The organism is Streptomyces sp. NPDC002520 (assembly GCF_053595235.1).
This window is the reverse complement of the sequence record NZ_JBSFXG010000020.1, coordinates 1-56,118: the sequence shown is the minus strand read 5'-3', so window position 1 is coordinate 56,118 and position 56,118 is coordinate 1. Positions and strand designations below refer to the sequence as shown.

General features: G+C 71.4%; 52 protein-coding genes and 1 pseudogene (1 of these 53 only partly in view). 23 read left to right on the top strand and 30 right to left on the bottom strand.

The features are described 5' to 3' along the window. The 3 genes from ACWD5D_RS25885 to ACWD5D_RS25875 all read right to left on the bottom strand — a co-directional run. Window positions 1–1,012, bottom strand: partial view of a sensor histidine kinase gene (locus ACWD5D_RS25885; RefSeq protein ID WP_451375233.1) — the 5' portion only. It extends 350 nt beyond the left edge of the window; only the first 1,012 of its 1,362 coding nucleotides appear in the window; its start codon is at window positions 1,010–1,012; its stop codon lies beyond the left edge, outside the window. Window positions 1,013–1,115: 103 nt separating this feature from the next. Next, window positions 1,116–1,961 carry an ABC transporter permease gene (locus ACWD5D_RS25880; protein ID WP_451375133.1) on the bottom strand — a complete coding sequence of 282 codons (846 nt, stop codon included), beginning with the start codon at window positions 1,959–1,961 and terminating at the stop codon, window positions 1,116–1,118. Then, window positions 1,958–2,995 (bottom strand): ABC transporter ATP-binding protein, encoded by a 1,038-nt coding sequence (locus ACWD5D_RS25875; protein ID WP_451375132.1) that lies wholly within the window; start codon window positions 2,993–2,995, stop codon window positions 1,958–1,960. The genes ACWD5D_RS25880 and ACWD5D_RS25875 overlap by 4 nt, the downstream gene beginning before the upstream one ends. Window positions 2,996–3,336: 341 nt before the next feature. Between ACWD5D_RS25875 and pstC the strand changes: the two genes are divergently transcribed. The 9 genes from pstC to ACWD5D_RS25830 all read left to right on the top strand — a co-directional run bounded on the left by pstC (window position 3,337) and on the right by ACWD5D_RS25830 (window position 16,465). Beyond that, entirely contained in the window at window positions 3,337–4,395 is a 1,059-nt protein-coding gene (gene pstC / locus ACWD5D_RS25870; protein WP_451375131.1) for a phosphate ABC transporter permease subunit PstC, read from the top strand. 1 nt (window position 4,396) lies between these two features. Next, window positions 4,397–5,680, top strand: a complete 1,284-nt coding sequence (gene pstA, locus ACWD5D_RS25865) for a phosphate ABC transporter permease PstA (protein WP_451375130.1) — start codon at window positions 4,397–4,399, stop codon at window positions 5,678–5,680. Further along, complete coding sequence (locus tag ACWD5D_RS25860) at window positions 5,680–7,359, top strand: phosphate ABC transporter substrate-binding protein PstS (protein WP_451375129.1); 1,680 nt, start codon at window positions 5,680–5,682, stop codon at window positions 7,357–7,359. Before pstA ends, ACWD5D_RS25860 begins: the two co-directional genes overlap by 1 nt. After that, window positions 7,356–10,013, top strand: a complete 2,658-nt coding sequence (locus tag ACWD5D_RS25855) for a hypothetical protein (RefSeq protein ID WP_451375128.1) — start codon at window positions 7,356–7,358, stop codon at window positions 10,011–10,013. The genes ACWD5D_RS25860 and ACWD5D_RS25855 overlap by 4 nt, the downstream gene beginning before the upstream one ends. 154 nt (window positions 10,014–10,167) lie before the next feature. Next, window positions 10,168–12,165 (top strand): Ig-like domain repeat protein, encoded by a 1,998-nt coding sequence (locus tag ACWD5D_RS25850; protein WP_451375127.1) that lies wholly within the window; start codon window positions 10,168–10,170, stop codon window positions 12,163–12,165. A 69-nt stretch (window positions 12,166–12,234) separates the two neighbouring features. Next, window positions 12,235–13,143 carry a sortase gene (locus ACWD5D_RS25845; protein ID WP_451375126.1) on the top strand — a complete coding sequence of 303 codons (909 nt, stop codon included), beginning with the start codon at window positions 12,235–12,237 and terminating at the stop codon, window positions 13,141–13,143. 34 nt (window positions 13,144–13,177) lie between these two features. Beyond that, a complete protein-coding gene (pstB, locus tag ACWD5D_RS25840) occupies window positions 13,178–14,002 on the top strand; it encodes a phosphate ABC transporter ATP-binding protein PstB (RefSeq protein WP_451375125.1) in 825 nt (274 codons plus the stop codon). A gap of 263 nt (window positions 14,003–14,265) precedes the next feature. Continuing rightward, window positions 14,266–14,577 carry a hypothetical protein gene (locus ACWD5D_RS25835; protein ID WP_451375124.1) on the top strand — a complete coding sequence of 104 codons (312 nt, stop codon included), beginning with the start codon at window positions 14,266–14,268 and terminating at the stop codon, window positions 14,575–14,577. A gap of 97 nt (window positions 14,578–14,674) precedes the next feature. Continuing rightward, window positions 14,675–16,465, top strand: coding sequence for a phosphatidylglycerol lysyltransferase domain-containing protein (locus tag ACWD5D_RS25830; RefSeq protein WP_451375123.1), 1,791 nt, complete (start codon window positions 14,675–14,677; stop codon window positions 16,463–16,465). A 224-nt stretch (window positions 16,466–16,689) separates the two neighbouring features. Here the strand turns inward: ACWD5D_RS25830 and ACWD5D_RS25825 are convergent, their stop codons facing one another. The 6 genes from ACWD5D_RS25825 to ACWD5D_RS25800 form a co-directional block, all read right to left on the bottom strand. Next, window positions 16,690–18,102, bottom strand: a complete 1,413-nt coding sequence (locus ACWD5D_RS25825; RefSeq protein WP_451375122.1) for a HAMP domain-containing sensor histidine kinase — start codon at window positions 18,100–18,102, stop codon at window positions 16,690–16,692. Further along, window positions 18,102–18,836, bottom strand: coding sequence for a response regulator transcription factor (locus ACWD5D_RS25820; protein WP_451375121.1), 735 nt, complete (start codon window positions 18,834–18,836; stop codon window positions 18,102–18,104). Before ACWD5D_RS25820 ends, ACWD5D_RS25825 begins: the two co-directional genes overlap by 1 nt. A 150-nt stretch (window positions 18,837–18,986) precedes the next feature. Further along, window positions 18,987–19,610 (bottom strand): FMN reductase, encoded by a 624-nt coding sequence (locus ACWD5D_RS25815; RefSeq protein WP_451375120.1) that lies wholly within the window; start codon window positions 19,608–19,610, stop codon window positions 18,987–18,989. Then, the gene (locus tag ACWD5D_RS25810) at window positions 19,607–20,773 is read right to left on the bottom strand and encodes an LLM class flavin-dependent oxidoreductase (protein WP_451375119.1); all 1,167 of its coding nucleotides are present in this window, start codon (window positions 20,771–20,773) and stop codon (window positions 19,607–19,609) included. The genes ACWD5D_RS25815 and ACWD5D_RS25810 overlap by 4 nt, the downstream gene beginning before the upstream one ends. A 120-nt stretch (window positions 20,774–20,893) precedes the next feature. Beyond that, on the bottom strand, window positions 20,894–21,373 hold the full coding sequence (locus tag ACWD5D_RS25805) for a MarR family winged helix-turn-helix transcriptional regulator (RefSeq protein ID WP_451375118.1): 480 nt from the start codon (window positions 21,371–21,373) through the stop codon (window positions 20,894–20,896). 75 nt (window positions 21,374–21,448) lie between these two features. Next, on the bottom strand, window positions 21,449–21,925 hold the full coding sequence (locus ACWD5D_RS25800) for a hypothetical protein (protein WP_451375117.1): 477 nt from the start codon (window positions 21,923–21,925) through the stop codon (window positions 21,449–21,451). A 248-nt stretch (window positions 21,926–22,173) separates the two neighbouring features. On the opposite strand from ACWD5D_RS25800, the gene ACWD5D_RS25795 reads away from it, so the two are divergent. From ACWD5D_RS25795 to ACWD5D_RS25785, 3 genes are read left to right on the top strand one after another with little or no spacing between them, the layout of a single operon-like run. Beyond that, window positions 22,174–22,512 (top strand): YnfA family protein, encoded by a 339-nt coding sequence (locus ACWD5D_RS25795; RefSeq protein WP_451375116.1) that lies wholly within the window; start codon window positions 22,174–22,176, stop codon window positions 22,510–22,512. Between the two features lie 52 nt (window positions 22,513–22,564). Then, window positions 22,565–23,341 carry an SDR family NAD(P)-dependent oxidoreductase gene (locus tag ACWD5D_RS25790; RefSeq protein WP_451375115.1) on the top strand — a complete coding sequence of 259 codons (777 nt, stop codon included), beginning with the start codon at window positions 22,565–22,567 and terminating at the stop codon, window positions 23,339–23,341. Further along, a complete protein-coding gene (locus tag ACWD5D_RS25785; RefSeq protein WP_451375114.1) occupies window positions 23,341–23,523 on the top strand; it encodes a hypothetical protein in 183 nt (60 codons plus the stop codon). The genes ACWD5D_RS25790 and ACWD5D_RS25785 overlap by 1 nt, the downstream gene beginning before the upstream one ends. A gap of 12 nt (window positions 23,524–23,535) precedes the next feature. Here the strand turns inward: ACWD5D_RS25785 and ACWD5D_RS25780 are convergent, their stop codons facing one another. The 3 genes from ACWD5D_RS25780 to ACWD5D_RS25770 form a co-directional block, all read right to left on the bottom strand. Then, complete coding sequence (locus tag ACWD5D_RS25780; RefSeq protein WP_451375113.1) at window positions 23,536–23,856, bottom strand: hypothetical protein; 321 nt, start codon at window positions 23,854–23,856, stop codon at window positions 23,536–23,538. Continuing rightward, window positions 23,844–24,134: a hypothetical protein gene (locus tag ACWD5D_RS25775; RefSeq protein WP_451375112.1), complete on the bottom strand. Its 291-nt coding sequence runs from the start codon at window positions 24,132–24,134 to the stop codon at window positions 23,844–23,846. The genes ACWD5D_RS25780 and ACWD5D_RS25775 overlap by 13 nt, the downstream gene beginning before the upstream one ends. A gap of 117 nt (window positions 24,135–24,251) precedes the next feature. Beyond that, window positions 24,252–25,445 carry an RtcB family protein gene (locus ACWD5D_RS25770; protein ID WP_451375111.1) on the bottom strand — a complete coding sequence of 398 codons (1,194 nt, stop codon included), beginning with the start codon at window positions 25,443–25,445 and terminating at the stop codon, window positions 24,252–24,254. Between the two features lie 228 nt (window positions 25,446–25,673). Here ACWD5D_RS25770 and ACWD5D_RS25765 point away from each other — a divergent pair, with 228 nt between their 5' ends. From ACWD5D_RS25765 to ACWD5D_RS25755, 3 genes are all read left to right on the top strand, one after another. Beyond that, window positions 25,674–26,537 (top strand): DUF3558 domain-containing protein, encoded by an 864-nt coding sequence (locus ACWD5D_RS25765; RefSeq protein ID WP_451375110.1) that lies wholly within the window; start codon window positions 25,674–25,676, stop codon window positions 26,535–26,537. A 126-nt stretch (window positions 26,538–26,663) separates the two neighbouring features. Beyond that, entirely contained in the window at window positions 26,664–27,557 is an 894-nt protein-coding gene (locus ACWD5D_RS25760) for a DUF3558 domain-containing protein (protein ID WP_451375109.1), read from the top strand. 72 nt (window positions 27,558–27,629) lie between these two features. Next, complete coding sequence (locus ACWD5D_RS25755) at window positions 27,630–28,940, top strand: DUF2637 domain-containing protein (protein WP_451375108.1); 1,311 nt, start codon at window positions 27,630–27,632, stop codon at window positions 28,938–28,940. 57 nt (window positions 28,941–28,997) lie between these two features. Here the strand turns inward: ACWD5D_RS25755 and lysS are convergent, their stop codons facing one another. Then, window positions 28,998–30,740, bottom strand: a complete 1,743-nt coding sequence (gene lysS, locus ACWD5D_RS25750; RefSeq protein WP_451375107.1) for a lysine--tRNA ligase — start codon at window positions 30,738–30,740, stop codon at window positions 28,998–29,000. A gap of 150 nt (window positions 30,741–30,890) precedes the next feature. Between lysS and argS the strand changes: the two genes are divergently transcribed. After that, window positions 30,891–32,654, top strand: coding sequence for an arginine--tRNA ligase (gene argS / locus ACWD5D_RS25745; protein WP_451375106.1), 1,764 nt, complete (start codon window positions 30,891–30,893; stop codon window positions 32,652–32,654). Here the strand turns inward: argS and ACWD5D_RS25740 are convergent. Beyond that, window positions 32,651–33,598, bottom strand: coding sequence for a helix-turn-helix transcriptional regulator (locus ACWD5D_RS25740; protein WP_451375105.1), 948 nt, complete (start codon window positions 33,596–33,598; stop codon window positions 32,651–32,653). The genes argS and ACWD5D_RS25740 overlap by 4 nt on opposite strands. A gap of 72 nt (window positions 33,599–33,670) precedes the next feature. On the opposite strand from ACWD5D_RS25740, the gene ACWD5D_RS25735 reads away from it, so the two are divergent. Next, entirely contained in the window at window positions 33,671–34,057 is a 387-nt protein-coding gene (locus ACWD5D_RS25735; RefSeq protein ID WP_451375104.1) for a VOC family protein, read from the top strand. Between the two features lie 44 nt (window positions 34,058–34,101). After that, window positions 34,102–34,425 (top strand): annotated as a pseudogene (locus tag ACWD5D_RS25730) (DUF4232 domain-containing protein); the annotation flags it as partial. Between the two features lie 148 nt (window positions 34,426–34,573). Here ACWD5D_RS25730 and ACWD5D_RS25725 read toward each other — a convergent pair. Both ACWD5D_RS25725 and hemB read right to left on the bottom strand, forming a co-directional pair. Next, window positions 34,574–34,930 carry a DUF805 domain-containing protein gene (locus tag ACWD5D_RS25725; RefSeq protein WP_451375232.1) on the bottom strand — a complete coding sequence of 119 codons (357 nt, stop codon included), beginning with the start codon at window positions 34,928–34,930 and terminating at the stop codon, window positions 34,574–34,576. A gap of 562 nt (window positions 34,931–35,492) precedes the next feature. After that, window positions 35,493–36,494, bottom strand: coding sequence for a porphobilinogen synthase (hemB, locus tag ACWD5D_RS25720; protein ID WP_451375103.1), 1,002 nt, complete (start codon window positions 36,492–36,494; stop codon window positions 35,493–35,495). A gap of 212 nt (window positions 36,495–36,706) precedes the next feature. Here hemB and ACWD5D_RS25715 point away from each other — a divergent pair, with 212 nt between their 5' ends. Continuing rightward, a complete protein-coding gene (locus ACWD5D_RS25715; protein ID WP_451375102.1) occupies window positions 36,707–37,012 on the top strand; it encodes a hypothetical protein in 306 nt (101 codons plus the stop codon). Beyond that, on the top strand, window positions 37,009–38,055 hold the full coding sequence (locus tag ACWD5D_RS25710) for a zeta toxin family protein (protein WP_451375101.1): 1,047 nt from the start codon (window positions 37,009–37,011) through the stop codon (window positions 38,053–38,055). The genes ACWD5D_RS25715 and ACWD5D_RS25710 overlap by 4 nt, the downstream gene beginning before the upstream one ends. A 115-nt stretch (window positions 38,056–38,170) precedes the next feature. Here ACWD5D_RS25710 and ACWD5D_RS25705 read toward each other — a convergent pair whose 3' ends face one another. From ACWD5D_RS25705 to ACWD5D_RS25685, 5 genes are all read right to left on the bottom strand, one after another. Then, entirely contained in the window at window positions 38,171–39,895 is a 1,725-nt protein-coding gene (locus tag ACWD5D_RS25705) for a uroporphyrinogen-III synthase (RefSeq protein WP_451375100.1), read from the bottom strand. After that, on the bottom strand, window positions 39,892–40,908 hold the full coding sequence (hemC, locus tag ACWD5D_RS25700; protein WP_451375099.1) for a hydroxymethylbilane synthase: 1,017 nt from the start codon (window positions 40,906–40,908) through the stop codon (window positions 39,892–39,894). The genes ACWD5D_RS25705 and hemC overlap by 4 nt, the downstream gene beginning before the upstream one ends. Beyond that, on the bottom strand, window positions 40,905–42,647 hold the full coding sequence (locus ACWD5D_RS25695; protein WP_451375098.1) for a glutamyl-tRNA reductase: 1,743 nt from the start codon (window positions 42,645–42,647) through the stop codon (window positions 40,905–40,907). The genes hemC and ACWD5D_RS25695 overlap by 4 nt, the downstream gene beginning before the upstream one ends. Continuing rightward, window positions 42,644–43,405 (bottom strand): redox-sensing transcriptional repressor Rex, encoded by a 762-nt coding sequence (locus ACWD5D_RS25690; RefSeq protein ID WP_451375097.1) that lies wholly within the window; start codon window positions 43,403–43,405, stop codon window positions 42,644–42,646. Before ACWD5D_RS25690 ends, ACWD5D_RS25695 begins: the two co-directional genes overlap by 4 nt. Before the next feature lie 331 nt (window positions 43,406–43,736). Beyond that, window positions 43,737–44,021 carry a glutaredoxin family protein gene (locus ACWD5D_RS25685; protein WP_451375096.1) on the bottom strand — a complete coding sequence of 95 codons (285 nt, stop codon included), beginning with the start codon at window positions 44,019–44,021 and terminating at the stop codon, window positions 43,737–43,739. Window positions 44,022–44,116: 95 nt separating this feature from the next. On the opposite strand from ACWD5D_RS25685, the gene ACWD5D_RS25680 reads away from it, so the two are divergent. The 3 genes from ACWD5D_RS25680 (at window position 44,117) to ACWD5D_RS25670 (ending at window position 47,659) form a co-directional block, all read left to right on the top strand. Further along, window positions 44,117–45,055, top strand: coding sequence for an HAD family hydrolase (locus tag ACWD5D_RS25680; RefSeq protein WP_451375095.1), 939 nt, complete (start codon window positions 44,117–44,119; stop codon window positions 45,053–45,055). 346 nt (window positions 45,056–45,401) lie between these two features. Further along, window positions 45,402–46,181, top strand: coding sequence for an ECF subfamily RNA polymerase sigma factor, BldN family (locus ACWD5D_RS25675; RefSeq protein ID WP_451375094.1), 780 nt, complete (start codon window positions 45,402–45,404; stop codon window positions 46,179–46,181). A 251-nt stretch (window positions 46,182–46,432) separates the two neighbouring features. Further along, window positions 46,433–47,659, top strand: a complete 1,227-nt coding sequence (locus ACWD5D_RS25670) for a DUF5667 domain-containing protein (protein ID WP_451375093.1) — start codon at window positions 46,433–46,435, stop codon at window positions 47,657–47,659. A 161-nt stretch (window positions 47,660–47,820) separates the two neighbouring features. On the opposite strand, the gene ACWD5D_RS25665 is transcribed toward ACWD5D_RS25670, so the two are convergent. The 9 genes from ACWD5D_RS25665 to ACWD5D_RS25625 all read right to left on the bottom strand — a co-directional run bounded on the left by ACWD5D_RS25665 (window position 47,821) and on the right by ACWD5D_RS25625 (window position 56,006). Continuing rightward, window positions 47,821–48,876: a lysophospholipid acyltransferase family protein gene (locus tag ACWD5D_RS25665; RefSeq protein WP_451375092.1), complete on the bottom strand. Its 1,056-nt coding sequence runs from the start codon at window positions 48,874–48,876 to the stop codon at window positions 47,821–47,823. Window positions 48,877–48,890: 14 nt separating this feature from the next. After that, entirely contained in the window at window positions 48,891–49,952 is a 1,062-nt protein-coding gene (locus ACWD5D_RS25660) for an NAD-dependent epimerase/dehydratase family protein (RefSeq protein WP_451375091.1), read from the bottom strand. A gap of 217 nt (window positions 49,953–50,169) precedes the next feature. Then, on the bottom strand, window positions 50,170–50,268 hold the full coding sequence (locus tag ACWD5D_RS25655) for a 30S ribosomal protein bS22 (RefSeq protein WP_003948845.1): 99 nt from the start codon (window positions 50,266–50,268) through the stop codon (window positions 50,170–50,172). A 133-nt stretch (window positions 50,269–50,401) separates the two neighbouring features. Further along, window positions 50,402–50,614 (bottom strand): helix-turn-helix domain-containing protein, encoded by a 213-nt coding sequence (locus ACWD5D_RS25650; RefSeq protein ID WP_159399367.1) that lies wholly within the window; start codon window positions 50,612–50,614, stop codon window positions 50,402–50,404. A gap of 129 nt (window positions 50,615–50,743) precedes the next feature. After that, the gene (locus tag ACWD5D_RS25645; RefSeq protein WP_451375090.1) at window positions 50,744–51,559 is read right to left on the bottom strand and encodes a phosphatase; all 816 of its coding nucleotides are present in this window, start codon (window positions 51,557–51,559) and stop codon (window positions 50,744–50,746) included. Between the two features lie 498 nt (window positions 51,560–52,057). Beyond that, on the bottom strand, window positions 52,058–53,230 hold the full coding sequence (locus tag ACWD5D_RS25640; RefSeq protein ID WP_451375089.1) for an acetoin utilization protein AcuC: 1,173 nt from the start codon (window positions 53,228–53,230) through the stop codon (window positions 52,058–52,060). Next, the gene (locus ACWD5D_RS25635; protein WP_451375088.1) at window positions 53,181–54,416 is read right to left on the bottom strand and encodes an MFS transporter; all 1,236 of its coding nucleotides are present in this window, start codon (window positions 54,414–54,416) and stop codon (window positions 53,181–53,183) included. The genes ACWD5D_RS25640 and ACWD5D_RS25635 overlap by 50 nt, the downstream gene beginning before the upstream one ends. A gap of 105 nt (window positions 54,417–54,521) precedes the next feature. Continuing rightward, window positions 54,522–55,268, bottom strand: a complete 747-nt coding sequence (locus ACWD5D_RS25630; RefSeq protein ID WP_451375087.1) for a VC0807 family protein — start codon at window positions 55,266–55,268, stop codon at window positions 54,522–54,524. Between the two features lie 93 nt (window positions 55,269–55,361). Further along, window positions 55,362–56,006, bottom strand: a complete 645-nt coding sequence (locus ACWD5D_RS25625) for an HAD family hydrolase (protein WP_451375086.1) — start codon at window positions 56,004–56,006, stop codon at window positions 55,362–55,364. Window positions 56,007–56,118 lie beyond the last annotated feature (112 nt).

Below are 56,118 nucleotides of genomic sequence, written 5' to 3'. Positions count from 1 at the left end.
GCTTCAGGGTGTTCGTCAGGGCTTCCTGGACGATGCGGTGGACCGTCAGCTGGACGCCCTCGTCCAGGGCGTCGACGTCACCGGCGGTGCGGTAGACGACGTCCAGGCCGGCCGCGCGCACCCCTTCGCACAGCGTGTCGATGTCCGCGATGCCGGGCTGCGGGCTGAGTTCGGGCTCGCCGCGCCGCCCGTCCGTCGCGTCGCGCAGGACGCCGAGGACGCGCCGGAGTTCGCCTAGCGCCTGGCGGCCGGTGTCGCCGATGAGGCACAGCGCCTCCTTGCCCCGTTCGGGGGCGGTGTCGGTGGCGTAGGCCCCGGCGTCGGCGAGGGTGATGATGACGGAGAGGTTGTGGCCGACGATGTCGTGCATCTCGCGGGCCACGCGGGCCCGTTCGGTGGCGGCGGCCAGCCTGCTGCGCTGGTCGCGCTCGATCTCCAGCCGGGCCGCCCGGTCCCGCAGTCCGGCGAGCTGGGCCCGGCGGATGCGGACCACGAGGCCGAGCGCCAGGGCCGCGGTCGCCGTGCTGAGCAGGAAGAACAGCGCGTCCCAGACGGACACCACCGGTGACACCCGCACAGCGACCAGCGCCATGGCGGCCGCCATGCCGGCGCAGGCCCAGGGCAGCTGCCGCAGCCGCCCGTGCAGGGCCAGGCTGTACAGGGCGACGAAGAGGGCCACGTCCGCGCGCAGCGCCGAACCCAGCGCCCACTGGAGGACGAACACCGCCCAGACGGCGCAGAAGGCGACCAGCGGCCGGCGCCTGCGCCACAGCAGCGGCAGCACCAGTCCTGCCTGGAGGACGAACACGCCCCCGAACGGCAGCCGGGTGAAGACGAGGCGGAAGCGGCGCGGGCCGTCTCCGTCCCCGGTGCCCGTGTGCAGCAGGTCCGGCAGACAGAACATCAGGAAGACCAGCACCACCACCGCGGTGTCCAGCACCCAGGGGTGGGCCCGGTCAGCCTGCCGGAGCCGCCGGCCGACCCGGCCGAGCCGGGTGACCAGCGGCCCCATCCCGCCGATGTCGTAGGTGGTCGCGGCGCTCACCCGTCCATCGTGCACGCGGAACCTGTGGTGTGTGGAGCGGCCGGACGCGGCAGGCTCGCGGTGGGCCCGTTCAGGCGTCACTCCGCACCAGCCGGTACGCCGCGCCCGCGAGCGCGAGGCCCGTCCAGCCGAGGAAGACCAGCAGCCCGGCCAGGGGGGAGAGGGTGGTGGCGTCGTGGGTGAGGGCGAACAGGGACTCGCCGGCGTGGCTGGGCAGGTAGGGGCTGATGTCGTCCTGCCACGAGCTGGGCAGCAGGGTGGTCAGTCCGGGGATGAGCATGAAGGCGGCGACCAGGAGCGAGATGCCGCCGGCCACCGAGCGCAGCAGCGCTCCCAGTGCGGTGCCGATGACACCGACCAGACCGAGGTAGAGTCCGGCCCCGAACAGGCTGCGTACGACGCCTTCGTGCGTGAGGTCCAGCGCGGCGGGGGTGCCGGAGACGATCCGGCTGCCGGCCAGGAAGGCGACCCAGGCGCCGACGGTGCCGACGACCAGCGCGACCAGTCCGAACACGGCTGCCTTCGACCACAGCACGGGCAGCCGGCGCGGTACGGCCGCCAGGGTGGAGCGGATCAGGCCGGTGGAGTACTCGCCCGCGGTGACCAGGACGCCGAGGACGCCGAGGGCGAGCTGGGCGAAGTTGGTGCCGAAGAGGGACAGGCTCACGGCGGTCGCGCGGGCGAAGTCCGGGTCCATGCGGGCGGAGCCGTACTGGGACTTGAAGCGGGTCGCGGCGATCAGCCCGAAAGCGACGAGGAACAGCAGGCCGAGGCCCAGCGTGATCCAGGTCGAGCGCAGCGACCAGAGCTTCGCCCACTCGGAGGCCAGCACGCGCCGTCCGGTCACGCGGTAGACGGGGCGGTCGGGGGACGACGCCGTGCGGGGTGCTTCGGCGGTCGCGCTGAGGGTGCTCATGCCGGCCTCCCGGCGGTCTCGAGGTTCTCGGTGCCGGGCTCGGTGCCGGGCTCGGTCTCGCCGGCGGCCGTCGCAGCGGGCCCGGTGCCGGGCGTCGTACCGGTTCCGGCGTCGGCCGTCGTGGCGGACGTCGTGCCGTGGTACTCCACGGCCTCCCGGGTCAGGTCCATGAAGGCCTGTTCCAGGGAGACCGTCCGCGTGGTCAGTTCGAACAGCGGGATGCCGTGCTCGGCGGCCTTGAGGCCGACCTCGCGGGCGGTCAGGCCGGTCACCTGCAGCTCCTCGGAGCCGACCCGGCCGGTGACGTCGACGCCGGGTCCGGCCAGGACGTCCCGCAGCCGTGCCGGGTCGTCGGTCGCCACGGTCACCGCGTCGCCGCCCGCCTCGCGGACCAGTTCGCTGACGGTGGTGTCGGCGAGCAGCCGCCCGCGTCCCACGACGATCAGGTGGTCGGCCACCTGCGCGACCTCGCTCATCAGATGCGAGGAGACGAACACGGTCCGCCCCTGCGCCGCGAGCGAGGTCAGCAGGTTGCGGATCCAGAGCACGCCCTCGGGGTCCAGCCCGTTGACGGGCTCGTCGAGCATCACCGTCTGCGGGTCGCCCAGCAGGGCCGCCGCGATGCCGAGCCGCTGGCCCATGCCGAGGGAGAAGGCTCCGGCCCGCTTCCTGGCCACGCTGCCGAGACCGGCCAGCTCGATGACCTCGTCGACCCGGCGGCGCGGGATGCCGTGGGTCAGGGCGAGCCCTCGCAGGTGCTGGTGGGCCGAGCGGCCCGGGTGGACGGACTTGGCCTCCAGCAGCGCGCCGACCTCCTGGAGCGGGGCCCGGTGGCGGGCGTAGCGCCGGCCGTTGACGGTGACGGTGCCGCTCGTCGGGGCGTCGAGACCGACGATCATCCGCATGGTGGTGGACTTCCCCGCACCGTTCGGCCCGAGGAAACCGGTGACACTGCCCGGCTTCACGACGAAATCCAGCCCGTCGACCGCCGTCTTCTCCCCGTACCGCTTCGTCAGTTGCCGTGCGTCGATCATGCGCGTCGCTTTCTCTCGGACCCGGGCGTCCGTCGTCTCTGACGCCTCACCGACCACGCTAGAGTCCGATTCGCCCCGATTCCGTGGTACCGGGGGTCGAATCCCGCCGAGCGAGTGGTACCGCGGTACGACACGGGGGTCCGAGGGCCGGGAGTCGGGCGGCGGAGGCGCGGAGCGACCGGATCGGCCGCCACGACCGAACCGTGGCCAATACACACACATCCTGCGCACCGAAATGACATGGACCATTCATCTACGCGGCGTCTACGGCGCCCGGAAGCGACAGCATCCAGCCATTGACTCTCCCCTCGCGGGGACGCCGTTCCCGCACATGTCGCTGCATGTCCCATGGGGGGCCATACGTGGTGTCCGCGGTAGAGGGGCCCGGCAGACCGGGACCCGGTAACTTCGAAGATCCCCAACGGCCGTCGCCGCGAAGGGCGTTCGCCGCCCGCGGCATCGGGGACCGCATCTTCCGTTACCAGTTGACGGCCACCGGCGTCGCGGTCCTCGCCATCATGGCCGGAGTTGGCCTGTTCCTGCTGCTCCGGGCCGGGCAGGCGCTGCGGGTCAGAGGGTTCCGCTTCCTCACGACCGCGCAATGGCAGCCGGACGTCCACAACTTCGGCGTCGCGGCCGTCCTCACCGGGACGCTGCTCATCGCCGCCGTCGCCGTGACGATCTCCGTGCCGCTGGCCGTCGGCACGGCGCTGTTCATCTCCGACGTGGCACCGCGCCCGCTGCGGCGCACGCTCGTGACCATGGTCGACCTGATGGCGGCCGTACCGTCGGTGGTGTACGGGCTGTGGGGGCTCTTCTTCCTCCAGCAGCACGTGATCGGCCTGTCGCGGTGGCTCTCCGACTGGTTCGGCTGGATCCCGTTCCTGAAGGTGGACGGCACCCAGCCCGGCGAGCCGCTGGCCTCCGAGAGCGTGTACACCGCGTCGGCGTTCATCGCCGGCCTGGTCGTGGCGCTGATGGTGGCGCCGATCCAGTGCTCGGTGATGCGCGAGGTGTTCGCGCAGGCCCCGGCCGGTGAGCGGGAGGGCGCGTACGCCCTCGGCGCGACCCGCTGGGGGATGATCCGCTCGGTCGTCCTGCCGTACGGCAAGGGCGGGATCATCGGCGGGACCATGCTGGGGCTCGGGCGGGCGCTCGGCGAGACCATCGCCGTCTACCTGATCATCTCGCCGGTCTTCGCCATCCAGCCGCACATCCTGCAGACAGGCACGAACTCCGTCTCCTCCCTGATCGCCCTGCACTACGGCGACGCCTCCGACTTCGGCATGTCGGCGCTGATGGCGGCGGGTCTGACGCTGTTCCTGCTGACCCTGGCGGTCAACTTCACCGCGTCGTCGATCGTGGCCCGCTCCCGGTCCGGCGCCCAGAGCGAGGCCTGAGATGACCGTCGTGGAAGACAACGCCGTACGAGACGCCGCCGAGGAGGCCGCGGGGAGCGCGCGGCCCGCGCCCGGACTCCCCGACGTCCCCCGCCGGATCGGCGGCCCCACCCGCTCGGGCGTGCTGGCCCTGACCGGCGCCGTCGCCTCCGGACTGTGCACGGCCGTGCTCCTGTTCGGCGAACTCGCCCCGTTCTCGGGCGGGTTGGGCTTCACGGTCACGGCCTACCTCGTCTTCCTCCTCGTCTACGGCGTCCTCACCGGCCTGGAGGAGGACGGTCAGGCGGTACGGGACCGGGTGATGACGGTCGTCCTGTGGAGCGCGGCCACGCTGCTGTTCGTCGCCCTCGCCCTGGTCGTCGGCTTCACCGCCTGGCGGGGGCGCGAGGCGCTGCCGCACGGCAACTTCTTCACCCAGGACATGCAGGAGGCGGGCCCGCTCGACCCGCTCACCCACGGCGGCATCGCGCACGCCATGCTCGGCACCCTCATCATGATCTCCATCGCCCTGGCGATCACGGTCCCGCTGGGCCTGGCCTGCGCGGTGTACCTGAACCAGATCCCGGGCCGCTTCTCCCGGTTCGTGCGCACGATCGTCGAGGCGATGACCGCGCTGCCCTCGATCGTGGCGGGCCTGATGGTGTACGCCGTCTGGATCCTCGGTCTGGGCATGCAGAAGTCGGGCCTCGCGGCGGGCTTCGCGATCAGCGTGATGATGCTGCCGATCGTGATCCGGGCGGCCGACGTGGTGCTGCGGCTGGTGCCGGGCACGCTGACGGAGGCGGCGGAGGCGCTGGGCGCCCCGCGCTGGCGGACGGTGTGGCACGTGGTCCTGCCCACCGCCCGCTCGGGCCTCGCCACGGCCGTCATCCTCGGCACCGCCCGCGGCATCGGCGAGACCTCGCCGGTCCTGCTCACCGCCGGCTACACGGCCTCGCTGAACGCCGACCCCACCAGCGGCCCGATGGTCTCCCTGCCCCTGGCCGTCTTCAACTTCGTCAAGTCGCCCCAGCCGGCGATGATCGCCCGCGGCTTCGGCGCGGCGGCCGTCCTGATGGCCCTCGTCCTGGTCCTCTTCGCGATCGCCCGCGTCATCGGTGGCCGGGGCCCCGGCCACCAGAGCAAGCGGCAGGCGCGCAGGGCGCTGCGCGCGTCCCGCCGGGACGCGCAGCGGTTCGCTGACCTGCACGCACCGGGCCTGACCTTGTTCGACAAGGCACCGGAAGCCTCCCCGGAGGACCGACACCCCGCATCCGAAAACGCCCCTGACGGAGACGACAACTGATGCTCAGCCACATCACGACCGCCCTACGACGGCTGGGCATCCTGGCCGCACTGCTCGGCATCCTCGCCAGTACCGCGGCCACCCCCGCCGCCGCCGACAGCTACACCCCCATCGCCGGCGCGGGCTCCACCTGGGCCGAGAACGCCGTGGACGAGTGGCGCCGCGCGGTGAACCAGTACGGCATGCGCATCAGCTACGCCGGCGCCGGCTCCTCCGACGGCCGCCGCCAGTTCCTGAGCGGCACCGTCGACTTCGCGGTCTCCGACATCCCCTTCCAGACCCACCCCACCGACGGCTCCGCCGCCGAGCGCCCCGCACCGGGCTCGTACGCCTACATGCCGATCGTGGCCGGCGGCACCGTGTTCATGTACCACCTGACCGTCAACGGCAAGCGGGTCGACAACCTCCGTCTGTCCGGCGACGTCGTCACGAAGATCTTCACCGGGGTCGTCAAGAGCTGGGACGACCCGGCGATCCGGGCCGACAACCCCGGCCTCCAGCTGCCGCACCGCGCCATCGTGCCGGTCGTCCGCTCCGACGGCTCCGGCTCCACCGCCCAGTTCACGCTGTGGATGGCCAACCAGCACAAGTCCCTGTGGCAGGCCTACTGCCGCAAGGTCGGCCGCTCGGGCGCCTGCGGCCAGACCTCGAACTACCCGCCCACTTCCGGGATGATCGCCCAGTCCGGCGACCTGGGCGTGGCCGGCTACGTCGCCCAGAACTACGGCGAGGGCGCGATCGGGTACGTCAACTACTCCTACGCGCTCAACGCGCACTACCCGGTCGCCAAGGTCCTCAACCACGCGGGCTACTACACCGAGCCGACCCCGCAGAACGTCGCGGTCTCGCTGCTCAAGGCGCGGATCAACACGAACAAGAGCTCACCGGACTACCTCACCCAGCAGCTCGACGGCGTCTACAACGACACCGACCGGCGCAACTACCCGCTGTCCAGCTACTCGTACATGATCCTGCCGCTGAAGGTGCAGGGCACCTTCACCAAGGTCAAGGGCAAGACGCTGGGCGCGTTCTCGTACTACTTCATGTGCCAGGGCCAGCAGCAGGCGCCCCAGCTCGGCTACTCGCCGCTGCCGATCAACCTGGTGCAGGCGGGCTTCGACCAGATCCGCCGTATCCCGGGCGTGCAGGCGCAGAACATCAACATCCGCCGCTGCAACAACCCGACCTTCACCACCTCCGGCCGCAACCGGCTCGCCGAGACCGCGCCCTACCCGAAGCCCTGTGACAGGAAGGGCGCCCCGCCCTGCACCACGGGCAGCGGCGGCGCCAGGCCGGACGGCGGCAGCGGTGGTTCGAGCGGCGGTGCCTCGGCCGGCGGCTCCACGAGCGGCGGCGCCTCCGGCTCCGGCGGCACCGGCAGCGGCACGGGCGGCCCCGCGGGCGGCGGCCCGTCCGTCGACCCGGACACCGGGCAGACCCTCGCGCCGGGCACCGCCTCCGCCGGCGGCGGCTCGGGCGCGGGCGGTACGGCCACCGGTGGCACGGTCGCCCTGGCCCAGCCCGTCGCCGTCGCCGCCGGACACGGCTGGACCGCCACCCAGACGCTGATGCTGCTGGCCGCCTTGCTGGTGCTCGGACTGCTCCTGCTGCCCTCGACGGTCTCCCGCCTGGTGGGCTCCCGCTCCCAGGACCGCTCCACGGAAGGTGGGCAGCGATGACACGCGGACCGATACGCGGACCAGGACGCGGACCGATACGCCGCGCGCTGGTCCGGCTGCTCGCCGGCGCCGCCGCCGGCGCCCTCGCGGGCCTCGCCGTCGCCCAGGCGGCCCCCACCGCCAGCGCCGCCCCCACCGCCAGCGCCGCCCCCGCCGACTCGGCCGTCACCGTGTCGGGGCGGGGCGAGTTCAAGGACATGAAGTTCACGGTCAGCCAGACCAGCCGCCTCACCAGCCAGGCCATCCAGGTCACCTGGCAGGGCGGCACCCCGACCACGTTCGCCGGCACACTGTTCAACACCGACTTCGTGCAGATCATGCAGTGCTGGGGCGACGACGACCACACCGTCCCGGACAACCCCGGCCCGCCGCGCACCCAGTGCCAGTACGGCGCCTCGCCGACCACCGACCGGGGGAGCTGGCCGGGCAACATGCTGGACGACACCCGCCAGGTCTTCTACAGCGCCGATCCGACCAACTACGGCCAGGACGACCGCTACGGCGCCGCCAACCCGGGCGTGCCGGCCGAGGTCCCCTTCAAGACCGTCGACGGCCAGTGGGTCACCACCAACACCCAGAACAACCCCTACTTCAACCGCAACACCACCAACGAGGTCGACTTCGCCCGCACCGGAGCGGACGGCTCCGGCCAGGAGTACTTCGAGGTCCAGACCGCCAACGAGGCCCCGCACCTGGGCTGCGGCGCCCCCGTCACCACGGGCGGCGCCAAGACGCCCCGCTCCTGCTGGCTGGTGATCGTCCCGCAGGGCCACCTCGACCTCGACGGCAAGCCGTACGCCGACCACAGCCAGGTCAACGCGGGCTCCCCGGTGTCCTCCACCAACTGGAAGAACCGCATCGCGATCCCGCTGCACTTCAACCAGGTCGGCACCAACTGCGCGCTCGGCGCGAGCGAGCGTCCCACCACCGGCAGCGAGCTGGCCGCCGACGCCATGACCAGCTGGCAGGCCGCCCTGTGCCCGAGCGGCAAGGTGTACGGCTACACGGAGATGGGCGAGCCCGACACCCGCAGCCGGCTCGGCAACGACGGCTCCATGGGGCTGGGCTTCACCACCCGCGCCCTGGGCGCCGACTACGGCTCGAGCGCACCCTCCGGGACGACCACGTACGCACCCGTGGCGCTCACCGGCACCGTCATCGGCTTCACCATCGAACGCAGACCCAAGGCCGGAGCACCGGAGAAGACGAACCGGCTCGCGGGCACCAAGGTCAAGTCGATCAAGCTGACGCCGCGGCTGCTGGCCAAGCTGCTGACGGAGTCGTACCGGAACTCCACCTGGGGCTCGGTGATCGGCGACAAGGTGGCCAAGGGCTACAAGTGGGCGCGGAACAACCCGGCGGGTCTCGCCAGCGACCCCGAGTTCATCTCGCTCAACCCCGAGTTCGCGTATCTCTCGGTCGCCGAGACCCCGGCCACCGACACCGACCTGATGACCTCGCTCGGGCACAGCGACACCGCCCGCGCCCTGTGGCAGTGGATCGTCTCCGACAAGGAGGCCCGGCAGTTCCTCTCGGGCGTCTCCGACGACTGGGGCATGCGGGTCAACCCGTACTACAGCACCAACACCGAACTGAACCCCGCCGGTCTGGCCTTCGACCCCGCGCACGTGGACGACTACCCGAAGAGCGACCCCTGGTGCACGGTCCCGCCCGGTACCGGCGCCCCCGAGACCGCCAAGCAGTGCATGATCGACTTCCGTCCGTACGTGGACGACATGCACGCCGGCGCCCTGCACGCCCGGCGCGCGGACGTCCTGTGGAGGTCGTACTGGGACCCGCTGGCGAGCCCGCCCGCCTACAAGAGTCCCGGCCCGCAGACGGTCGGCTCCCGGTTCGTGATCACCGTCACCGACGCGGCCTCCGCCGCCCGTTACGGGCTGCAGAGCGCCGCGCTGCGCAACACCGCGGGCAACTTCGTCGCTCCCACCACCACGTCCCTGACCGCGGCGGCGAGGACCGCCGCCGGCAAGGACGTCGCCGAGATCACCCCGCAGAACGCCAGGGCCAAGGGCGCCTACCCGCTGGCCCAGCTGGTGTACGCGGCCGTACGGCCCGGCGCGCTGAAGGCGGACGCCCGCGCGGACTACGCGACGCTGCTGAAGTACGCGGCGGCCGCGGGGCAGGTCTCCGGCGCCGAGCCGGGCCGGCTGCCCGCCGGGTACGCCCCGCTGTCGAGGGCCCTGCGCGCCCGCACCAGCGCCGCCGCCGACGCCCTCCTGCACTACACCGGCCCCGGCCCCTCCGGCGGCACCGGCTCGGGCGGCACCACGAGCGGCGGCAGCGTCGGCGGCACCGGTGCCGACGGCGCCGGCTCGGGCGGCAGCACCACGGGCGGTGCGCCGGACGGCGGCGCGGCGGGCGGGACCGGCGGCGCGAGCGGCAAGCCCAGCCCCGCCGCGTCCTTCGGCGGCGGAAAGGCCGTGCAGACCACGGCCGCCGGAGACACCCCCGCCGACCCGGCCAACCCGCTGCGGTACGCCGTACCGGTCGGTGCCGCGCTCGGCGCGGTCGCCGGAGCGGGCGCGCCCTTCGCGGGCGGCGGGCGGCGGAGGCTCGGCTCCGCCGGCCCGGCGCTGCGCCGCCTGTGGGCGCGTCATGGCCGGCCGCGCCCAGGCGGCGAAGCCGCGGACTGACGCAGCCCCGCGCCCTCAGGGGCTGCCCCTCCCGGAGCCGAAAGGCTCCCCCACAGACGGCCGCCCGCCCCGAAAGGCAGTCGGGGCGGACGGCCCGTACCACCCTGCCAGATCCCTCTCCCGCACTCGAAGCACTACCGTCAGGAGACTCTCGATGCGCAGAACGCGCTCAACGGCGGCTCTCGTCGCCGCCGCCGTGGTGGCGGGCGGCCTGGCTCTGTCGAGCCCGGCGTACGCCGACCCCACCCCCGCCGGCACCTTCCGCAAGCTGGTCGGCGTGGGCTCCGACACCACGCAGGACGTGCTCAACGCCCTGGCCGGCGACACCGTCAACGGCAAGAGCTACGCCGCGAGCGCCGTGAAGTCGGCGAGCGGCGCGGGCGTCGCCTCCTACGACGCGATCGAGCCGGGCACCGGCTCGACCACGTCGAAGATCACCACCCGCTCGGGCGGCCCCGAGTTCGCCCGCCCGAACGGCTCCGGCGCGGGCCGCAAGGCCCTGACCGCGTCGCTCACCGGCGACAAGTGGGCGGACTCCAACGGCGTCGCCATCAAGGGCCAGGTCGACTTCGCCCGTTCCTCCGGCGGCCCCAGCTCCTCCGGCAACGCGCTCACCTACATCCCGTTCGCGCGGGACGCGGTCGGCGTCGCGGTGCGCGGCACGGGTCTGGACAAGCTGACGGTGCAGCAGCTGCACGACGTGTACGCCGCCGGTTCCGACCACAAGGTGAACGGCGTCGTCGTACACCCGCGCATCCCGCAGGCCAACTCCGGCACCCGCAAGTTCTTCCTGAACGCGATCGGTCTGAACGACAGCGACGTCGACCCGACCATCCCGACCGTCCAGGAGAACCAGGCCGACTCGGCGCTCACCGAGGACAGCACGCTCGTGCCGTTCTCGGTCGGCAGCTGGATCGCCCAGAACAACGACGTCGCCCCCGACTACAGCAAGGACGCGGCGGCGGCCGGCGCCCACCTCGCGGCCGTGCGGCTGCCCGGCGACACCGGCGACACCGTCCCGGTGACGACGGTGAACGGCAAGCTCGCCCCGGTCAACGCCTACTACGAGAACGCCACCTTCGGCCGCGACGTCTACAACGTCGTGCCGTCCCGGGCGATCGACCCGACCAGCATCTTCTTCGACAAGGACCTCTACGACGTCTTCGTCACCAGCGGCAGCCACACCGCCGCGCTGGCCTCCGACGCCGCCGAGAAAGTCATCGCCGACTTCGGCTTCGTCAACGAGCCGTACAACGGCTCCGTCAGCCTGGCCAGGCACGCCAAGCTGGGCGGCCTGGAGGGCTCCTCCGCGGACGCCTCCACGCCCGCCGCGCCCACCCTGAAGGCCACCGTGGGCGACGCGAGCCTGAAGCTGTCCTGGACCGCCCCGGCCCGGACCGCTCTGCCGCTCACCGACTACCGGATCACGCTCACCGGTCCGGACGGCGGTGTCGTCGGCGTCAAGGACGTCCCGGCCAACGCCACCTCGTACACCTTCACGAACCTGGCCGTCGGCAGCTACTCCGCCTCCGTGGCCGGCGCCAACCTCAACGGCCAGGGCACCCCGGCCAACTGGTCCGGCACGGTGAAGTTCGCCAGCACCACCACGGCGACCGCCGCCACGACCGCGTACGGCAAGACCCCGAAGGTCGCCGTCACCGTCAAGGGCTCGCACGGCGTGGCCCCCACCGGCAAGGTCACGGTGAAGGAGGGCTCCACGGTCCTCGGCACCGGCACCCTGGACGCGTCCGGCAAGGTCACCCTCGGCCTGTCGAACCACCTCAAGGTCGCCACGCACACGCTGTCCGTCTCCTACGGCGGCACCGCCAAGCTCAACGCGTCCTCGGCCAAGGTCTCCCTGAAGATCACCAAGGCGACGCCGTCCGTCAGCACCACCGCGCCCTCCTCCGTCAGCCACACGGCGAAGGCGAAGGTCACGGTCAAGGTGACGGCCACCGGCACCACCCCGACCGGCACCGTCCGCGTCTACGAGGGCACGAAGGTGATCGCCACCGGCACGCTGAGCGGCGGCAAGGTGACCATCACCCTGCCCAAGCTGAGCCGTGGCAAGCACACCCTGCACGCGTTCTACGCCGGCTCGTCGACGGTCTCCTCGAAGTCCGGCGCCGGCTTCACCATCAAGTCCACCTGACCCGCCCGGCTGCCGGGGAGAGAGCACCGTCTCCCCGGCAGCCCCCCACACCGAAGGAGGCGGGCCGCCGTGACCGTCGCCGCACCGACCACGCTCGCACCGGCCGCGCCGCGCATCCGCGTGGACGGCGTCACCGCCGTCCGCCACCTGGCCCGCGGCGCCCTGCTCAGCCTCGCCGCGCTGCTGCTCGGCATCACCGCCCAGCTGCTGCTCGTCAGCGGCATCCAGCAGCACAGCACGCAGCACGCCGCGTTCGACGAACTGCGCTCCCAGCTCGCCCTGGGCACCGCGCCCGTGGCCCAGACCGGCCCGGACGGCAAACTGCTCGCGCCGGGCACCCCGCTGGCGATCGTCGACGTACCGGCCCTCGGTCTGAGCCAGGTCGTGCTGGAGGGCACCGACTCGTCCGTCATGACCGACGGCCCCGGCCACCGCCGGGACACCCCGATGCCCGGACAGGCCGGCACCAGCGTCCTGATGGGCAGGGCGGCCGCGTACGGCGCCCCGTTCGGGCATCTGTCCGCCCTCGCCGAGGGCGACACCTTCACCGTGACCACCGGGCAGGGCAAGGCCAAGTACCAGGTCCTCGACGTACGGCGGGCCGGTGACCGGGCGCCCGTGCCGCCGGCCGCGGGCAAGGGCCGCCTGGTGCTGGTCACCGCGACCGGCCCCCGCTTCATGCCGTCCGGTGTCCTGCGCGTGGACGCCGACCTGATCTCGGCGCCCTTCCAGACCCCGGCGGCGGTCATCCGCGCCGGCACCCTGCCGGAGTCCGAGGAGCCGCTGGCCCGCCCCTCCGGGGTGCCGTGGCCGCTGGTGCTGTGGCTCCAGGCGCTGCTCCTCGCCTCCGTCGCCGCCGTGTGGGCCTGGCACCGCTGGGGCCGCCACCAGACGTGGATCGTCTTCGCGCCGGTCGTCGCCGTGCTCGGCCTCCAGGTGGCCACGCGCACCACCGAGCTGCTCCCGAACCTGCTGTAACCCTTCCGACCCGCCGGACCCCGAGGTGGCCACCATGACCGACACCGCCGTACTGCCCGTCGCGAGCGCCGTCCCCGGCGCCGCGCCCGCCACCCTGGATGCCCGGGCCGTCTCCGCCTGGTTCGGTAGCCACCAGGTGCTCAGCCAGGTCTCGCTGACCATGCCCGCGGGCCGGGTGTCGGCCCTGATCGGCCCCTCCGGCTGCGGCAAGTCGACGTTCCTGCGCACCCTCAACCGCATGCACGAGCTGATCCCCGGCGCGGCCTTCGGCGGCGAGGTGCTCTTCGAGGGCGAGGACATCTACGCCCCCGAGCGCCGGCTGACCGACGCCCGCCGGAAGATCGGCATGGTCTTCCAGAAGCCCAACCCGTTCCCCGCGATGTCGATCTACGACAACGTGGTGGCGGGCCTCAGGCTGACCGGCACCCGGACGAGCCGCCGCGAGAAGGACGTGCTGGTGGAGGAGTCGCTGACCCGCGCCGGCCTGTGGAAGGAGGTCCGCGACCGGCTCCGCAAGCCCGGCGGCGCGCTCTCCGGGGGCCAGCAGCAGCGCCTGTGCATCGCCCGCGCGCTGGCCGTACGACCCCGCGTCCTCCTCATGGACGAGCCGTGCTCGGCGCTCGACCCGACGTCCACCCGCCGGGTCGAGGAGACCATCCACGAGCTCGCCGGCCAGGTCACGATCGTCATCGTCACCCACAACATGCAGCAGGCGGCCCGCGTGTCCGACAGTTGCGCCTTCTTCCTCGCCGAACAGGGAACCCCCGGCGCGATCGTCGAGCACGGCCCCACCGAGCAGGTCTTCAACGCCCCCGTGGACCAGCGCACGGCGGACTACGTGGCGGGCCGCTTCGGCTGAGGCGTTCCCCGACCGAGACATTCCCCCGACTGAGACATTCCTCGCCTGAGACATTCCTCGCGGGCCGCCGGAGTCCGGCACTCACGACGTCGGCTGCCGACGGCCCGCACGTGTCCCCACCAGCGCGCCCCGCACGGCCGATCTCGTACGTCGGCCATCATGGAGGGGGCCGCGCTCACGTCCACCCAGGCCGGCCCAGCAGGACCCTACGTACTGTAGGTTCCGAACCGCCATCGGCCACACGTCAGCTCAACGGGGGACGCATGCAGGACACGGAAACGGGGACGGCCGAGCCGAGCCCGTCGGCGGGAGTCGACGTGCGCAGCCTCACGCCCACGCTGACCCTGCTGGTCGGCAGCCTGATCATCGCCGCCATCGGCGTGTACGAGCTGTGCGGCTTCGGGCTCACCGCGCTCGCCCGGCGCCCGCACCTGTTCAGCGACGGGCTGGCCACCGGCGGGGTGATCGTCGCCGTGGTCGCGGCCGGGGCGGCGGTCGGCAACCTGGCATGGATGATCGCGGCGGCCCGGCGCGGTACGGATCGCTCCGGATGCGGTACGGATCGCTCCGGATGAGGCCGTCCCTCGCGGCTCCTGCACGACCGTATCCGCAGCACCCTACAAGCTGTAGGGTTTCTGTGGCCCCGTCCCCTCCCCCAAGGTGCCCGCCACCATGCCCGCTCGAGGTTCGACCCTGATCTCCCCACAGGCTCGCACGCAACGCAAGCCCCGCCCCCAGGTCCCGTTCCTGCCGGCCGACACCGGCCCGCTGCGCAGACGGGCGGCGGCGGCGACCGTCTGGTACCTGCGGCTGATGGCCGTGCTCAACATCGTCGCGGTCCTCTCCCTGCCCTTCCGCGAGGAGGTGCACGAGCACAATGTGGGCGAGTTCTTCACCCCGTACCTGGCCACCGCCGGTCTGGTCTCCGCGGCGCTCGCGCTGTTCCTCGCGGTGGTGATGCGCCGCCGCAAGCGTGCGGCCTGGGTCTTCAACCTGCTCCTCGCCGGCCCGCTGTTCTGCCTCTACGCCCTCGCCCTGACCCGCTCCTCCTACGGCGAGCACGTCTTCAACTGGCTCTCCGCCGCCCTCACCGGCCTGTTCGTGCTCGCCCTGCTGGTGGGCCGGCGCGAGTTCGACGCCATCGGCGACCGCTCCAACTGGCGCCTCGCGCTCGCCGCCGGCGCGGGCGGCTCGCTGATCAGCGCCACGCTCGGCGTGCTGCTGGTGCACTTCACGAACAGACTCACCGGCGCCGGCCTGTGGGACGAGATCGCCTACACCCTGCTGCGCGGCATCAGCGTCGGCCCGCTCGCCGACCGGGTTTCCGCCGTCCACGCCCCGCGCTGGGCGGACGTGATCGTCAACGTCCTGATCGCCGCGACCTTCCTCCTGGTCCTCTACGCCTGCTTCCGGGCCCCGCGCGGCGAGTCCCTGCTCTCCGAGGAGGACGAGCAGCGGCTGCGCGGCCTCCTCGACCGGCACGGCGAGCGGGACTCCCTCGGCTACTTCGCGCTGCGCCGGGACAAGGCCGTCATGTTCTCGCCCAGCGGCAAGGCGGCCATCACCTACCGCGTCGTCGGCGGCGTCAGCCTGGCCTCGGGCGACCCGATCGGCGACCCCGAGGCGTGGCCCGGCGCCGTCGACGCGTGGCTGGCGGAGGCCCGCCGGCACGCCTGGACCCCGGCGGTCATGGGCGCGAGCGAGGAGGCGGGCACGATCTACGCCCGGCACGGCCTGGACGCCCTGGAACTCGGTGACGAGGCGATCGTCGACCTCGCCGACTTCACCCTGGAGGGCCGGGCGATGCGCGTGGTCCGCCAGGCCCACAAGCGCGTGCGGCGAGCCGGCTACTCCGTCCGCATCCGCCGCCACGAGGACATCCCCGACGACGAGATGGCCCTCCTCGTCGACCGCGCCGACCACTGGCGCGACGGCGCCACCGAGCGCGGCTTCTCCATGGCCCTGGGCCGCCTCGGCGACCCGGCGGACGGCCGCTGCATGATGCTGGAGTGCCGCGACGGGGACGGCGTCCCCCGGGCCCTGCTCAGCTTCGTCCCCTGGGGCGAGAACGGCCTCTCCCTCGACCTGATGCGCCGCGACCGGGGCTGCGAGAACGGTCTGATGGAGTACATGGTCGTGGAACTCCTCCTGCGCGCCGAGGAGCTGAAGGTGCGCCGGGTGTCCCTGAACTTCGCGATGTTCCGCTCGGTCTTCGAACGCGGCTCCCGCCTCGGCGCGGGCCCCGTCCTCCGCCTCTGGCGCTCGATCCTCACCTTCTTCTCACGCTGGTGGCAGATCGAGTCCCTCTACCGGGCCAACGCCAAGTACCGCCCCGTGTGGGAACCCCGCTTCCTCCTCTTCGCCAAGACCGCCGACATCCCCCGCATCGGCCTGGCCAGCGCCCGGGCCGAAGGCTTCCTCACCCCCCCGGCCCTCCCCCGCCGCACCCCGAAATCCCCCTGACCTCGCATCCCGGGGGCGACAACCCGCAAGCCCCCGACGGCGAGAACCCACACAGGGGCCACCCGCACCCGCCCACGCACCCGCACGGGTGGTGCGGGTGGGAAAACCCCCGAACAGACCACCGCAAGCCGCCGACGGCGAGCACCCCCAAAAGGGCCACCCGCACCCGGCAACGAAACCGGCACGGGCCGGGCGGGTGGGAAAACCCCGCCAAGGCAGCGCGGCTACCCGCCCCCGACCGTGAACCCGATCACCGCCCCGCCGCCCTCCCGCCGATAGGCGAACGGCGCACCAGCGTGCGCCATGGCGACCTCGCGGACGATGGACAGACCGAGCCCCGACCCCGGCAGGGACCGCGCGTCGGCGGCCCGGTAGAAGCGGTCGAAGATCCGGATGAGATCGCCCTCGGCGATACCCGGCCCCCGGTCCAGCACCTCCACCCGCACCGTCCCCGACCGCGCCGGCCCGGTGATGTTGACCTCGATCGGCGCCTTCGCGTCCCGATCGAACTTCGCCGCGTTCTCGACCAGGTTCGAGATCGCCCGCTGCAGCATCCCCGGCCGCCCTTCGGTGCTCGTGTCACCGCTCGCCCGCAGTACGATCTCCCGCCCGGTGCGCCGCCGCGCGAGCCCCACCACGTCCTCGGCGACCTCGGCGACGTCCACCCGCTGCGGCGGCTCGGTGTCCGACTCCCCCGCGGCGAGATCGACCAGCTCGTTGACGAGGTCGGTCAGCTCACGGGCCTCCTGGCCGAGGTCGGCGACCAGCTCGTCACGCGCGTCGGGCGGCAGCTCGTCGATGCGCCGCAGCAGGGAGATGTTCGTCCGCAGCGACGTGAGCGGCGTCCGCAGCTCGTGCCCCGCGTCCTGCACCAGCCGCCGCTGGTCCTCCTCCGACTGCGCGAGCCGCCCCAGCATGCGGTCGAAGGCCCGCCCGAGCCGTCCGACCTCGTCAAGACCGGCGACCGGCACCTCGATGCCGAGCCGGCGGGTGCGGGCGACGACCTCGGCGGCGGAGGTCAGCATCACCAGGCGCCGGGTGATCCGGCGCGCCAGCCACCATCCGAACAGCCCGGCCGCGACCACGACCGCCGCCATCAGGATCAGCGTCCGCTGCTGAAGGGCGCGCAGCAGATCCTCGGTGTCGCTGAACTCCTGCGCCACCTGCACCGCGCCCTTGCCGTCCCCGAGCGAGACGGTGGCGACGCGGAACAGGTCCTCCCCGACCCGTACGTCCTTGTGCTCGACCACCTTCCCGGCCGCTTGCGCGGTGGCCACCCCCCGGTCCCGGGAGGTGACGGGCAGCGCCGGGCTGCCGTGGTCGATGACCTGCCCCATCGCGCCCAGCACCTGAACGTCGGTGCGGGCGGGCCGCACCAGGTCATGGCCGGGCCGGGAGGAGGAGAAGTCCTCCGGGACCATCTCGTGCTGGCGCACCTCGTCCCGTACGTCCTGCACGACCTGCGTGAATATCGACTGCTGGTCGACCCGGACCAGCCGTGCGGCCGAGCCGTACGACAGGATGCCGACGAGGATCGTGACGGCGGCGGTGACGGCCGCGAAGGACACCGCGAAGGTGGTGGTGAGGGAGACCAGCTTGGGCCGGGACCAGGCCCCCGGCCGCCGGGAGCGGCCCACTACTCCTCCCGCAGCACGTAACCCACGCCCCGCACGGTGTGGATCAGCTGCGGGGCGTCGGGCTCGTCCAGTTTGCGGCGCAGGTACCCGACGTAGACGGCGAGGTTCTTGGAGCCGGGGCCGAAGTCGTAGCCCCAGATGCGGTCGTAGATCGTCGAGTGGTCGAGCACGATCTCCGCGTTGCGCACCAGCAGCTCCAGCAGCTCGAACTCGGTGCGGGTCAGCTCCAGCTCGCGCTTGCCGCGCCAGGCCCGGCGGGCCTGGAGGTCCATGCGGACCCCGGCGGCCTCCACCTGCCGGTCCGAGACCTGCACGTCCCGCCCGGCGTCGCCGCCGCTGCCCGCGCCGCCGGCGCCCGCGGGCACCGGGCTGGTACGGCGCAGCAGCGCACGCAGCCGCGCGAAGACCTCCTCGACGTCGAAGGGCTTGACCACGTAGTCGTCGGCGCCGGCGTCCAGGCCCGCGATGCGGTCGGCGGTCTCCACGAGGGCGGTGAGCATCAGGACCGGGGTGCGGTCGCCCTCGGCCCGCAGCACCCTGCAGACCTGGAGCCCGTCGATGCCCGGCATCATCACGTCGAGCACGAGCACGTCCGGCGGGGTCTTGTGGGCCTGGGCGAGCGCCTCGATGCCGTCGGCGACCGCCGTCACCTCGTACCCCTCCAGGGTCAGGGCACGCTCCAGGGCATGACGGATGGCACGGTCGTCTTCGGCGAGCAGCACAGTCTGGGGCACGCCTCCAGTCTGCCAAGACCTGCGACGGTTCGACCGGGTCGAGCGGGCCTACGATCACCCTTTTTACCGGCCTCTAACCGTCACACAGACAACCGGCCGCCCGCCCCTACCGTCTTCTCACCCTGTCCTCTCACCCCGCGGGCCGCAGGGTCACCCCGCGGGCCGTAGGGCGGCGAGCTGGTCCGCGAACGGGACCACGGTAAAGTCGTCGACCTCGACGCGGTCCGCCCGCTCCTTTCCGGCCGGGCCCGGACGGGCGCCCGAGAGCCCCGTCATCAGCGCGGACAGCTCCCCGGCGGCCCGCTCGACCCGCTCCGGCAGCCCCTCCGCGCCCCAGTCCTCCGAGGCGGCGTACACCGCGGTGGGGACGACCACGGCCCGCAGGTACGTGAAGAGCGGACGCAGCGCGTGTTCGAGGACCAGCGAGTGCCGGGCCGAACCGCCCGTGGCGGCGATCAGCACCGGCTTGCCCGCCAGCGCGTCCTTGTCCAGCACGTCGAAGAACGACTTGAACAGTCCGCTGTACGACGCGGTGAACACGGGCGTCACGGCGATCAGTCCGTCCGCCTCGGTCACCGCGTCCAGCGCCGCCGCCAGCTTGCGTCCGGGGAAGCCGTTGGTGAAGTTCTGCGCGATCTCGACCGCGAGGTCGCGCAGCTCGACGACCTGGACGTCCACGGGCGTCCGGTGCTCCACGGCGGCGGCCAGCCGGTCGGCCAGCAGCCGGGTGGAGGAGGGGACGCTCAGCCCCGCGGACACGACGACGAGCTTCATGCGGCGCTCACCTCGTTCTCGACCTTCTCGTCGCTCTTGTCGATCTCGTTGTTCTTGGCGGTCTTGTCCGCCTTGTCCGCCTTGTCGCTCTCGTTCTTCCGGGCCAGCAGCGAGGCGTGGGTCGGCGCCTCCGGCACGTTCGCCGGACGGCCCTTCGCGAACTCCTCGCGCAGGACCGGCACGACCTCCTCGCCGAGCATGTCGAGCTGCTCCAGCACGGTCTTCAGCGGGAGTCCCGCGTGGTCCATCAGGAACAGCTGGCGCTGGTAGTCACCGGCGTACTCGCGGAAGGCCAGCGTCTTCTCGATCACCTGCTGCGGGGACCCGACGGTCAGCGGGGTCTGCTCGGTGAAGTCCTCCAGCGAGGGCCCGTGCCCGTACACCGGCGCGTTGTCGAAGTACGGCCGGAACTCGCGCACCGCGTCCTGGGAGTTCTTCCGCATGAACACCTGGCCGCCGAGGCCGACGATCGCCTGCTCCGGGGTGCCGTGCCCGTAGTGGGCGAACCGCTTCCGGTAGAACTCGACCATCCGCTTGGTGTGCTCGGCCGGCCAGAAGATGTTGTTGTGGAAGAAGCCGTCGCCGTAGTACGCGGCCTGCTCCGCGATCTCAGGGGAGCGGATGGAGCCGTGCCAGACGAACGGCGGCACGTCGTCCATCGGACGCGGCGTGGAGGTGAAGCCCTGCAGCGGGGTGCGGAACTTGCCCTCCCAGTCGACGACGTCCTCGCGCCACAGCCGGCGCAGCAGGGCGTAGTTCTCGACGGCGAGGTTGATGCCCTCGCGGATGTCCTGACCGAACCAGGGGTAGACCGGCCCGGTGTTGCCGCGGCCCATCATCAGGTCCACCCGGCCGTCGGCCAGGTGCTGGAGCATCGCGTAGTCCTCCGCGATCTTCACCGGGTCGTTGGTGGTGATCAGCGTCGTGGACGTGGAGAGGGTCAGCTTCTCCGTCTGCGCGGCGATGTAGCCGAGCATCGTGGTCGGGGACGACGGCACGAACGGCGGGTTGTGGTGCTCACCCATCGCGAAGACGTCCAGGCCGACCTCCTCCGCCTTCCGGGCGATGGCGACCATGGCCTTGATCCGCTCACGCTCGGTCGGCGTCCGCCCCGTGGTGGGGTCCTGCGTGACATCACCGACGCTGAAGATCCCGAACTGCATGGTCGCTCACCCTCCAGGTTGTTGACCGTTCAACTATACCCTTCGAACGGTGACCCGGTCCGGGCTATTCCCGAGTTCTTCAGTTCTTTTCCGAGAGACGTGACGGCGCCTGGACCAGGCCTACACCCGCCCCTCCCGGAGCCGGGCGATCTGCTCCCCGCCGAACTCCACGGTCCGCGCCATGTGCCGGACGATCACGGCCAGCTCGGTGTCGTCCAGGTCGTCGAAGATCCTCGACCAGTCACCGGCGAGGCCGTCCCACATCCGCCCGAACTCGGCGATCTTCTCCGGCACGGTCACCACCAGCACCCGCCGCCGGTCCGCCTCGTCCCGCCGCCGTACGACGTACCCGGCCCGCTCCAGCCGGTCCACCAGCCGGGTCGCCGACCCCGTCGTCAGCCCCGTCAGCTCCGCGACCCGGCCCGTCGTGACCGGCTCCCGCTCCAGCGTGAGCAGGTTCAGGCACTGCAGATCCGTGGGATGCAGCCCGATCCGGTCCGCGACGGCCTGGTTGAACAGGGCGTACGAGGCCATGTACCGACGGGAGACCACGTCCAGCTCCGCCAGCAGCCTGGACCTCGCGGTCCCGTTCCCGGCCATGCCGCACTCCCCTTTCGTCTGCGTGATGCAGAGATCGTACGACGCCGTCGCCGCCGCCCCCGGAGGCCAGGGACGTCAGAAGGAGTACGCGTCCCCCGTGTCCAGCACGAGCACCGCCAGCCGGTCGTCGGACCGGTCAGCGTCCACCACGCCCCCGGCCCAGGCGGTCTCCACCTCCACCGTCACCTCGTCCGGCCGCCCCTTCAGCCGGACCGGCACCCGGATCCGCTTCCCCACCCCGCCCACGGCCAGCGCCCCCGTCGCGCACACCACCGACCGATCGTCCGTCCGCGCACACCCCGCCGGCAACCGCTGCCGCTCGGCCAGCGGCACCGACCAGGTCAACCGCACACTCGCGTCCGGTACGGCCGTCGGCCCGTTGTTGCGCGGGGTGAGCCGTACCTCCATCAGGTCCCCGTTCAGCACGGCGCTGCCGTGAAAGGACAGGTCGCCCCTGGGCCCGGACACGGCCCACACGGACCCGCCCGCCCCGAGCACGGCACCCGCGCACACCACCGGCACCACCCACGCCCTCATCCGCACGACTCCCACGCTCCACCGACTCCGTACGCTCCGCCGACTCCGCACGATCCGCACACCCCTCGCCACTCGCCGCATGCCGCATGCCGCATGCCCATGCCGTGTCGCCGCATCCGTCGCGGCTGCACACCTCTCGTCCCTCACGTCACACCTGTACGGATATATGCCACGCGCTCCGCCCACCAGGCGCCTTCCAACAGGTGACACCTGGGTCCGAACCCGAATCCCGCCCCCCGAGACCCACGTGCGAAGCTGCGCCCATGTCGATCCTGCGCTCCGCCGCCCTCTTCGTCGTCGCCGCGATCTTCGAGATCGGCGGCGCATGGCTGATCTGGCAGGGCGTCCGCGAGCACCGGGGCTGGCTGTGGGCGGTCGGCGGGGTCCTCTCCCTCGGCGCGTACGGATTCGTCGCCACCTTCCAGCCGGACGCCCACTTCGGCCGCATCCTCGCCGCGTACGGCGGGATCTTCGTGGCCGGCTCCATCCTGTGGGGCGTGGTCGCCGACGGGTACCGCCCCGACCGCTGGGACATCGCGGGCGCGCTGATCTGCCTCGCCGGGATGGCCGTGATCATGTGGGCGCCGCGAGGCAACGCCTGACCCTCGCCTAGGCTGGACCGAGCCCGCCACAGACGCACCCCAGGAGCAGCCCATGGCCACCGCCGCCCCGTCCGGCGCCTCCCGCATCGCCGTCGTCACCGGTGCGAGCAGCGGCATCGGCGCCGCCACGGCCCGACAGCTCGCCGCGGCCGGCTACCGCGTCGTCCTCACCGCCCGCCGCGAGGACCGCATCGAGGCGCTGGCGAAGGAGATCAACGCGGCGGGCCACTCGGCCACGGCGTACCCGCTGGACGTGACCGACCGCGCGGCGGTGGACGAGTTCGCGTCGGCCTTCACGACGATCGGCGTCCTGGTCAACAACGCCGGCGGAGCCCTCGGCGCCGACCCGGTGGCCACCGGCGACCCGGCCGACTGGCGCACGATGTACGAGACGAACGTCATCGGCACCCTCAACCTCACCCAGGCCCTGCTCCCCAAGCTGGAGGCGAGCGGCGACGGCGTGGTGGTCGTGGTCTCCTCCACCGCCGGCCACGGCACCTACGAGGGCGGCGGCGGCTATGTCGCCGCCAAGCACGGCGCCCACGTCCTCGCCGAGACCCTGCGCCTGGAGATCGTCGGCACACCGGTCCGTGTCGTCGAGATCGCGCCCGGCATGGTCCGGACCGAGGGGTTCGCCCTGACCCGCTTCGGCGGCGACACCGACAGGGCCGCCAAGGTCTACGAGGGCGTGGCCGAGCCCCTCACCGCCGACGACGTGGCCGAGACGATCACCTGGGCGGTCACCCGCCCCAGCCACGTCAACGTGGACCTCCTGGTACTGCGCCCGCGCGCCCAGGCCTCCAACACGAAGGTGCACAGGGAGCTGTGATGCCGCACGAGCACTCCCCGGAGGCAGCTGCGGAGAGGCCGTCCGAGGAGTCCCTGGAGAAGCGGCGGCTGGCGCAGGAGACGAAGAACGAACGCCAGGTCTGGTACTTCCTGGCGTACTTCCTCTTCGGCATCCACTTCGTGGCGTTCGTGATGATCTACGCGGTGCGCCACGCGAAGTGAGCCGCGCCGCGGTCAGGGCGCCCGGCACTCCGGGTCGTCGACGATCACCGCCTGGGCGGGGATGACCACGACGTCGTCCTCGTCCTCCTGGCGGACGTACTTCGTGGTGGCGTATCCCCGCTTGCCCTCGCCGACGCACTTGGTCGCGAGGTTCCCGAACCCGTCCGGGAAGTTGTAGACCTCGGCCGGGCTGTTCTCCCCCGCCCGGCCCCGCACCGGCGCGTCCGCCTTCCCGCGCTCCTCGTAGTGCTGCCGCGAACAGCCGCCGAGCAGCAGCACGGCGCACACCGCGGCCAGGGCCGCCACGGCGACGCGCGCGCTCAGCCCGCGCACGCCTTGTCCTCGACGATCTGCACGTTGGAGGGCCCGGTGGCATTGGTCGTCACGTACGCCCGGAACCCGTGCCCCACACACTTGGTGGCGAGGTTCCCGAACCCGTCCGGCATGTTGAAGACCTCGGCCGGGGTGTTGTCCCCGGACCGCCCCTGCACCGGGGCGTCCCCCTTGCCCCGCTCGTCGTTGTAGCTCTGCGAACACCCCGCGAGCAGGCCCCCCACGACCACCACCACCAGCCCGGCGGCCCAGACCCCCGCACGCCTACGACGCATCATCGACTGCCCCTCCCCGTCGCACGGTCTCCCGACGAGAAGGGAGACAGCCCACGGGGCCCGTCCGGTTCCGATTGACCGGCTGAACGAAGCCCCCGACGCCAGTCGGGGGCTTTCGCGTCAGCCCTTCACGCAGATGAACTGCTTGAGCTTCGCCACGACCTCCACAAGGTCCCGCTGCTGCTCCATGACCTGGTCGATGTTCTTGTAAGCGCCCGGAATCTCGTCCAGCACCCCGAAGTCCTTGCGGCACTCCACGCCCCGGGTCTGCTCCTCCAGGTCCTTGGTCGTGAAGCGGCGCTTCGCCGCGTTGCGGCTCATGCGCCGCCCGGCCCCGTGCGACGCCGAGTTGAAGGCCTTCTCGTTTCCGAGTCCCTTCACGATGTACGAGCTGGTGCCCATCGAGCCGGGAATGATCCCGAGCTCACCGAGGCCGGCCCTGATCGCGCCCTTGCGCGTGACCAGCAGGTCCATGCCCTCGTACCGCTCACGGCTCACATAGTTGTGGTGGCAGCTCACCTCAGGCTCGAATGTCACCTTGGCCTTCTTGAACTCCTTGCGGACCACGTCCTTGAGGAGCGCCATCATGATCGACCTGTTGTACTTCGCGTACTCCTGAGCCCAGTAGAGGTCGTGTTCGTAAGCCGCCATCTGCGGGGTGTCCGAGACGAAGACGGCGAGGTCTCGGTCGACCAGGCCCTGGTTGTGCGGGAGCTTCTGCGCCACGCCGATGTGGTGCTCGGCGAGTTCCTTGCCGATGTTCCGGGAACCGGAGTGCAGCATCAGCCAAACCGAATCTGACTGATCGAGACAGAGTTCAAGGTAGTGATTTCCGGATCCGAGCGTTCCGACCTGCTTTTCCGCCCGCTCATGACGGAATTTGACCGCTTCTGCGACCCCGTCGAACCGCCCCCAGAAATGGTCCCACCCAGCGGTGGCCAGCCCATGGAACTGCCCCGGCCCGACGGGATCCTCATGCATCCCCCGCCCCACCGGAATCGCCTGCTCGATCTTCGACCGGAGACGCGACAGGTCACCCGGGAGGTCGTTCGCCGTGAGTGACGTCTTCACCGCCGACATCCCGCAGCCGATGTCCACACCCACCGCCGCAGGGCACACCGCGTCCCGCATCGCGATGACCGAGCCGACCGTCGCGCCCTTTCCGTAGTGCACGTCCGGCATGACGGCCAGGCCCTTGATCCAGGGCAGGGTCGCGACGTTCTGGAGCTGGCGCAGGGCGCCGTCCTCGACGGTCGCGGGATCGGTCCACATGCGGATCGACACCTTGGCGCCGGGCATCTCCACGTACGACATGACGTCCTCATTCCCCCCGATTTCGGCAACAAAAGACTTAAAGCAGCAAAACGCAAAAGCGGCGCCAAGGCTGTCGAAAAGGGACAAGGGACCGGCGTCCACGGCAGTGCGTGCGATACACATTGTCTGCAGGGGGCGCCCCGCCGCGGCAAGCGAATAACCAGCGGGGACACTGAAGCATCAGGCGATCACCACGTCGGATCGCCCACCGTCGAGAGGAGCCCGCCCGTGCAGCGGAAGGCGTACGTAACCGGCATCGCGGCCCTCCTCGCGGCGTTGCTGGCAGGCTGCTCGAGCGGCTCAGGGGGCGACAGCACGACCGACAACTCCAATCCGGGCGACACCGGTACGGCCACCGTCGCTGCCCAGCCCGGCAAGTACCGCACGCTCCCCGAGCCGTGCGGCGCGGTCGGCCACGACAACCTGGACGCGCTGCTCCCGGGCATCCGGCAGATCGCCGACCCGGACCTGCGGGACAAGGCCTACCGGGGCGAGGCCGAGCTGACGTACGACACCGACCGCAAGGTGGGCTGTCACTGGAAGGTCGAGTCCACGGCGGCCACCGACCGCCTCTCGGTCGACTTCGAGCGCGTGGTGTCGTACGACAACGCGGTCAGCGACGACGACCAGGCGCAGAAGCTGTTCCAGCAGATGGAGACGGCCGCGGACCTGCCCGAGCCCAGTTCCTCGGTCCCCGCGACGCCCACCACGACGCCCACCGGTTCGGCGACCGCGACCGCGACCGCGTCCGCGACCGCGAGCAGCGGGGCCTCCCCGTCTTCGGCGGGGTCCTCGGCCGATGCCTCGTCCGACCCGGGCGACCCTTCGGGCAGCGCCTCCTCCGAGGCCGATCTCCAGCCCCGCGCCCTCTCCGATCTCGGTGACGAGGCGTATCTGGACGACCAGCTCGGCAGCTCCGGTTCGACGGCCGAACAGCGGACGGTGACTGTGGTGTTCCGCACGTCCAACGTCGTCGTCACCATCGAGTACGAGGAACAGGCGATGGCCGTCGGCGTGGTCCCGGACAGCAAGGAAATGCAGGACAGGGCCCGGAATCTGGCCTCTCGACTGGACGACGCACTGGGCGGATGACGGCTTGGTGAACACCACCCGTCGCCGCCCGTGAAGCAGGCGAACGGAAACCGCACAGCTCCTTCACCGCGTACGGTGGCCCGGCAGGAACCCGCACGAACACCCAGCGTCACGAGTGAAGGAACCATGCAGCGAGCAGCCCAGCGAGACGACCGAGCCCAGCTTGATCAACGAGCAAAGCGCCTCCGCCGCGTCCTTGTGTGCGCGGCAGCCGTTCCCGCGGTGCTGATCACCGCCGCCTGCTCGTCGGACTCCGGATCCCAGGACAAGGGCGGCTCGGCGGCCGAGCAGAGCGCCGGCGGCGACGCGACGAAGCAGCCCTCCGCGAGTGCCTCCCCGACCGTGCAGGCGGCCGCGTACGGCACGCTTCCCGAGCCGTGCAAGGTGCTGTCGAAGAGCACCCTGGGCGATCTGGTGCCGAAGGGGGCAACGTCCGGCAAGGAGGGCACGAGCGACGACACGTCGGCGCGCTCCTCCTGCTCCTGGAACAGCCTGGACAACAACGGCGTCAAGGGCTCGCAGTTCCGCTGGCTGAACGTCTCCCTGCTCCGTTTCGACTCGGACGCGAGCCGCGGCTCCGGCGACAAGCAGGCGCACGCGTACTACCTGCAGCAGGTCTCGGACGCCAAGGGCGTGGCCGGCGCGCGGAACACCAAGTCGGAGCCGGTCGCCGGGACGGGCGACGAGGCGACGACGGTGCGCTACGACCTGAAGAAGAAGGAAGGCGCCTTCAAGCAGCAGACGGTGGTCGCCCGGGTCGAGAACGTCGTCGTCACGCTCGACTACAACGGCGCCGGTCTCGCGGGCGAGAAGACGCCGGACGCCGCCGACCTGACCAAGGCCGCCGAGAAGGCCGCGAAGGAAGCGGTGGCGTCCGTCACCTCCGCCAACGGCAAGGGATCCGGGTCGGGTTCGTCCACGAAGAGCCCGTCCTCGCCGTCGAAGTCGGCTTCGAAGTCGTCGTCCGATTCGTCGTCCAAGTCCCCCTCCGCAAGCGCTTCGGCGGCCAAGAAGGGCTGACCGGCGCCACGTTCGCCACCCACGTGTGCCACCCTGTTGCGCGCAACAACACGCAAGGGGAGGGGAGTACGAGTGGCCGCGCCACTGCAGCTGACCCGATTGCACCGCATTCTTATCGGCGTGGTCGTTTCCGGTGCTTTGATCATCGCCGGGATCGGCTTCGCCGGTTCGTACGCGGCAGTCCGTGAGCTGGCCCTGAAGAAGGGCTTCGGGAACTTCTCCTACGTCTTCCCGATCGGCATCGACGCGGGCATCTGTGTCCTGCTCGCGCTGGACCTGCTGCTGACCTGGATCCGTATCCCCTTCCCGCTGCTGCGTCAGACGGCCTGGCTGCTGACGGCGGCGACCATCGCCTTCAACGGCGCGGCCGCCTGGCCGGACCCGCTGGGCGTGGGTATGCACGCGGTGATCCCGATCCTGTTCGTGGTCTCCGTCGAGGCGGCCCGGCACGCGATCGGCCGGATCGCGGACATCACGGCGGACAAGCACATGGAGGGCGTGCGGATCACCCGCTGGCTGCTCTCGCCGGTGCCGACGTTCCTGCTGTGGCGCCGGATGAAGTTGTGGGAGCTGCGCTCCTACGAGCAGGTCATCAAGCTGGAACAGGAACGCCTCGTCTACCAGGCCAGGCTGCGCTCGCGCTTCGGCCGTGCCTGGCGCCGCAAGGCTCCGGTGGAGTCGCTGATGCCGCTGCGCCTGGCCCGTTACGGCGTCCCACTGGTGGAGACCGCTCCGGCGGGCCTGGCGGCGGCGGGCATCGAGCCTGCTGTGCTGCCGGCCGTGGACCGCACGGTGGCGGGCACGGGTACGGTCGCGCCGGCTCCCGTTGCGCAGCAGGCGGCGTCGGCCGGTGAGGCGCGCCCTCTGCTGCCCGCGCAGCGCACCGGGGAGTACACGGGGGAGTACCCCGGGGAGTACACAGGGGGGCCGGGGAGCGTCCAGGAACCGGAGGAGAGCCCGTGGTTCCACACGCCGCCGCGCGAGATGGACTACCAGGGGGGCTACGACCCCACCTATGAGCCGGCCCCGGATCCTCAGTACGTTCCCGAGGAGCAGTACGAGGAGTGGTACGACGAGCAGCCGCCGGAGCAGTTCCAGCAGCCCTCCCCCGAGGACACGGGCAGCTTCCCCATCCCGGTGGGCCCGAACCGCACCCGCGAGCTGGGCGAGGGCGGCGGCACGCCGCCGGCCGAGCCGGACGAGGACGACTTCTACCAGGTCTTCCGCCAGTCGATAGACGGGAGCTATCCCACGGCCGGCGTGCTCGGCGACAACATCCAGGCGACGTACGGGGTGAAGCTGAGCAGCAGCGCCCTGAAAACCATCGCGGCGCGCTTCCAGCAGCGCCATCTGACGGAACTGGAAGAAGAGCACATCGCCTGAACGGCAACGGAAAGGGGGCCCTCGACCTGAGGGCCCCCTTTCCGTTGCCGCTTGCGCTTACTCGCCGAGCAGGCGCCGCACCCGCTCCTGCCCCACGGCCAGCAGCAGCGTGGGCAGGCGCGGACCCGTGTCACGGCCGACGAGCAGGTGGTACAGCAGGGCGAAGAAGGTGCGCTGGGCCGTCTTGATCTCCGGCGGCAGCTCCTTCGGCGTGGCGTCGGCGGAGAACCCGGCCTGCACCTTCGGGACGCCGTAGACGAGGTGGGTCAGTCCGTCGAGCGACCAGTGCTCGGCGAGCCCGTCGAGCAGCAGGCGCACGGACTGCTGGGAGGCCTCGTCGAGGGACTTCAGCAGCTCGGCGTCGGGCTCGTCGCGCACGATGGTGCGCTGGTCGGCGGGGACGTGGGTGTTGATCCACGCCTCGGCCTTGTCGTACCGGGGCCGGGCCTCGTCCAGGGCGGACAGGGGCTGCTCCGGGTCGAGCTCGGAGAGGATGCGCAGGGCCTGGTCCTCGTGGCCGGCGGTGATGTCGGCGACGGAGGCGAGGGTGCGGTACGGCAGCGGGCGCGCGGTCGTGCGCAGCGCGCCGGCGGCCGTGCCGACGGCGCGCGTGTGGGCCGCCACGTCGCCGGGCAGGGCGGAGCCGTCGGCGACCTTGCCGGCCAGCTTGTCCCACTCGTCGTACAGCCGCTGGATCTCCTGGTCGAAGGCGATCTTGAAGGACTGGTTGGGCCGGCGGCGGGCGTAGAGCCAGCGCAGCAGCTGCGGCTCCATGATCTTCAGCGCGTCGGCCGGGGTCGGCACGCCACCGCGCGAGGACGACATCTTCGCCATGCCGGAGATGCCGACGAAGGCGTACATCGGGCCGATGGGCTGCTTGCCGCCGAAGATGCCGACGATCTGGCCGCCGACCTGGAAGCTGGAGCCCGGCGAGGAGTGGTCGACGCCGCTGGGCTCGAAGACGACGCCCTCGTACGCCCAGCGCATCGGCCAGTCGACCTTCCAGACCAGCTTGCCGCGGTTGAACTCGCTCAGCCGGACGGTCTCCGAGAAGCCGCACGCGGTGCAGGTGTACGTCAGCTCGGTGGTGTCGTCGTCGTACGCGGTGACGGTGGTGAGGTCCTTGCCGCAGTTGCCGCAGTACGGCTTGTACGGGAAGTAGCCGGCGGAGCCGGAGCTGCCGTCGTCCTCGGACGCGGCGCCCGAGCCCTCCTCTGCCTCCAGCTCGGCCTCGTCGACCGGCTTCTGCTGCTGCTTCTTGGCGGGGGCCTTCTTCGTGCGGTACTGGTCGAGGATCGCGTCGATGTCACCGCGGTGCTTCATGGCGTGCAGGATCTGCTCGCGGTAGACACCGGTGGTGTACTGCTCCGTCTGGCTGATCCCGTCGAACTCGACGCCCATCTCGGCGAGCGATTCGACCATCGCGGCCTTGAAGTGCTCGGCCCAGTTCGGGTGGGCGGAGCCCTTGGGGGCGGGGACGGAGGTCAGCGGCTTGCCGATGTGCTCGGCCCAGGACTCGTCGACGCCCGCGACGCCGGCCGGGACCTTGCGGTAGCGGTCGTAGTCGTCCCAGGAGATCAGGTGCCGGACCTGGTACCCGCGCCGCCGGATCTCGTCGGCGACCAGGTGCGGGGTCATCACCTCACGGAGATTGCCCAGGTGAATGGGCCCGGAGGGGGAGAGTCCGGACGCGACGACGACCGGTTTGCCCGGGGCCCGGCGCTCCGACTCCTCGATGACCTCATCCGCGAAACGGGAGACCCAGTCGGTTGTCTCGGTGCTCTGAGCCACGATCGGCACGTCCTTCTTCCTGGAACGGGGTGGCACTCCATCGATACGGGGTGATGCTCCATTCTCACAGACCGGATAGCGACGGCGAAAACCCCTTTGTGCCGCGTGAGAGACTGGCCGTGTCTATCGATCCCCACGAGGAGAACGGCACCCCTTCCTATGGCCTCGGTCACGTCCCTCAGCGATTTTGTCCAGCAGCACCTCGCGTCCGCCCTCTCGGCCACCCTGCCCGAGGCCGCCGGCGCGGACCCGCTGCTGCGACGAAGCGACCGGGCCGACTACCAGGCCAACGGGATCCTGGCGCTCGCCAAGAAGGCGAAGGCGAACCCGCGGGAGCTGGCGACCCAGGTCGTCTCGCAGGTCGTCACGGGTGACGTGATCAAGGAGATCGAGGTCTCGGGCCCCGGCTTCCTGAACGTGACGGTCGCGGACAGGGCGATCACCGAGAACCTGGCCGCGCGGTACGCGGACGAGACCGGCCGCCTCGGCGTGCCGACCGCCGCGAACGCGGGCACGACGGTGATCGACTACGCGCAGCCGAACGTGGCCAAGGAGATGCACGTCGGCCACCTGCGCTCGGCGGTGATCGGCGACGCGGTCGTGCAGCTGCTGGAGTTCACCGGCGAGAGTGTGGTGCGCCGTCACCACATCGGCGACTGGGGCACCCAGTTCGGCATGCTCATCCAGTACCTGGACGAGCACCCGCACGAACTGGACCACAAGGCCGCCCGGGTGACGGGCGAGGAGGCGATGTCGAACCTCGACAGCCTCTACAAGGCCGCGCGGAAGAAGTTCGACTCCGACGAGGAGTTCAAGACGCGGGCCCGGCGCCGTGTGGTCGACCTGCAGGCCGGCGAACCGCACACGCTCGCCATGTGGCAGAAGTTCGTGGACGAGTCGAAGATCTACTTCTTCTCCGTCTTCGAGAAGCTGGACATGGAGATCCGGGACCCCGACATCGTCGGCGAGTCCGGCTACAACGACATGCTCGCGGAGACCTGCCGACTGCTGGAGGAGTCCGGCGTCGCGGTCCGCTCCGAGGGCGCCCTGTGCGTGTTCTTCGACGACGTCAAGGGCCCGGACGGCAACCCGGTCCCGCTGATCGTGCAGAAGTCGGACGGCGGCTACGGCTACGCGGCCACCGACCTCTCCGCGATCCGCGACCGCGTCTTCAACCTGAAGGCGAACACGCTGCTGTACGTGGTGGACGCGCGCCAGGCCCTGCACTTCAAGATGGTCTTCGAGACGGCCCGCCGGGCGGGCTGGCTGAACGACGGCGTCACGGCCGTCCAGCTGGCCTTCGGCACCGTCCTCGGCAAGGACGGCAAGCCGTTCAAGACGCGTGAGGGCGAGACGGTCCGTCTGGTCGACCTGCTGGACGAGGCGATCGACCGTGCCTCGGCCGTGGTCCGGGAGAAGGCCCAGGACCTGTCCGAGGAGGAGATCACCGAGCGTGGCACCCAGGTGGGCATCGGCGCGGTGAAGTACGCGGACCTGTCGACGTCGGCGAACCGGGACTACAAGTTCGACCTGGACCAGATGGTCTCGCTGAACGGCGACACGTCGGTCTACCTCCAGTACGCCTACGCCCGTATCCAGTCCATCCTCCGCAAGGCCGGCGAGACCCGCCCGGTCGCGCACCCGGAGCTGGAACTGGCCGACGCGGAGCGGGCACTCGGCCTGCACGCGGACACCTTCGGGGAGACGGTCGCGGAGGCGGCGAAGGAGTACGCCCCGCACAAGCTGGCGGCGTACCTCTACCAGCTGGCGTCCCTGTACACGACGTTCTACGACAAGTGCCCGGTCCTGAAGGCCGAGACGGAGGAGCAGGTGGAGAACCGCCTCTTCCTGTGCGACGTCACGGCCCGCACCCTGCACCAGGGCATGGCCCTGCTGGGCATCCGGACCCCCGAGAAGCTCTAAGCCGTCCCCGCGTTCTCCTCGGCGAGCTCCCGGACACGCCGTACGAGGGCTTCTCGTACGGCGTCCGGTGCCAGCACGCGCAACGGCGTTCCCAGGCCCAGGAGATAGCGGGCGAGGCCGTCCGCGTCCGGGCCGCCGATGTCGACGGTCGTCGCGTCCGGGCCGTCGGGGCGGTGGGTGCCGACCGTCGGCGGGACGAGGCGCAGGGCTTCGCGGAGGGGGACGGGGAGGCGGACGGTCGCCGTCAGCGGGAAGGGTCCGTTGGCGATGTTGCGCGAGACCAGCTGGGCCGGGTCCGGGGCGTCGGTGAGGTCCGCCGGGTGGCCCGTGGACCTCAGGCGCTCGACCCGGTCGGCGCGAAAGGTTCGCCATTGGCCCCGGGCGACGTCCCGCGCGACGAAGTACCAGAGCCGGCCGGTGTGGACCAGCCGGTACGGGTCGACGTCCCGGACCGTGGCCCTGCCCTCCCCGTCCGTGTACGACAGCCGGGCGCGCTCCCCTCTCCGGCACGCGGCCGCCAGTTCCAGCAGCAGGCCGGGAGGCATCCGGGGAGTACCGGTGCCCGGGAGGCGTACGAAGGCGTCGTCCAGGTCCCCCAGGCGGTCCGCGACCCGGCGGGGCAGGACCTGGCGCAGCTTCAGCATCGCGGACAGGGCCGCCTGGTCACCGCCCAGCGCCGTCCCGCTCAGTCCCACGGCCACGGCCAGTGCTTCCTCGTCGTCGAGGATCAGCGGCGGTACGTGGGATCCGGCGCGCAGGCGGTAGCCGCCCCAGGGTCCGGCCTCGGAGTCGACCGTGTAGCCGAGTTCCCTCAGACGCGCGACGTCCCGGCGGACCGTGCGGTCCGTGACCTCCATCCGCTCGGCCAGCTCGGCACAGGTCCAGGACGGGCGGGAGGACAGCAGGGACAGCAGTCGCAGCAGGCGGGCGGACGCGGCGATCATGGCCGAAGTCTCACACACGGGACCGGGTATCCAGGACCGGAACTGTCCTGATCGTGTCCTAGCGTCCTCCCCATGACCACAGACACCGCTTCCGCACCCGCGTTCCGCTACGCCGCCGTCACCTTCGACTGCGCCGACCCAGCCGAACTGGCCCGTTTCTACGGCGAGTTGCTCGGCTTCCCGGTCCTGTTCTCCACGGACGACTTCATCCTGCTCGGCAAGGAGGGAGCGGGCGGCCTGGGCTTCAACCGGCTGGCCGACTACCGCCCGCCGACCTGGCCGGACCCCGCCCAGGGGAAGCAGGCGCACATGGAGCTGGGCGTGGACGACCTGGACGCCGCCGAGAAGCGACTGCTCGACCTGGGTGCCACCAAGCCGGAGTTCCAGCCGGGCGCCGAGCGCTGGCGGGTCCTGCTGGACCCGGCGGGCCACCCGTTCTGCATCACGACCCTGGTCTGAGAGACGTCCGCACGGGGGCACGGGGGCCGCTCAGGAGACGGTCGTGCCCTCCGACGTACTACCCGGTGCTCCGCTTCGACGAGATGCAGTGGGCGCCCCGGGCGGCCGAGGAGACGCACCCGCAGGCGGTGACGACCCTCGCGCCCGGTGAGTCCGGTTACGCGGGTGTCCTGCTGGAGGCCGCCGACGGCAGTGGCCAGGGCGGCACCACGGGCCACGAGCTGACCGTCGCCTTCCAGGGCCGTACGCCGAACAGCAGCGGCGGGGCGTCCGCGCGCCCGGCACTGCCGGCCGAGGGCGTGTACTACGACAGCTCGTTGACGGTGACGTACTGGCAGCAGAACGCGGCGGACGCGCTGAGCTGGTGACCTGCCCGCACGGCGGAAAGCAGGACGGAAAAGCAGAGCGGAAAAGCAGGGCGGAAAAGCGGCGAGGCCGCCCGGTACGACGGCCGGGCGGCCTCAACCTCGCTGTGTGCGTGCCGGGCGCTGGGCGCCCTGCGAGAGACGCCGGGCGTCAGGCGAACGCCGGGGTCTCCTTCGGGTTCGGGCCGTACTTGTTCTCGCCCGCCACGCTGTCGGTGCAGTAGAAGACCAGCAGGACGATGGGGCCGACAAGCGGGATGATGCCCAGGAGGATCGTCCAGCCGGACTTGCCCGTGTCGTGCAGTCGGCGCACGCTGACGGCCCAGGACGGCAGCAGCAGGGCGAGCGCGACGATGGCCACGATGAAGGGGGCCTTGGCCGCGACGCCGACGCCCGCCCCCACGCCGTAGAGGATCGCCGCGAACAGCGTGAACATCCAGTACTCCTTGCGGCGCGCACGCCCGCTGAAGACCGCGTACTTCTTGAGCGCCTCGATGAACCAGCTCATGGAAACCCCCCAGGGATCGATGTTGGGCCCGATCCGAACGGATCGGGTCAAGCGCAGAGGTTAAACGTTCTGTAAGACCTCGTCGTGCGCTTTGACGCGCGGTTCAAACGTCGCTTTCAGGACAGACATGAGCAAGGGCGCCGCTCATTTCCCTTACAGCTGCCCCGAGTTACCGAAACCGACGCCTTCCCGTTGCCGAACCGAGCACTTCCCGAAGCCGGTTCGCCGCGAATTCGGTACCGGAACGAGGTCAGCCCCGCCCCGGCGACCGCCGCTCGGGCCGCACCAGCATCCGGGTCACGTACTACACGTTCGACGGTCCGCACGGCGACCTGACGCCGGTCGACACCTTCACGCTGGAGCGCCCGCGCCGCAGCGGCCGACCGTCACCACGCCCGACCGGCCGACCGGCCGTCACCGACGCCGCAACGCCCGGCACACCCCTGCACAGCCGGCACACCGGCTGCCCCTGGCGGAGAGGACGTGCCCCCACAGGGGTAGGCCGTCCTCGCCCCGTCCGGTTCCGCGCGGTCACCGCCGCGCAGCCCCCTGAATCCGTCGCTCAGCCCGCGCCCCGAAGCTTCTGCGCCGCCTCGGTCGCCCAGTAGGTGAGGATGTTGCGCGCCCCGGCCCGCTTGATGCCCGTCAGCGTCTCGAAGATGGCACGGTCGCGGTCGATCCAGCCCTTCTCGGCGGCGGCCTCGACCATCGAGTACTCGCCGGAGATCTGGTAGGCGGCGACCGGCACGTCGACCGAGTCGGCGACCCGGGCGAGGATGTCCAGGTACGGTCCGGCCGGCTTGACCATCACCATGTCGGCGCCCTCGGCCAGGTCCAGCTCCAACTCCCGCATCGACTCGCGCCAGTTGGCGGGGTCCTGCTGGTAGGTCTTGCGGTCGCCCTTGAGGGAGGAGGCGACGGCCTCGCGGAAGGGGCCGTAGAAGGCGGAGGAGTACTTGGCGGTGTAGGCGAGGATCGCGACGTCCTCGCGGCCGATCTGGTCCAGCGCGTCACGGATGACGCCGATCTGACCGTCCATCATCCCGCTCGGCCCCACCACGTGGGCGCCGGCGTCGGCCTGCACCTGGGCCATCTCGGCGTACCGCTCGAGGGTGGCGTCGTTGTCGACCCGGCCCTCGGCGTCGAGCACGCCGCAGTGCCCGTGGTCGATCGTCTCATCGAGACAGAGGTCGGACATGACGAGCAGTTCGTCCCCGACCTCGGCGCGCACATCGCGGATGGCGACCTGGAGGATCCCGTCCGGATCGGTCCCCGGGGTGCCGAGCGCGTCCTTCTTGCTCTCCTCCGGCACGCCGAACAGCATGATCCCGGAGACGCCGGCCTCGACCGCCTCCGCCGCCGCCTTCTTCAGGCTGTCCCGGGTGTGCTGGACGACCCCGGGCATGGCCGCGATCGGTACGGGCTCGCTCACGCCCTCCCGGACGAACGCCGGGAGGATGAAGTCCGCGGGGTGCAGCCGCGTCTCGGCGACCATCCGCCGCATGACGGGCGTGGTCCGCAGCCGCCGAGGTCGCGTGCCGGGGAAGGATCCGTACTTCGTCATGCCTTCTACGCTACGCCCGCCCCGCCCACGCCTTTGCCAACACCCTGTCGGACCCGCGAGGGGCGCCGCGCCGGGCACCGGCAGAGGCGTCAAGAGGCCCCCGCCCGCACGGGCCGGACGGAAGACTCGCGCCGAGAGGCGAACCCGCCAGAACCGAGCACGGTCGGCGGACCGTCCCACACAATGGCATCACCACGCAGAAGGGGGACGACGTGCCCGCGAACGGCATTCCCATCACCGGCCACCTGGACCCGCACGAGTGGTCCAACGAGGAGACGGCCGCGTACGAGGCGGCGATCGAGGCGGTCAACGGGGCGGTCGGCGCCTACAGCGCGCTCATCGCCGCCGAGGAGGCGAAGCCCGAACCCGACCAGGAAGTCGTTGCCGACGCCCGCGCGGCGCAGGCCCGGCTCGCCCGCGAGCGGGAGAGCCTGCGCTCCACCGACCGCGAGCAGATCTCCGCCGCCCGCTCCCGCTACGCGCAGCTCGCCCGCGAGATCCTCGGGCGGATCGCGTGATCGACCCGGCGGAGGTCGAGCGGTACCGACTGCCGGACGAGGAGAACCGGCGGATCTTCCGCGAGCGGATCGTCCCCGACCTGCTGGAGGGCCGGACACCACAGGCGACACCGACGGTGGTGTTCCTGGTCGGGCAGCCCGGCGCGGGCAAGAGCCGGGTGACCGAGCTGGTGGCCGCCCAACTCAACCGGCACGGCGGCTTCGTGGACGTCGACAGCGACCTGTACAAGCCCTACCACCCCGCCTACGCGGAGCTGATGGCGCGTGACGACACCCTGATGGCCGCCTACACCCGCGCCGACGGCCGGGCCTGGATGGCGCAGGCGGAGAGTTACGTCCGCGAGCACGGCCTGCACGCGATCATCCAGGAGACCTCGCAGAACGCACAGGCCGTGGAGGAGAAGATGCGCGCCTACCGTGAGGCGGGAGCACGCGTCGAGGGCCTGTTCATGGGCGTCCCGCAGGCCATGAGCAACCAGGGCATCGTCAACCGCTACTTCGAGCAGCTCGCGGACCGAGGCCAGGGGCGGCTGACCGTGCAGGCGAACGCCGACGATTCCTATCGCGGGATCCTGGAGCTCGCCGACCGCGTCGACCGCGGCGCCCTGGTGGACCTGGCGAGCGTCTACCGGCGTGGCGAGAGCAAGCCCCGCTACAGCAACAGCCCGGACGGCTCCGGGAACTGGGCCGGCCCCCCGCACCTGCGCCAGGCTCTGGAGACCGAACGCTCCCGCCCGTGGACGGGCGCCGAGAGCGAAGCCTTCGTCGCCACCCAGCTGCACCTGCGCCAGTTCGTGGAGCAGCGGCGCCTCGGCGGTGACTGGCCTGCCCGGCTCGCCCACATCGAGGGCCAGGCACGTCCGCTGCTCTCGCCTGCCGCCGCCCAACGGCTGGGCCCGGTGCGTCCCTCGGCCGCGGTGGCACGCTCCCGCAGCACCACGAGTCCCGGGCGTCCCGCCGGCTCGACGCCGCCCGCCAACGGCCCGAACCGGCCTGTGCCGGGGACCGGCGGCCCGCAGGAGCACCGGGGCCGGAGCAGGTAGGAACCGCCAAAAGGCCGCCTGCCACTCGCACGAAAGAGCGGAGCGCCCCGGTGCGGGGCGCTCCGCCTTCGTCTCACGTCGTCGTACGGTCAAGCCGTCGTACGGCGTCCGGGCCTCACGTCGTCGTACGACGCCTACGCGCCCCCGGCCGCCGCTCGCTCGGCCGCGTCACCGGGTCGCCCGCCTCCAGGCAGGTGGCGCGGCGCTTCAGGCCGAAGTCGGCCAGGGCTTCCGCCAGCTTGTGGACGGAGGGCTCCGGGGCCATGACGTCGACCCGCAGGCCGTGTTCCTCGGCCGTCTTCGCCGTCGCGGGACCGATGCAGGCGATCACCGTCACGTTGTGCGGCTTGCCCGCGATGCCGACCAGGTTCCGGACGGTCGACGAGGACGTGAAGAGGACCGCGTCGAAGCCGCCGCCCTTGATCGCCTCGCGGGTGTCCGCCGGCGGCGGCGAGGCGCGCACGGTGCGGTAGGCGGTGACGTCGTCGACCTCCCAGCCCAGCTCGATCAGACCGGCCACGAGGGTCTCGGTCGCGATGTCGGCGCGAGGGAGGAAGACACGGTCGATCGGGTCGAAGACCGGGTCGTAGGGGGGCCAGTCCTCCAGCAGACCGGCCGCCGACTGCTCGCCGCTCGGCACCAGGTCCGGCTTCACGCCGAACGCGATCAGCGCGTTGGCGGTCTGCTCGCCCACCGCGGCGACCTTGATGCCCGCGAAGGCACGGGCGTCGAGACCGTACTCCTCGAACTTCTCGCGGACCGCCTTGACCGCGTTCACCGACGTGAAGGCGATCCACTCGTAGCGGCCCGTCACCAGGCCCTTGACCGCGCGTTCCATCTGCTGCGGGGTGCGCGGGGGCTCCACCGCGATCGTCGGGACCTCGTGCGGCACGGCGCCGTAGGACCGCAGCTGGTCGGAGAGCGACGCCGCCTGCTCCTTCGTACGCGGGACGAGCACCTTCCAGCCGAAGAGCGGCTTGGACTCGAACCACGACAACTGGTCGCGCTGGGCGGCGGCGGAACGCTCACCGACCACGGCTATCACCGGCCGGCCGCCGTCCGGGGACGGCAGGACCTTCGCCTGCTTCAGGGTCTGGGCGATGGTGCCGAGCGTCGCGGTCCAGGTGCGCTGGCGCGTCGTCGTACCGGCGACGGTGACCGTCATCGGGGTGTCCGGCTTGCGGCCCGCCGACACCAGCTCGCCGGCGGCCGTCGCCACCGCGTCCAGCGTCGTGGACACGACCACCGTGCCGTCGGAGGCGCCCACCTCCGTCCAGCAGCGGTCGGAGGCGGTACGGGCGTCCACGAACCGGACGTCCGCGCCGTGCGCGTCCCGCAGCGGCACACCGGCGTACGCGGGCACGCCGACCGCGGCCGCGACACCCGGGACGACCTCGAAGGGCACCCCGGCCGCGGCGCAGGCGAGCATCTCCTCGGCCGCGTACGTGTCCAGTCCCGGGTCCCCCGACACCGCACGGACGACCCGCCTGCCGCCCCGCGCGGCCTCCATGACAAGATGAACGGCATCCCGGGCAGCAGCCGGGACAGCGGCGGTTGTTGACGTGCCGTCAACGACCGTCAGCTGGGGCGTGCCCGTGCCCGGCGGCGAGACCGAAGAAGGGGCTGAATTCGTCGGCGCGACGTCTGTCCGTACGACGGAGACGCCCTGCCGGGCGTGCGCCCGGATCACGTCGAGCACCTCGTGCTCGGCGATCAGAACGTCCGCGGTCGACAGCGCCTCCACGGCGCGCAGAGTCAGCAGTCCCGGATCCCCGGGTCCGGCACCGAGGAAGGTGACGTGCCCGTGTTCCAGGCCGGTGGGAAGGGTGGTGGGGCTCAATGTGCTCGCTCCCCCATCAGACCGGCCGCGCCCTGGGCGAGCATCTCGGCGGCGAGTTCGCGACCGAGTGCCTCCGCCTGCTCGTGCGTGTGGGGCACGGGACCGGTGGTGGACAGCTGCACCATGCGCGTGCCGTCGGTCGTGCCGACGACGCCACGCAGGCGCATTTCCTTGACAATCTGCCTGTCGGCCTGGGGGTCCCCCCGCTCGAGCGGAGCCGAGAGTGGGGGAAGGTCGGCCAGCGCGCCCACAGGGGCGGAGCAGCCGGCCTCCAGGGCGGCGAGCAGTGATCGCTCGGCGGTCACGGCGGCCCGCGTGAACGGGTCGTCGAGTTCGCCGAGCGCGGCGACGAGTGCCGCGTCGGACGCGGCGCACTCGATCGCCAGTGCCCCCTGGCCGGGGGCGGGCAGAATCGTGTCGACCGACAGGAAGTCGGTCACCTCGTCGATCCGGCCGATCCGGTTGAGTCCGGCGGCCGCGAGCACGACGGCGTCGAGTTCGCCCTGGTGGACGTACCCGATCCGGGTGTCGACGTTGCCGCGTATCGGGACCGTCTCGATGGCCAGTCCGTGGGCGCGGGCGTACGCGTTCAGCTGCGCCATGCGGCGCGGCGAGCCGGTGCCGATGCGGGCGACCCCGTGCGCGGACGACGCGGCGAGGTCGGTGAGCTTCAGCCCGTCCCGGGCGATGATCGCGTCCCGCGGGTCCTCGCGCACCGGGACGGCTGCCAGGACCAGGTCCTCGGGCTGCGTGGTCGGCAGGTCCTTGAGCGAATGAACCGCGAAGTCGACCTCCCCCCGCAGCAGCGCGTCGCGCAGCGCCGTGACGAACACGCCGGTGCCGCCGATCTGCGCGAGGTGCTCGCGGGAGACGTCGCCGTACGTGGTGATCTCGACCAGTTCGACGGGCCGGCCGGTCACCTGGCTCACGGCCTGTGCCACCTGTCCGGACTGGGCCATGGCGAGCTTGCTCCGCCGTGTCCCCAGTCGCAGTGGTGGTGCCTTCTCACTCATGCCGGTCGGTCCTTCTCGTCTGTGCTGTCCTCGGCCCGGGAGACGGAGGCGACCGTCTCGGGGTCGAGGTCGAACAGGGTGCGCAGCGCGTCCGCGTACCCGGCGCCGCCGGGCTCGGCCGCGAGCTGCTTGACCCGTACGGTCGGCGCGTGCAGCAGCTTGTCCACGACCCGGTGCACGGCCTGGCGGATCTCCCCGCGCTGGCGTTCGTCCAGGTCGGGCAGGCGGCCGTCGAGGCGCGCGATCTCACCCGCGACGACGTCGGCGGCCATGGTGCGCAGCGCGACGACGGTCGGCGTGATGTGTGCCGCCCGCTGTGCCGCGCCGAAGGCCGCGACCTCGTCGGAGACGATACGCCGGACCTGGTCCACGTCGGCCGCCATCGGCGCGTCGGCGGAGGCCTCGGCGAGGGACTCGATGTCCACGAGCCGCACCCCGGGCAGCCGGTGCACGGCCGCGTCGATGTCGCGGGGCATGGCGAGGTCGAGGAGGTACACGGCCGGAGCCGGGCGCGGGATCTCGGCGACCGGTTCGGGCTTGCGGTGCTCGGGGACGCGGCCGACGGTGGCCGCGGTCGCGGCGAGCGCGCTGATCAGCTCGGCGTCGTCCTCGGGGGTACGGGCCTCGGTCTCGGCAGCGCGGCGCGAGCCCTCGCGCCGGTCCACGGTGCCGCCCGCGACCCAGGCCGCGTGCTGCTCCAGGGTGGCCGCGTCCATGCCGGCCACGGCGGCCTCGCCCATCACGGAGAAGCCGGTCGCGCCCTGGACGGTGGCCAGGTCCACCGGGCAGGCGTCCTCGGTTCCGGTGCCGGCGGGCGCCGCCGGGGCGGCGGGCTTCAGTGCGGGGGGAGCGGTGTCGGCGACGGGCTCGCCGACGCGGCCCTCGACGGCCTGCGCGACCGCCTCGGCGGTCAGTACCAGGCCGGTGGCGCCGGTGCAGGAGACGACGACGTCGGCACGTGTCAGCTCGTGCGGTACGGCGTCCATCCGTACCGCACGGGCCGTCACCGCGTTGTCGTCGGCCTCGGCGCGGCCGTGTCCGTACTGCTCTTCGAGCAGGTGCGCGAGCCGCTCGGCGCGCTCGAAGGTGCGGTTGGCGACCACGATCTCGGCGACCCCGGCCCGCGCGAGGGTCGCGGCGGCCAGTGAGGACATCGACCCGGCGCCGATGACCAGCGCCTTCCTGCCCGCGGCCCAGTCCCGGACGTCGCCGCCCGCGGCCAGCTGCTCCAGGCCGAAGGTGACCAGGGACTGGCCGGCGCGGTCGATGCCGGACTCGGAGTGGGCGCGCTTGCCGACCCGCAGGGACTGCTGGAACAGGTCGTTGATCAGCTTGCCGGCGCTGTGCAGGTCCTGGGCGCGGGCCAGGGAGTCCTTGATCTGGGCGAGGATCTGGCCCTCGCCGACGACCATGGAGTCCAGTCCGCAGGCCACCGAGAACAGGTGGTGGACGGCGCGGTCCTCGTAGTGCACGTACAGGTAGGGCGTGAGCTCTTCCAGGCCGACGCCGCTGTGCTGGGCGAGCAGCGTGGACAGTTCCGCGACCCCGGCGTGGAACTTGTCCACGTCGGCGTACAGCTCGATGCGGTTGCAGGTGGCGAGGACGGCGGCCTCGGTGGCCGGTTCGGCGGCGACCGTGTCGTGGGACAGCTTGACCTGGGCGTCCGCGTTCAGCGAGGCCCGCTCCAGGACGCTCACGGGTGCGCTGCGGTGGCTCAGGCCGACGACGAGAAGGCTCATGCCGGCATCACGGCGGGTACGTCCCCGTCGGGTCCCTGGTCGGCGTCCTCGCGGGTGGTGGCGGCGGGCAGCGCGCCGTCGCCGGCGGCGGTCTCCTCGCCGGCCTTGCGCTGCTCGTGGAAGGCGAGGATCTGCAGCTCGATGGAGAGGTCGACCTTGCGCACGTCGACGCCGTCCGGGACGGACAGCACGGTCGGCGCGAAGTTCAGGATGGAGGTGACCCCGGCGGCCACGAGCCGGTCGCAGACCTGCTGGGCGGCGCCGGCCGGGGTGGCGATGACGCCGATGGAGACCCTGTCGTCCTTGATGATCTTCTCGAGGTCGTCGGTGTGCTGGACGGGGATGCCCGCGACGGGCTTTCCGGCCATCGCCGGGTCGGCGTCGATCAGCGCGGCGACCCGGAAGCCACGGGAGGCGAACCCGCCGTAGTTGGCGAGGGCGGCGCCGAGGTTACCGATACCGACGATGACGACCGGCCAGTCCTGGGTCAGGCCGAGTTCGCGGGAGATCTGGTAGACGAGGTACTCCACGTCGTAGCCGACACCGCGCGTTCCGTAGGAGCCCAGGTAGGAGAAGTCCTTGCGCAGCTTGGCGGAATTGACCCCCGCGGCCGCGGCCAGTTCCTCGGAGGAGACCGTGGGCACCGAGCGCTCCGACAGTGCGGTCAGGGCTCGGAGGTACAGCGGAAGCCTGGCGACGGTGGCCTCGGGAATCCCTCGGCTACGGGTCGCCGGTCGGTGTGTTCGGCCAGTTGCCACGGTGCTCCTGCGGGTAGAGCGGGGCTGCAGGCGGTCATACGTCCCCAGACCGCCCCGTCGACAGCAGGCTATGTCTTTGTGAACGCGTGCACAAAGATGGTGTCCGTTTTGCCCGGCGAACGTGACCGGGGTCACGCGCGTCGATCCCGGGACCCTGCCAGGGGGCAAAGCGACACACTCCTCATGAATCACGCCCCCGAGACCAGACCATCGTCGATCCTAAGCGACATTCGACCCCGACTTGTACTGCCCAGTCAGTCACCGTTCATCTCATGGCCATCGCCCGGCCGCCTTCCGGTCGATCAGCGGTCACTTCCGGTCGGGGCTTGGGTCAGCCCCCGGTCAGTTCCTTGCGCAGACGCCCCTCGTCCACCCGCCAGAAGGTGTGCTGGCGGCCGTCGACGAGGACCACGGGGATCTGCTCCCAGTACTGGTCGTGCAGCTCCGGGTCCTGGGTGATGTCCTTCTGCTCCCAGGGGACGCCGAGTTCGCCGCAGACCTTCTCGATCACGGTCTGCGCGTCGTCGCACAGATGGCAGCCGGGCTTGCGGATGAGGGTGACCAACCGCTCCTGAGGTGCGGCCTTGCGCCGGAAGAGAGGGCTCATGCCGGCCATTCTCGCGCTTCCTTTAACGACGCGGTCGCGGAGAGTTCACACCGTTCAAACCTCTCGACTCCGGAAGTGCCCAACCGACTGGCTATGCTCACCGCATGGCCGCTCTCGGATGGCTCACTCCCCGTAGGCGCTCCGCCACGGCGCGGAGCGTGTTGGCAGGCGAGGCCTCGGCGGAGGCCGCCCGCAAGTCCTCGCAGGAGGCGCAGGAGGCGCAGGACGCCCAGCAGGCCGCCGACCAGGAACCGGAGTTCCCGGTGATCGGCGACGACAGGGCCGCCGCCTTCTTCGATCTCGACAACACCGTGATGCGGGGCGCCGCGATCTTCCACTTCGGCCGGGGCCTGTACAAGCGGAAGTTCTTCGAGACCCGCGACCTGGCCCGGTTCGCCTGGCAGCAGGCCTGGTTCCGGCTCGCCGGGGTCGAGGACCCCGACCACATGCAGGACGTACGGGACTCCGCGCTGTCCATCGTGAAGGGTCACCGCGTCGCCGAGCTGGAGACGATCGGCGAGGAGATCTACGACGAGTACATGGCCGACCGCATGTGGCCGGGCACCAGGGCGCTGGCCCAGGCCCACCTGGACGCCGGCCAGAAGGTCTGGCTGGTCACGGCCGCACCCGTCGAGATCGCCCAGGTCATCGCCCGCCGCCTCGGCCTCACCGGTGCGCTCGGCACGGTCGCCGAGTCGGTCGACGGCGTCTACACCGGCAAGCTGGTGGGCGAGCCGCTGCACGGCCCGGCGAAGGCGGAGGCGGTACGCGCCCTCGCCGCGGCGGAGGGCCTCGACCTCTCCCGCTGCGCCGCCTACAGCGACAGCCACAACGACATCCCGATGCTGTCCCTGGTCGGCCACCCCTACGCCATCAACCCCGACTCCAAGCTGCGCAGACACGCCCGCGAGAAGGACTGGCGCCTGCGGGACTACCGCACCGGCCGCAAGGCGGCGAAGGTCGGCATCCCCGCCGCCGCGGGCGTGGGCGCGGTCGCCGGCGGCACGGCCGCGGCCATCGCCCTGAGCCGGCGTCGCCGGTGACCCTGCGCAGCAGCTGACGCCGTACACCGGGTGCGGGGTGGGGTCCGCCCTGCCCCGAAACGCCCATCCCCACACCCGCGCGCCCGAATTATGGCGCCGCCTGCCCAACACGCCCCAGCTTTCGCAGAAACCGGCGTCGTTCCGATCAACAACCGGTCACATCTCGCAACTTGATGAGCCGTCAATCGGCAACATAAGCGACGCAATCGACGATTTGAGCAACTCGGCGTAGCAGCGCCTGCACGAAGCGTTATTCTCCTCAGACGCAAACCGGTACCCATCCGTCGCCACGACGGGTGAACGGTCCCGCACTGCACGTGATGGAAGCTCTGCCTCTGGGAGTCCCGTGTACCCACACGTCGGGGTTGACGCCTCGGGCCTGGCTACGCTGCGCGCAACAGTCTCAACGGTCAAAGAGACGCTGCGCGGCCTCGTCCCGACCGCGTACGCCGTCCCCGCCTTCGCCACCGCCGCGCCCGTAGGCCCGTGCTACGCACTGGCCGAAGGGAGCGCCGCCGTCAGCAGACGCGGCCGTTCCGCCGGCACCGCCACCGCCCGCCGCCCTGCCGCCGACAGCGACAGCGCCCGGATGATGGACCTCGTCGAGCGCGCCCAGGCGGGGGAGGCCGAGGCCTTCGGGCGGCTCTACGACCAGTACAGCGACACGGTGTACCGGTACATCTACTACCGGGTGGGCGGCAAGGCGACCGCCGAGGACCTCACCAGTGAGACCTTCCTGCGGGCCCTGCGCCGTATCGGCACCTTCACCTGGCAGGGCCGCGACTTCGGCGCCTGGCTGGTGACGATCGCCCGCAACCTCGTCGCCGACCACTTCAAGTCCAGCCGCTTCCGCCTGGAGGTCACCACCGGCGAGATGCTCGACGCCAACGAGGTCGAGCGCTCCCCGGAGGACTCCGTCCTGGAGTCCCTCTCCAACGCCGCCCTGCTGGACGCCGTACGCCGGCTCAATCCCCAGCAGCAGGAGTGTGTGACGCTCCGCTTCCTCCAGGGCCTCTCGGTCGCCGAGACCGCCCGGGTGATGGGCAAGAACGAGGGGGCCATCAAAACGCTCCAGTACCGGGCCGTCCGTACCCTCGCCCGGCTCCTGCCGGACGACGCACGCTGAGCCGCACCCACGCCGCCGCCACCACACCCAGTGACTGTCAACTCACGTTCGGTGAAAGCGTGTTGACTTTCTGATCGGATCATCCGGCGTCCGTAACCCAAGTGCCGAGCCGCTCGTTGTGCGGGATACAGGCTCCCTGTGGTCACGTCCCGGCCGACCCCGATCACTCGATCGTGTGGAAGTGGTCGTGGGCGTGCAACCCTCAGGACCCCCTGGGGAGTCGACCGTCATGACGAGAGGAGGTGCCGCCTGTGATCGCGAACGTATCAACCCACCGGCGGGCGAACGCCTTCGCCCAGGCCCTGGAGGAGCAGTCCGACCGGGACACGGCGGCCGAGCAGTCCACAGCACCGTCGGCATCACCGCCGACGCCCGAGGAACAGACGCAACAGGGCGAGTTGTTGGCCCTCGCGGCGGATCTCGGTGCACTGCCCAGGCCGCAGCTCGACCCCGAGGTCAAGGCCGTCCAGCGCGCCCAGCTGGTGGCCGCGATGGAGGCCATGCTCCAGGAGGGCACGGCGGCGGATGCGTCGGTGCCGGGGCAGAGGTCGCGGGGCCGGGGCGCGCACCGGGCGAGTTCGCTGGGCAAACTGCGACCGCGTTCCCGGCTGGCCAAGGGACTCACCGCGGGTGGGCTCAGCGTCGGCGTGGCCGCCGGGGCCTTCGGCGGAGTGGCCGCCGCGAGTTCCGACTCGCTGCCCGGCGACTCGCTGTACGGCCTCAAACGCGGCATCGAGGACTTCAGGCTCAACTACCTGAGCGACGGCGACGGTGAGCGCGGCCAGACCTACCTCGACCAGGCCTCCACCCGGCTGAGCGAGGCCCGCCGGCTCATGGAGCGCGACCGCGGTGGTCAGCTCGACCACGAGTCCATCGGCGAGATCCGCCACACCCTGTCCGGCATGCAGCACGACGTGACCGAAGGGCACCGCCTGCTGCACGCCGCCTACGAGGCCGACCCCGAGTCCCTGGGCCCCATCCAGGCACTCTCCGCCTTCTCCCGGTCCCACCGCCAGGTCTGGAGCGCGCTCAGCGACAGGCTGCCCGTGCAACTGGGGGACGTCAGGGACCAGGTGTCGTCCGTCTTCGACGCCATAGACCAAGAGGTCGGCCCGCTGCAGTCGCTGCTCCCGCCGCCGTCCTCCGAACCCGGCGACGGCACACGGCAGGGTTCCGGCTCGGCATCCTCCGACGCCTCGTCCGGCACCCACCGGTCGACGGCCCCGAGCAGCGGTGACACGCCGCCCTCCGGCAAGCACGCGAATCCCGGCAGCCCCAGCGGCTCGGCCACGGGCGCCGCCGACGACGGCCTGATCGGGGGCACCACGGGCGGCCTGCTCGACCCGCCGAAGACCGGCTCCGAAGGCAGCTCACCGTCCACCGGCAAGTCGCCGACGGCCCAGCCGGACATCACCCTGCCACCGCTCCTGCCAGGGCTTCTCCCCGGCCTGGGCATCGACAGCCAGGACGCGAACTAGCCCGTACGGCAACGACGCGGTGGGGCGCCCCTTTCCGAGCAGGGGCGCCCCATCGTCGTACGTACAGGCAATGCCGTCCGTGCGAAGAGCGCCGTGGCGCCCTGCGCGCGGGGCTCCGTGGCGCCCTGCGCGCGGACGACCAGGACGCGGACGGCCAGGACTCAGAAGAACACCGACCGCCGCTGCACCAAGAGCTTGTACAGCGTGTGCTGGATCTGCTCGCGGACCTGGTCGGTCAGGTTGAACATCAGCATCGGGTCGTCCGCCGCCTCCGGCGGATAGCCGTCCGTCGGGATCGGCTCGCCGAACTGGATCGTCCACTTGGTGGGGAGCGGGATCGCGCCGAGCGGGCCGAGCCAGGGGAACGTCGGGGTCAGCGGGAAGTACGGGAAGCCCAGCAGCCGCGCCAGGGTCTTCGCGTTGCCGATCATCGGATAGATCTCCTCGGCCCCGACGATCGAGCACGGGATGATCGGAGCGCCCTGACGCAGCGCCGTGGAGACGAAACCGCCCCGGCCGAACCGCTGGAGCTTGTACCGCTCACCGAAGGGCTTGCCGATGCCCTTGAAACCCTCCGGCATCACGCCGACGAGCTCCCCCTGCCCCAGCAGCCGTTCGGCGTCCTCGGAGCAGGCGAGGGTGTGGCCCAGCTTGCGGGCGAGTTCGTTGACCACCGGCAGCACGAAGACGAGGTCGGCCGCGAGCAGCCGCAGATGCCGGCCGGCGGGGTGGTGGTCGTGGACGGCGACCTGCATCATCAGGCCGTCCAGCGGCAGCGTCCCGGAGTGGTTGGCGACGATCAGCGCACCACCCTCGGCCGGGATGTTCTCGATGCCCTTCACCTCGACCCGGAAGTACTTCTCGTACACCGGCCGCAGCAGCGACATCAGGACCTGGTCGGTCAGCTGCTCGTCGTAGCCGAAGTCGTCGACCTCGTAGTCGCCGGTCAGCCGGCGACGCAGAAAGGCCAGGCCGCTCGCGACGCGCCGCTCCAGTCCGCCGTCGTCGTGCGGCTCGGCCGGCGGCTGTTCCTCCTGGGTCACGGGATCATCATCCTGCGGAACGCTCCTGGTGGGCAGGGGCTGGACCGAACCGGCCGGCGCGACCTCCCCGGCGCCGCCGCGCCTGCCGCCCGCGCCCCGGCGCCGGGCCGGGCGCGGCACGGCACTCCCGCGGGAGCGGTCGTCGTCGAACGGAATGACCTTGGCGTCCGCCATGGTTGCTGCGCTCCTCAGTCGGCGCTGTGCTTCGGGGTGTGGCCGCCGCTCTGCGCGGACAGCGCGGCGATCCGGTCGACGGCCGTGGCGAGGGCCTCCGGCGGCAGCAGCCCCGGGCCCTGGCTGCGCGCGAAGTCCGCGAACGTCTCAGCCGTCGTGTACCTGGGCGTGAATCCCAGGGTCTCGCGCATCTGGTCGGTGGCCACCACTCGCCCGTGCGTGAGCAGCCGGATCTGCTCCGGCGAGAAGTCGCTCATGCCGAGCGTCCGCACCAGGGAGCTGGTCCAGGTGACCGCGGGCAGCAGCAGCGGCACCGTCGGCCGGCCGAGCCGCCGCGAGCACTGCGACAGCAACAGCACCCCGTCTCCGGCGATGTTGAAGGTTCCGCTGTTGAGCGTGGACCGGCGCGGCTCGTGCGCGGCGATGCGCAGCACCTCGACGACGTCGTCCTCGTGCACGAACTGAAGCCGGGGGTCGTAGCCGAACACGGTCGGCAGGACCGGCAGCGAGAAGTACGCGGCGAGCGGGGTGTCCGCGGTCGGCCCGAGGATGTTGGCGAACCGCAGCACGCACACGGCGACGTCCGGCCGCCGCCGCGCGAACCCGCGCACGTACCCCTCGACCTCGACGGCGTCCTTGGCGAACCCGCCGCTGGGCAGCGACTTGGCCGAGGTCGTCTCGGTGAAGACGGCCGGATCGCGTGGCGCGGACCCGTAGACGTTCGTACTGGACTTCACGACCAGACGCCGCACGTTCGGCGACTTCTGGCAGGCACCGAGCAGCTGCATGGTGCCGATGACGTTGGTCTCCTTGACCGAGGCCCGGCTGCCGCCGCCCAGCGCGATGCCGGTCACGTCCATGTGGACGACCGTGTCGGCGCCGGTCTCCGCGAGCACCCGGGCGATCGTCGGCTGCCGGATGTCGGCCTGGACGAACTCGGCCCCGCCCAACTGGTGCGCCGGCAGCACCGCGTCCACGGCGATCACCCGGTCGACCTCCGGGTCCCGCTGGATCCGGCGCACGAAACGGCCGCCCAGCTGCCGGGCCACTCCGGTGACGAGCACGACCTTCCCCAAGATCAGCGCCTTCCTTCCCGACCTCGTGCGAAAGCTGGTCCCAGCCCGCGTTTCCCCGTGTGCGCCAACTTAGCGGGTAGACGTTGCGCTGTGATGACCACGCGATGCACGAGGCGACGGAAATTCCCCAGTCGGAATATGCCCGGCAGCCCGGACATGACTGTGGCCCCCCGTCACCAGGACGGGGGGCCACAGAGACACGCTCTCGCGACGCCGCCTACTTCTTGTTGCGGCGCTGAACGCGCGTGCGCTTGAGCAGCTTGCGGTGCTTCTTCTTGGCCATCCGCTTGCGCCGCTTCTTGATAACAGAGCCCACGACTACCCTCGCTCACTTCTCATCACTCGGTTGTTTGGGCGCCATGGGCCCACACGACCTACGAGGGGCTAGCCTACCCGCTCGAGCGTTGAGCTTGTAATCGAGGTGCCTTCCGGGCCTCCCGGAAGCGCCGTCAGGCCGTCTCCACCCCCACAAAACTCTCCCGAAGGTACTCGTGGACCGCTTGCTCGGGGACACGGAAGGACCGCCCCACCCGGATCGCGGGCAGATGACCGCTGTGCACCAGCCGGTACACGGTCATCTTCGACACCCTCATCACCGCGGCGACCTCCGCCACGGTAAGGAACTGAACCTCGTTCAGAGGCCTCTCGCCAGCTGCAGCCATGACACACCTGAACCTTCCGCACTCGACGGCCACCGGCTTCCCCTTCCGGTGACTCTTCGTCGCTGCGTGCTCACTCCCCAATGTAGGGGCGGGTGATGCGAGTGGGGAAGAGGTGCACCCATCGCAGGCCTACTGTGACAGACATGCTCGTTTGAGTACGTAGCGGGTAAGCGGACCGTAATGACTGGACTGCACCCCGTCGTCAAGCGGAACGACGACGGCCACGGAGCCCTCGGCCTCGCCGACGAACGGCGCGGGATCGTCCGTGTCCGCCAGCCCGATCGCCTCGAACCCCAGCTGACCTGCGCCGCAGACCCAGCCATGATCACCGATCACCAGTCCGGGCAGCGGCCCGCCGGCCTCGGCGGCGGCGGCCAGCGCGAGCCGAACCGGCAGCGGCGAATGACTGTGGACCCCCGGCTCACAACCGGGGCGCTCGCCCTCGGGTTCCCGCACCAACGCAACACCTCGTACGTAGTCCAGATGATGCGTGCGTAGACCGAACCGGGTCAATATGTCGACACAGCGACCCTGCGCCGGGGTGAGAACCTCACATCCCGCCGCCGACAGCGCGTCTGCCAGCGCTGCGTAGAACCCGAGCAGCCGGTGCGGGTGCCCCGTGCCGAACAGCACCGGAACACCGCCGCGTGCGGCACCCCGGATCCGCTCGGCGAACGCGTCCAGCGCGGCCAGCGTCCGCTCCGGGTCGATCATGTCCCATCCCGAGGTGTGCCGCGGATCGGCCGACACCCCGCACTTGTCCGCCATCAGAGCGAGCAATTCCCGCGGCCCCCAGATGCCCTCGGGATCGATCCCGATCAGAGCCCGTGGGTCCCGCGCCGCGAACAGCCGATAACTCCGAAGACTGACCTCCCGAGACGTTCCGACCACCCCGGCCAGCCGGGCATCCAACAGATGTGCGCGGAGGGCATCGAAGGTCAACACGGGTGCGATGGTGACTCATTGGGGGGTGTCGCAGGGCGGGGATCCCGGAAAACCGCACGGTTGGCCCAACCGCATCTCTTTCTCGGGCGCATTCCAGACTTCCGGGGACGCATTCCTGACCTCCGCGGACATCTTCCCGATTACCTCGGGCGCGTTCTCAATTGCCCCGGCCTGCTTCCACCGATTGCCCCGGACGCTGCCACCCACTGCCCCGGACGCTGCCACCGATCGCCTCGGCCCGCATCCACCGATTGCCCCGGCCCGCATCCACCCACTGCCTCGGCCCGCATCCACCCACTGCCTCGGACGCTGCCACCCACTGCCCCGGACGCTGCCACCGATCGCCCCGGCCCCCATCCACCCACTGCCCCGGACGCTGCCACCGATCGCCTCGGCCCGCCTCCACCGATCGCCCCGGCCCGCATCCACCCACTGCCTCGGACGCTGCCACCCATTGCCCCGGGTGCCACCGATCGCCCCGGGCGCCCTCCCGACCGCCTACGCCAGCAGCCCCCGCATCGGGAACACCGCCCGCCGCGTGGCGAGCACGGCCTGGTCGAGGCGGTCGGCGGGGTCGTAGCCCGCCTCCCACGCGGCGAAGGACACCGGCCACCGCCCGTCCGTCATCCGTCGCGGCCCTGACTGGCGGGTCCGGGCGAACACTTCCTGCCGCCACCCCTCGGGAATCTCCGTCTCCGGAGCGACCTCCCGCCCCGCGGCGATCCCCACCAGATGCGTCCACGACCGCGGCACCACGTCCACGACCGCGTACCCGCCGCCGCCGAGAGCGACCCACTTCCCGCCGGCGTACTCGTGGGCCAGCTCATGGCACGCCACCTGCACGGCCCGCTGCGCGTCCAGCGACACGGCGAGGTGCGCCAGCGGATCCTCGAAGTGCGTGTCGGCCCCGTGCTGCGTCACGATCACCTGCGGCCGGAACTCCGCGAGCAGCTCCGGCACCACCGCGTGGAACGCCCGCAGCCACCCCGCGTCCCCGGTCCCGGCCGGCAGGGCGACGTTCACCGCCGCCCCCTCCCCCGCCCCGGCCCCGGTCTCCTGCGGCCACCCGGTCTGCGGGAACAACGTACGAGGATGCTCGTGCAGCGAGATCGTCAGCACCCGCGGGTCCTCCCAGAACGCGGCCTGCACCCCGTCCCCGTGATGCACGTCCACGTCCACGTACGCGACCCGCTCCGCCCCCATCTCCAGCAGGCGCGCGATCGCCAGGGCGGCGTCGTTGTAGATGCAGAACCCCGACGCGCCCCCGGGCATCGCGTGATGCAGCCCGCCCGCGAAGTTCACGGCGTGCTCGACGTCCCGCCGCCACACCGCCTCCGCGGCGCCCACGGACTGCCCGGCGATCAGCGCGGACACCTCGTGCATCCCGGCGAAGGCCGGATCGTCCATCGTGCCGAGCCCGTACGCCCCGCCCGCCGACCCCGGATCCGCCGACGCGGCCTTCACCGCGTCGATGTAGTCCTCACGGTGGACCAGCCGCAGCGTCGAGTCCCCGGCCGGTTTCGCCGCGACGACCTCCAGCTCGCGGTCCAGCCCGAAAGCCGCCACGAGCTTGCGGGTCAGCTCCAGCCGGACCGGATCCATCGGATGGTCCGGGCCGAAGTCATAGCCCGTTACTGCCTGGTCCCACATCAGCTGTGCGCGGCCGCTCATGCCCGCCACCGTATCGGTCCGGTTGAGGGGCGAACGACCTGGCGTACACCAACGTCACCAGCACCAACACCATCGGCACAAGCATCGCCCCCCGATAGCTCCACGCCTCGCCCAAAGCCCCCACCAGCGGCGAACCGACCAGAAAGCCCACGTAATTGAAGATGTTCAGGCGCGCGACGGCCGCGTCCGAAGCCCCCGGGCCGTGATTTTCAAAAGCCTGCCGGCCCGCCGCCGCGAACGTCTGCGGCACCAGCACGCACAGCCCGAGCCCCAGCAGGGTGAATCCGAGCATCCCCACCCAGGCCCCCGGCGCCGACGCCACCACCGCGAACCCGCCGGCCGCCACCAGCGTCCCCAGCCGTACGACCGTCACGGCCCCGAACCGCCGCACCCCGAGGTCCCCGATGGCCCGCCCGACCAGCGTGGTCACCATGTACACGTTGTACGGTACGGTCGCCAGCTGCTCCGAGCTCCCGAGCACGTCCTTCAGGTACTTCGCGCTCCAGTTGGAGACGGTCGAGTCCCCGATGTACGCGAAGGTCATCACCAGACACAGCGGCAGCAGCAGCTTGAAGACCACGCCCCCGCCCTGCCCCTGCCCGGCGGCCCGCTCCGCCGCGGGCGCCGGATCCCCGTCCACGTACCACCGGCTCGCCACCAGCGTCGCCGGCAACAGCACGGCCACCACCGGCAGATACGACACCCACAGCGCCAGATGCCAGTGCGCCCCCACCCAGGCCAGCGAGGCCCCGAGGATGCCACCCAGGCTGTAGGCGGCGTGGAAGCTGAGCATGATGCTGCGCCCGTACGCCCGCTGGAGACTCACCCCGAGCATGTTCATCGAGGCGTCCAGCGCACCGACGGCCAGCCCGAACGCGCCGAGCGCGACCGCCACCCCGGCCATCCGGTCACCCGACCCGGCCCCCAGCAGCGCCAGCAGCACCACCGGCTGCGACCAGCGCAGCAGCCGGCTGGGCCGTATCCGCTTCACCAGCTGCTCGGTGCTCACGCTGCCGACCCCGGCGAGGATCGGTACGGCGGCCAGGAAGACCGGCAGCAGCGCGTCGGAGATTCCGTACCGGTCCTGGATGGCCGGGATGCGGGTCACGAGGAGGGCGAAGGTGGCGCCCTGGGCGAAGAAACTGAACGCCAACGAGGCCCTACCGCGCCGCAGCACATCTGTCATGGCGGCGAGCCTAGGGCCCCAAGCTACCTGTGGGTAGATCCAGCCAAAGATGAATTTTCTTCAACTTCGGCGGCGTGGGCGTCCGTCCTGACCCGGCGGAGCGGATCAGGCGGCGACGACGACCCCGGACCCGGCGGTCTGGGCGGTCCGAGCGGTCCGAGCGGTCCCGGCGGCCGCTTCCTGGGCCTCGACCTCGTCGGCGAGCATGTGCTCCATCGGCCCGGCGGCGAGAGCGCCACTGATCACGAAGGTGACCACCAGCACGCCGGCCATCATGACCCCACCCAGCCAGACCATGGTGTCCACGGGGATCGTGTACGCCCCCACGACCCGCGCCACGCACTCGGCGAGCAGCGCCACCCCCCACACCACGGAGAACGTCCGCTCCTTGCGCAGGAACGCGGCCGAGTGGACCGCCGCCCCCGACGCCAGCCGCTCCCAGGCGGCCTCCTTGGCCGCGTCGCCCTTCACCAGGAAGGGCTTCATGCCCGCGGTCATCATCGGGCGGCCGAGGGCCACGGACACCAGGACGCCCAGGGCGACCGTGCTGCTGACCGCGCCGTCCTTGGCGAGCATGAGCCGAGGGTCGCCGGACACGAAGCTGAGCAGCAGCGAGAGGACGTTGACGACCAGGATGAGCCCGGCCAGCCCGTTCGTCCTGCGCTCCCTCACCAGCCCCCACACGGTCCGCACCGCCGGCACGACGCTGCTCCAGGCGAGCGCCGCGAAGGTGCTCATCCCAAGAGCGTCCTTGAAGAGGTAGTACGAGCCGAGCGGCAGCCCGACATCCAGGAGCAGCGGCTTGAAGTTGTCCAGCACGCTCGGGTTCTTGGTGCCCTCGTTCTTCGCCATGCCCTCAGCTTCGCGGCCGGAGGGTGTCCACCAGTAGAAACGATCGTCCGGAGGTCCGCATGACAATTGTCAGCCACCGACCGATGGCAGCGGTCATACCAGCAGCTCAGCCAACTCCCCCATGCTGGAGAAGAGTTGCCCGGCTCCCGCGAGCCGCTCGGCCGGCGTCATCGCGGTGAACCCGTACACGTCCATCCCGGCCGCCACGGCCGCCCGCACGCCCAGCGGGGAGTCCTCCACGACCGCACAGCGTTCCGGGGCGACGCCCATCCGCTCGGCCGCGTACAGGAAGAGATCCGGCGCCGGCTTGCCCCGCCCGACGTCCTGGGAACTGAAGATCCGGTCCTCGGTGAACCACCGGTCGAGCCCGGTCGTCCGGTGCCCCACCCGGATCCGCTCATGACTCCCGGAGGACGCCACGCAGTACGGCACCCCGTCGGCGGCCAGCTTCTCCAGTACGTCGGCGACGCCGGCCACGGGCTTCAGCTCCCGCTCGAACGCGGCGAACACACGCGCGTGGAAGACGTCGTCGAAGTCGTCCGGCAACCGCTGTCCCGTCCGCTCCAGCACCAGGTCGTGGATCCGGTGCATCGCCGCCCCCATGTAGTCCCGGATGGAGTCCTCGTACGTCGTCGGGTGCCCCAACTCGGTCAGATACTCGGCGAGGAGCCTGTTGGAGATCGGCTCGCTGTCGACGAGAACGCCGTCGTTGTCGAAGAGGATGAGGTCGTAGCGCATATCTCGACCCTAAAGGACCCTGAACGCAGAAAACCCCCGCATCCGTGGATGCGGGGGTTTTCCCAAAATTTGTTCGGCGGCGTCCTACTCTCCCACAGGGTCCCCCCTGCAG

What these genes read in the sequence shown, in the direction of transcription:
- ACWD5D_RS25850 (WP_451375127.1), top strand. Translation starts at nt 10,168, where the DNA reads ATGCGCAGAACGCGCTCAACGGCGGCTCTCGTCGCCGCCGCCGTGGTG.
- ACWD5D_RS25775 (WP_451375112.1), bottom strand. Translation starts at nt 24,134, where the DNA reads ATGATGCGTCGTAGGCGTGCGGGGGTCTGGGCCGCCGGGCTGGTGGTG.
- ACWD5D_RS25795 (WP_451375116.1), top strand. Translation starts at nt 22,174, where the DNA reads ATGTCGATCCTGCGCTCCGCCGCCCTCTTCGTCGTCGCCGCGATCTTC.
- ACWD5D_RS25785 (WP_451375114.1), top strand. Translation starts at nt 23,341, where the DNA reads ATGCCGCACGAGCACTCCCCGGAGGCAGCTGCGGAGAGGCCGTCCGAG.
- ACWD5D_RS25770 (WP_451375111.1), bottom strand. Translation starts at nt 25,445, where the DNA reads ATGTCGTACGTGGAGATGCCCGGCGCCAAGGTGTCGATCCGCATGTGG.
- ACWD5D_RS25760 (WP_451375109.1), top strand. Translation starts at nt 26,664, where the DNA reads ATGCAGCGAGCAGCCCAGCGAGACGACCGAGCCCAGCTTGATCAACGA.
- ACWD5D_RS25740 (WP_451375105.1), bottom strand. Translation starts at nt 33,598, where the DNA reads ATGATCGCCGCGTCCGCCCGCCTGCTGCGACTGCTGTCCCTGCTGTCC.
- argS (WP_451375106.1), top strand. Translation starts at nt 30,891, where the DNA reads ATGGCCTCGGTCACGTCCCTCAGCGATTTTGTCCAGCAGCACCTCGCG.
- ACWD5D_RS25875 (WP_451375132.1), bottom strand. Translation starts at nt 2,995, where the DNA reads ATGATCGACGCACGGCAACTGACGAAGCGGTACGGGGAGAAGACGGCG.
- ACWD5D_RS25635 (WP_451375088.1), bottom strand. Translation starts at nt 54,416, where the DNA reads ATGACAGATGTGCTGCGGCGCGGTAGGGCCTCGTTGGCGTTCAGTTTC.
- ACWD5D_RS25680 (WP_451375095.1), top strand. Translation starts at nt 44,117, where the DNA reads ATGGCCGCTCTCGGATGGCTCACTCCCCGTAGGCGCTCCGCCACGGCG.
- pstC (WP_451375131.1), top strand. Translation starts at nt 3,337, where the DNA reads ATGTCCCATGGGGGGCCATACGTGGTGTCCGCGGTAGAGGGGCCCGGC.
- ACWD5D_RS25640 (WP_451375089.1), bottom strand. Translation starts at nt 53,230, where the DNA reads ATGAGCGGCCGCGCACAGCTGATGTGGGACCAGGCAGTAACGGGCTAT.
- ACWD5D_RS25815 (WP_451375120.1), bottom strand. Translation starts at nt 19,610, where the DNA reads ATGAAGCTCGTCGTCGTGTCCGCGGGGCTGAGCGTCCCCTCCTCCACC.
- ACWD5D_RS25650 (WP_159399367.1), bottom strand. Translation starts at nt 50,614, where the DNA reads ATGGCTGCAGCTGGCGAGAGGCCTCTGAACGAGGTTCAGTTCCTTACC.
- ACWD5D_RS25855 (WP_451375128.1), top strand. Translation starts at nt 7,356, where the DNA reads ATGACACGCGGACCGATACGCGGACCAGGACGCGGACCGATACGCCGC.
- ACWD5D_RS25805 (WP_451375118.1), bottom strand. Translation starts at nt 21,373, where the DNA reads ATGGCCGGGAACGGGACCGCGAGGTCCAGGCTGCTGGCGGAGCTGGAC.
- pstB (WP_451375125.1), top strand. Translation starts at nt 13,178, where the DNA reads ATGACCGACACCGCCGTACTGCCCGTCGCGAGCGCCGTCCCCGGCGCC.
- ACWD5D_RS25835 (WP_451375124.1), top strand. Translation starts at nt 14,266, where the DNA reads ATGCAGGACACGGAAACGGGGACGGCCGAGCCGAGCCCGTCGGCGGGA.
- ACWD5D_RS25830 (WP_451375123.1), top strand. Translation starts at nt 14,675, where the DNA reads ATGCCCGCTCGAGGTTCGACCCTGATCTCCCCACAGGCTCGCACGCAA.
- ACWD5D_RS25625 (WP_451375086.1), bottom strand. Translation starts at nt 56,006, where the DNA reads ATGCGCTACGACCTCATCCTCTTCGACAACGACGGCGTTCTCGTCGAC.
- ACWD5D_RS25685 (WP_451375096.1), bottom strand. Translation starts at nt 44,021, where the DNA reads ATGGCCGGCATGAGCCCTCTCTTCCGGCGCAAGGCCGCACCTCAGGAG.
- ACWD5D_RS25725 (WP_451375232.1), bottom strand. Translation starts at nt 34,930, where the DNA reads ATGAGCTGGTTCATCGAGGCGCTCAAGAAGTACGCGGTCTTCAGCGGG.
- ACWD5D_RS25860 (WP_451375129.1), top strand. Translation starts at nt 5,680, where the DNA reads ATGCTCAGCCACATCACGACCGCCCTACGACGGCTGGGCATCCTGGCC.
- ACWD5D_RS25695 (WP_451375098.1), bottom strand. Translation starts at nt 42,647, where the DNA reads ATGAGCCTTCTCGTCGTCGGCCTGAGCCACCGCAGCGCACCCGTGAGC.
- ACWD5D_RS25630 (WP_451375087.1), bottom strand. Translation starts at nt 55,268, where the DNA reads ATGGCGAAGAACGAGGGCACCAAGAACCCGAGCGTGCTGGACAACTTC.
- ACWD5D_RS25665 (WP_451375092.1), bottom strand. Translation starts at nt 48,876, where the DNA reads ATGGCGGACGCCAAGGTCATTCCGTTCGACGACGACCGCTCCCGCGGG.
- ACWD5D_RS25810 (WP_451375119.1), bottom strand. Translation starts at nt 20,773, where the DNA reads ATGCAGTTCGGGATCTTCAGCGTCGGTGATGTCACGCAGGACCCCACC.
- ACWD5D_RS25880 (WP_451375133.1), bottom strand. Translation starts at nt 1,961, where the DNA reads ATGAGCACCCTCAGCGCGACCGCCGAAGCACCCCGCACGGCGTCGTCC.
- pstA (WP_451375130.1), top strand. Translation starts at nt 4,397, where the DNA reads ATGACCGTCGTGGAAGACAACGCCGTACGAGACGCCGCCGAGGAGGCC.
- hemB (WP_451375103.1), bottom strand. Translation starts at nt 36,494, where the DNA reads ATGACGAAGTACGGATCCTTCCCCGGCACGCGACCTCGGCGGCTGCGG.
- ACWD5D_RS25735 (WP_451375104.1), top strand. Translation starts at nt 33,671, where the DNA reads ATGACCACAGACACCGCTTCCGCACCCGCGTTCCGCTACGCCGCCGTC.
- hemC (WP_451375099.1), bottom strand. Translation starts at nt 40,908, where the DNA reads ATGAGTGAGAAGGCACCACCACTGCGACTGGGGACACGGCGGAGCAAG.
- ACWD5D_RS25790 (WP_451375115.1), top strand. Translation starts at nt 22,565, where the DNA reads ATGGCCACCGCCGCCCCGTCCGGCGCCTCCCGCATCGCCGTCGTCACC.